Annotated in this window: 36 protein-coding genes (2 of these 36 only partly in view); 7 read left to right on the top strand and 29 right to left on the bottom strand. The window is 45.8% G+C overall.

Annotated features, from left to right (window positions below; genetic code table 11):
• The 16 genes from MHH49_RS18575 to MHH49_RS18500 form a co-directional block, all read right to left on the bottom strand.
• On the bottom strand, positions 1 to 153 hold the beginning of the coding sequence (locus tag MHH49_RS18575; RefSeq protein ID WP_341138397.1) for a DUF2264 domain-containing protein. 1,713 nt of this gene lie to the left of the window's left edge; the window shows 153 of its 1,866 coding nt (coding positions 1–153); the start codon lies at positions 151 to 153; its stop codon lies beyond the left edge, outside the window.
• Positions 154 to 177: 24 nt separating this feature from the next.
• Complete coding sequence (locus tag MHH49_RS18570) at positions 178 to 1,776, bottom strand: response regulator transcription factor (protein WP_076100510.1); 1,599 nt, start codon at positions 1,774 to 1,776, stop codon at positions 178 to 180.
• Positions 1,751 to 3,550 carry a sensor histidine kinase gene (locus MHH49_RS18565; protein WP_341138396.1) on the bottom strand — a complete coding sequence of 600 codons (1,800 nt, stop codon included), beginning with the start codon at positions 3,548 to 3,550 and terminating at the stop codon, positions 1,751 to 1,753. The genes MHH49_RS18570 and MHH49_RS18565 overlap by 26 nt, the downstream gene beginning before the upstream one ends.
• Before the next feature lie 104 nt (positions 3,551 to 3,654).
• A complete protein-coding gene (locus MHH49_RS18560; RefSeq protein ID WP_340951877.1) occupies positions 3,655 to 5,019 on the bottom strand; it encodes an ABC transporter substrate-binding protein in 1,365 nt (454 codons plus the stop codon).
• A gap of 140 nt (positions 5,020 to 5,159) precedes the next feature.
• Positions 5,160 to 5,942, bottom strand: coding sequence for a carbohydrate ABC transporter permease (locus MHH49_RS18555; RefSeq protein ID WP_052097522.1), 783 nt, complete (start codon positions 5,940 to 5,942; stop codon positions 5,160 to 5,162).
• A gap of 63 nt (positions 5,943 to 6,005) precedes the next feature.
• The gene (locus MHH49_RS18550) at positions 6,006 to 6,911 is read right to left on the bottom strand and encodes a carbohydrate ABC transporter permease (RefSeq protein ID WP_036683142.1); all 906 of its coding nucleotides are present in this window, start codon (positions 6,909 to 6,911) and stop codon (positions 6,006 to 6,008) included.
• 191 nt (positions 6,912 to 7,102) lie between these two features.
• Positions 7,103 to 8,485 carry an MATE family efflux transporter gene (locus MHH49_RS18545; RefSeq protein WP_052097232.1) on the bottom strand — a complete coding sequence of 461 codons (1,383 nt, stop codon included), beginning with the start codon at positions 8,483 to 8,485 and terminating at the stop codon, positions 7,103 to 7,105.
• An 18-nt stretch (positions 8,486 to 8,503) separates the two neighbouring features.
• Positions 8,504 to 8,935, bottom strand: a complete 432-nt coding sequence (locus tag MHH49_RS18540) for a MarR family winged helix-turn-helix transcriptional regulator (RefSeq protein ID WP_038572665.1) — start codon at positions 8,933 to 8,935, stop codon at positions 8,504 to 8,506.
• A 156-nt stretch (positions 8,936 to 9,091) separates the two neighbouring features.
• Positions 9,092 to 12,022 (bottom strand): insulinase family protein, encoded by a 2,931-nt coding sequence (locus MHH49_RS18535; protein ID WP_341138395.1) that lies wholly within the window; start codon positions 12,020 to 12,022, stop codon positions 9,092 to 9,094.
• Positions 12,023 to 12,093: 71 nt separating this feature from the next.
• Positions 12,094 to 14,235, bottom strand: a complete 2,142-nt coding sequence (locus MHH49_RS18530) for an S-layer homology domain-containing protein (RefSeq protein WP_341138394.1) — start codon at positions 14,233 to 14,235, stop codon at positions 12,094 to 12,096.
• A gap of 167 nt (positions 14,236 to 14,402) precedes the next feature.
• Positions 14,403 to 16,208 carry a DUF4838 domain-containing protein gene (locus MHH49_RS18525; RefSeq protein WP_341138393.1) on the bottom strand — a complete coding sequence of 602 codons (1,806 nt, stop codon included), beginning with the start codon at positions 16,206 to 16,208 and terminating at the stop codon, positions 14,403 to 14,405.
• On the bottom strand, positions 16,196 to 17,395 hold the full coding sequence (locus tag MHH49_RS18520) for an N-acetylglucosamine-6-phosphate deacetylase (RefSeq protein WP_341138392.1): 1,200 nt from the start codon (positions 17,393 to 17,395) through the stop codon (positions 16,196 to 16,198). The genes MHH49_RS18525 and MHH49_RS18520 overlap by 13 nt, the downstream gene beginning before the upstream one ends.
• Complete coding sequence (locus MHH49_RS18515) at positions 17,392 to 18,168, bottom strand: glucosamine-6-phosphate deaminase (protein WP_341138391.1); 777 nt, start codon at positions 18,166 to 18,168, stop codon at positions 17,392 to 17,394. The genes MHH49_RS18520 and MHH49_RS18515 overlap by 4 nt, the downstream gene beginning before the upstream one ends.
• Positions 18,169 to 18,214: 46 nt before the next feature.
• The gene (locus MHH49_RS18510) at positions 18,215 to 19,777 is read right to left on the bottom strand and encodes an extracellular solute-binding protein (RefSeq protein WP_341138390.1); all 1,563 of its coding nucleotides are present in this window, start codon (positions 19,775 to 19,777) and stop codon (positions 18,215 to 18,217) included.
• 44 nt (positions 19,778 to 19,821) lie between these two features.
• Entirely contained in the window at positions 19,822 to 20,691 is an 870-nt protein-coding gene (locus MHH49_RS18505; RefSeq protein WP_341138389.1) for a carbohydrate ABC transporter permease, read from the bottom strand.
• A 15-nt stretch (positions 20,692 to 20,706) separates the two neighbouring features.
• Complete coding sequence (locus tag MHH49_RS18500; RefSeq protein ID WP_076100988.1) at positions 20,707 to 21,648, bottom strand: ABC transporter permease; 942 nt, start codon at positions 21,646 to 21,648, stop codon at positions 20,707 to 20,709.
• Positions 21,649 to 21,941: 293 nt separating this feature from the next.
• Here MHH49_RS18500 and MHH49_RS18495 point away from each other — a divergent pair, with 293 nt between their 5' ends.
• Positions 21,942 to 24,230, top strand: a complete 2,289-nt coding sequence (locus MHH49_RS18495; protein ID WP_038572678.1) for a helix-turn-helix domain-containing protein — start codon at positions 21,942 to 21,944, stop codon at positions 24,228 to 24,230.
• A gap of 75 nt (positions 24,231 to 24,305) precedes the next feature.
• Here the strand turns inward: MHH49_RS18495 and MHH49_RS18490 are convergent, their stop codons facing one another.
• The 5 genes from MHH49_RS18490 to MHH49_RS18470 all read right to left on the bottom strand — a co-directional run bounded on the left by MHH49_RS18490 (position 24,306) and on the right by MHH49_RS18470 (position 31,430).
• On the bottom strand, positions 24,306 to 26,309 hold the full coding sequence (locus MHH49_RS18490) for a beta-galactosidase (RefSeq protein ID WP_036683166.1): 2,004 nt from the start codon (positions 26,307 to 26,309) through the stop codon (positions 24,306 to 24,308).
• A gap of 26 nt (positions 26,310 to 26,335) precedes the next feature.
• Positions 26,336 to 27,760: a family 43 glycosylhydrolase gene (locus tag MHH49_RS18485; protein ID WP_094902526.1), complete on the bottom strand. Its 1,425-nt coding sequence runs from the start codon at positions 27,758 to 27,760 to the stop codon at positions 26,336 to 26,338.
• Between the two features lie 86 nt (positions 27,761 to 27,846).
• Positions 27,847 to 29,520, bottom strand: coding sequence for a hypothetical protein (locus MHH49_RS18480; RefSeq protein ID WP_036683168.1), 1,674 nt, complete (start codon positions 29,518 to 29,520; stop codon positions 27,847 to 27,849).
• 41 nt (positions 29,521 to 29,561) lie between these two features.
• On the bottom strand, positions 29,562 to 30,431 hold the full coding sequence (locus MHH49_RS18475; protein ID WP_081383383.1) for a carbohydrate ABC transporter permease: 870 nt from the start codon (positions 30,429 to 30,431) through the stop codon (positions 29,562 to 29,564).
• A gap of 42 nt (positions 30,432 to 30,473) precedes the next feature.
• Positions 30,474 to 31,430 carry an ABC transporter permease gene (locus MHH49_RS18470; protein WP_445667558.1) on the bottom strand — a complete coding sequence of 319 codons (957 nt, stop codon included), beginning with the start codon at positions 31,428 to 31,430 and terminating at the stop codon, positions 30,474 to 30,476.
• Between the two features lie 228 nt (positions 31,431 to 31,658).
• Here MHH49_RS18470 and MHH49_RS18465 point away from each other — a divergent pair, with 228 nt between their 5' ends.
• The 3 genes from MHH49_RS18465 (at position 31,659) to MHH49_RS18455 (ending at position 35,679) form a co-directional block, all read left to right on the top strand.
• The gene (locus MHH49_RS18465; protein ID WP_036683172.1) at positions 31,659 to 33,389 is read left to right on the top strand and encodes a sensor histidine kinase; all 1,731 of its coding nucleotides are present in this window, start codon (positions 31,659 to 31,661) and stop codon (positions 33,387 to 33,389) included.
• Entirely contained in the window at positions 33,370 to 34,725 is a 1,356-nt protein-coding gene (locus tag MHH49_RS18460; RefSeq protein ID WP_341138388.1) for a response regulator transcription factor, read from the top strand. The genes MHH49_RS18465 and MHH49_RS18460 overlap by 20 nt, the downstream gene beginning before the upstream one ends.
• Before the next feature lie 75 nt (positions 34,726 to 34,800).
• Positions 34,801 to 35,679 carry a helix-turn-helix transcriptional regulator gene (locus MHH49_RS18455; RefSeq protein ID WP_340394427.1) on the top strand — a complete coding sequence of 293 codons (879 nt, stop codon included), beginning with the start codon at positions 34,801 to 34,803 and terminating at the stop codon, positions 35,677 to 35,679.
• Positions 35,680 to 36,889: 1,210 nt separating this feature from the next.
• On the opposite strand, the gene MHH49_RS18450 is transcribed toward MHH49_RS18455, so the two are convergent.
• Both MHH49_RS18450 and MHH49_RS18445 read right to left on the bottom strand, forming a co-directional pair.
• Positions 36,890 to 39,079 (bottom strand): alpha-galactosidase, encoded by a 2,190-nt coding sequence (locus MHH49_RS18450; RefSeq protein WP_076099821.1) that lies wholly within the window; start codon positions 39,077 to 39,079, stop codon positions 36,890 to 36,892.
• A gap of 235 nt (positions 39,080 to 39,314) precedes the next feature.
• On the bottom strand, positions 39,315 to 41,780 hold the full coding sequence (locus MHH49_RS18445) for a beta-mannosidase (RefSeq protein ID WP_341138387.1): 2,466 nt from the start codon (positions 41,778 to 41,780) through the stop codon (positions 39,315 to 39,317).
• 134 nt (positions 41,781 to 41,914) lie between these two features.
• Here MHH49_RS18445 and MHH49_RS18440 point away from each other — a divergent pair, with 134 nt between their 5' ends.
• On the top strand, positions 41,915 to 42,766 hold the full coding sequence (locus tag MHH49_RS18440; RefSeq protein ID WP_076099824.1) for a helix-turn-helix domain-containing protein: 852 nt from the start codon (positions 41,915 to 41,917) through the stop codon (positions 42,764 to 42,766).
• 69 nt (positions 42,767 to 42,835) lie between these two features.
• Here the strand turns inward: MHH49_RS18440 and MHH49_RS18435 are convergent, their stop codons facing one another.
• From MHH49_RS18435 to MHH49_RS18425, 3 genes are all read right to left on the bottom strand, one after another.
• Positions 42,836 to 44,449, bottom strand: a complete 1,614-nt coding sequence (locus MHH49_RS18435) for an extracellular solute-binding protein (protein ID WP_038574721.1) — start codon at positions 44,447 to 44,449, stop codon at positions 42,836 to 42,838.
• 107 nt (positions 44,450 to 44,556) lie between these two features.
• Entirely contained in the window at positions 44,557 to 45,447 is an 891-nt protein-coding gene (locus MHH49_RS18430; RefSeq protein WP_076099826.1) for a carbohydrate ABC transporter permease, read from the bottom strand.
• Between the two features lie 26 nt (positions 45,448 to 45,473).
• Positions 45,474 to 46,430 (bottom strand): ABC transporter permease, encoded by a 957-nt coding sequence (locus MHH49_RS18425; RefSeq protein WP_051491272.1) that lies wholly within the window; start codon positions 46,428 to 46,430, stop codon positions 45,474 to 45,476.
• 257 nt (positions 46,431 to 46,687) lie between these two features.
• Between MHH49_RS18425 and MHH49_RS18420 the strand changes: the two genes are divergently transcribed.
• Together MHH49_RS18420 and MHH49_RS18415 are read left to right on the top strand one after the other, a co-directional pair.
• Positions 46,688 to 48,412 carry a cache domain-containing sensor histidine kinase gene (locus MHH49_RS18420; protein ID WP_170914321.1) on the top strand — a complete coding sequence of 575 codons (1,725 nt, stop codon included), beginning with the start codon at positions 46,688 to 46,690 and terminating at the stop codon, positions 48,410 to 48,412.
• A gap of 24 nt (positions 48,413 to 48,436) precedes the next feature.
• A complete protein-coding gene (locus MHH49_RS18415; RefSeq protein ID WP_341138386.1) occupies positions 48,437 to 48,577 on the top strand; it encodes a hypothetical protein in 141 nt (46 codons plus the stop codon).
• Positions 48,578 to 49,999: 1,422 nt separating this feature from the next.
• On the opposite strand, the gene MHH49_RS18410 is transcribed toward MHH49_RS18415, so the two are convergent.
• The 3 genes from MHH49_RS18410 to MHH49_RS18400 all read right to left on the bottom strand — a co-directional run.
• Positions 50,000 to 54,991: an S-layer homology domain-containing protein gene (locus MHH49_RS18410; RefSeq protein ID WP_341138385.1), complete on the bottom strand. Its 4,992-nt coding sequence runs from the start codon at positions 54,989 to 54,991 to the stop codon at positions 50,000 to 50,002.
• A 382-nt stretch (positions 54,992 to 55,373) separates the two neighbouring features.
• Complete coding sequence (locus MHH49_RS18405) at positions 55,374 to 56,915, bottom strand: response regulator (protein WP_341138384.1); 1,542 nt, start codon at positions 56,913 to 56,915, stop codon at positions 55,374 to 55,376.
• A gap of 242 nt (positions 56,916 to 57,157) precedes the next feature.
• Positions 57,158 to 57,671: the final stretch of a glycoside hydrolase family 95 protein gene (locus MHH49_RS18400; RefSeq protein WP_038572704.1), read on the bottom strand. It continues 1,808 nt past the right edge of the window; the window shows 514 of its 2,322 coding nt (coding positions 1,809–2,322); the start codon falls outside the window, past its right edge; its stop codon occupies positions 57,158 to 57,160.

Here is a 57,671-nt window from a genome sequence, read left to right as displayed (position 1 = left end):
GAAAGCTTCCATAAGCGCTGTAGCTTCATTGTAAATCGATCCTGTAGCGCCCATATTAATTCCTGCACAACCAGAAGTAAATCTGCTCTCCAGTGGAGTATATAGTTCATTTAGGAACATCTGTAATTCATTTTTAGTGGCCTTTATTTCCACAGCAATGTTTCCTCCTGTCCACACTTAATGCCAAGCCGCATATTCGCTAGGTCTCATGCCCATTTCCCGTTTAAACAGCTTGATGAAATAACTTTTGTTGGCATATCCCAAATACTCGGAGATCTCTTCCACTGTCTTTTCAGATTGGTTAAGCAGCTCCTTTGCCTTCTGAAGCTTTAGCATATTTACATATTCAATGAAGTTCTGGTTTGTTTCCCGTTTGAATAAGCGGCTGAAATAACTGGCATTTAAGTTAAGGCGGCCTGCCATGTCCTCCAGCGTTATTTTCTCCGTCACATGACTAATCACGAACTGCTGGGCTTTGATGACTTCACTCCGTTTAGACTTGATGGAGAACATACTTATTTTCCGCGCTAATTCCTCCAAGTACTGCACCAGCCATTGTTCCAAATGCTCCAGAGTTTCAATGTCACCAACCACGCTAAATAGCTTTTCTTCGGTTATAGGCAATGGAGATTGCAGAAGCTGTTTCGTCTTCATCTGCAAGTCCATCAGCAAGCGAAGCACACATTCCTTGACTTCATTCGGATGGAATTTTTGCGAGGCCACCCATTCCCTCCATTCCTTTACATGAACGCGAAGCTCCGTGTTCCTGTTCAAGGCAATATCATCATTGATAACAGCGTATAAGGTTCCATATTCAGCATAAATATCTTCTCCGGAAAAGCAGACTTCTTCAAAACGGTGAATTCCCGCCGCAGGGAGATAAAAGCGCTGTATTTTCTCCTTCAGCATCCGCTGCAATGTTCCGCGAATTTCCTCAGGACTGCGCGCCTCAGCGCCAAATAAGCAAGAGACAGAAAGTTTAAGATATTTCTGAACCGCAGAGGCTGCATTTTGAATGGAGTGATAGATTGCCTGATGATCTTTGGAAGGCTGGTCGCTGCAAAAGAGAATGACAATCTCCTTATGGCTGTATCTCGAAATAAACAGACTGTGATCAGCCTCAAGCACTTCCTGCATAATATTCTCAACCGCAAAAGAAATCGTATATTCACTCATCCGGCGCACCCTTGAAGCTTCCTCTGGACGGTCAATTACAATAACCAGCGGGATATAGTTTTTGGCATGGATCATAATTCCGTTTGATCGGGCCTGTTCGATCCAAGCCCCCTTGTCCCAGGATTGATACAAGGTATCTTTTAGAAACTTTTCCTTCAGCGCGGCGCGATTTTGAGACTGCTTTTGCTTATAAACCAGCATCTCCGTATGCTGCTGCCTATTCAGTCCCACTTCCGCCACAAGGGTTCTAATCGCTTGCTGTAACTGCTCAATATCCAGTGATTCCTTTAAAATATATTCTCCTACGTTTAATTTCAGCGCTTGCTGGGCGTATTTGAATTCGTTGTGGCAGGAGAGAATAATCGCACGGATTCCGGGCTGCACAGCTCTGAATAGCTCCAGCATCTCCAGCCCGTTCATCTTGGGCATGCCAATATCGGTAATAATGAGATCTGGTGGACTCTGCTGTGCTTTTTCCCAAGCCTCGAGACCGCTATAATAACATCCGATGAGTTCAATACCGAGCTCACTCCAAGGTACGGCCTGCGACAAATAACGGATAACCGGATAGTCATCATCCACCAATATTGCCGTCAGCATTCTCCACACCCACCTTTCCGTAATCCAGAGGAAACTCCAGACAAATCTCCGTGCCCACATCAGGTTCACTTTGAATATTCAGCTTAAAAGAAGCGCCATAAATCATACTGAGGCGTTGGGCCACATTGCGTAAACCTATGCCGGAGAACCCTTTTCTGTCCTCCTCTGTAATTTGTTCGCTGCTGTATGCGGTTTCACGAAGTCTTGTTAAAGTTTCCGGTGACATCCCGATCCCATTATCCTTAATGGTGATAACCAAGCTTCCCGTAGTTGCAACAATACGAGCTTCAATAAAAATCTCGCCACCAAACTGCTCGAAGCCATGGATGATGGCATTCTCGATCATGGGTTGAATCATAAATCGAGGCACCAGTGCTTCAGCGCTCCCGTCCGCTAAATTCATTTCCAACCTGACCTGATTGGCATGGCGGAAATTCATTAAAGTGACATAATGCGATATCGTATCTGTCTCCTCACGAAGCGGGATAAACTCATTGTCCCTGTTAAAGGTCATACGGAGCAAAGACGACAGCGAACCAATCAACTCAGCATTCTCCCGATCGCCTTGCATCAGAATATTTAAGCGAATCGAATTCAGCAGATTAAACATAAAATGTGGATTGATCTGCGCTTGTAGCATCTCTAGTTCGGCTTTTCTTTTTCCCGTCTGTTCATAAGTGATTTGTTCAATCATAGACTCGATCCGATCCAGCATCTGGTCAATGGTGCGGGCGAGCTGTGCTGCCTCATTATTCCCTCGAATGAACGAACGTTCATCTAACTGACCACGACCTATTCGCTTTACAAAAGCGCTTAATTTTACGATAGGCTGAGTCAGCTTTGAGATTAGAACGGTTAAGAGAACGGAAAACAAAGTAAAGAAAAGAATCTGCACCGCCAGGCTGATAAATAAAATCTGCTTATTTTTTGACAAGGCTGCCTTCAGCGGGATAATGCTGACCATCCGCCATTTGTTGCTGCTCAGCTCCTGATCAACATATAAAAACTTCTCTCCGTCGATTTCCACAGTGTCAAGCTCGCCATCCTTTTTCAACCACGTCATCGTCTCTCCGATTCGGGCCTTATCAGCATGGGAAACTACAGTTCCCTTGTCATCCAAAAGCATCATCTCTTTATCATTATCGTTATTTAGATAAGGACGGAGCTTGCGCTCATTGATATTAATAATTAAATATCCGATGGTACTGCTAGAGGTCGATTGAATCGGCCTTGCAATGGTTACCCAATCAGCTGAGCCTTTATCAGAATAATTGTAGTACGTATCGTGCTCCGCTCTCCAATAAGTCGAGATGGGTTGAATTTGTTTCAGCAACGATGTCCAATTCTTGTTGTAGAAATTTTTCGGGTTAAAGTCACTGTAAGGATAGCTGGTATAAATAAGACCATTTTTTCCGATTAACGTCACTTTCAAATATTCTGTTAAAACAAACATATCATCCAGCATCCGCGACATACGGTTATACTGAATGATCTGCTTTGGTGCACGGAGCGACTCTGAATCGGCAGACATCATCTGCCTGATCTCGCTGTTCTGGAGCACAAAGTTGGACTGTTCCAGTGTCTGTTCAAATATGGCATTCATATTGGCGCTGGCTGCATTTAAAGATTCTCTTGCGCTACCAACCGCTTTCTCCAGAATGAGATCCCGGGTCAAATAATCAGTAACCATGTAAATGCAGATCAGCGGGATCAGGACGCAGATCAGCGATGACCAGACAAGTTTCTTACGGAGGGATAGATGCTTTCTAAACACGGATTACAGGCCCCACATCTGTTTGAATTTGGAGCAGGAGGCAGAAATGCTTTCCTGCCCCCACATTATAAGCCCCCTTTGAAAAGCGTACAATCAGCCTCCGCTTACTTTCCGCTATTGTTCTGAACAACTTCCGTTATTTTTTTATCGATATTGGCAACTGTGACATCCAGATCCTGTTGGCCTAGGAGATACATCTCCGCTTCTGGAATAACGTTGTTCTTAGCTTCATCCGCATATTTAGCCGGAACCTGCGTTGCACCAGGTGTCGAGTTCTCCATCGTATATTTCAGAGAATCGACATCAATCTTAGAGGCATCCTTAGAACCACTCACAATTGTATCCACTAATTTGTTCGTATCCGATTTGGCCCAGCCAGAGAAAACGCGTCCACCGATTTCCAGTCCTTCTGAGGTATACCAGCGCACAAAGGTATAGGCAGCTTCCTTATGCTTGGATTTAGCGGCTATTCCCATGTAGGTCGGCTGTACGGGCGAGTAGTGTTTGCTCTCACTGTCAAGTCGGGGAATCGGCGCAAATGCGGTAACAAAGGTTGCCGGAATGGCATCCGTTCCACCCGATTCCGCAACCATCCAGTCGCCCATCGGAAGCATCGCTGCTAAACCGTTAAAATACTGATTCCGGTAGGCTAGTTTTTGCGAAATAATATCCTCATAAGGAGTGGCACTCTTATCTTCGTACATCATTTTCTTCATCATCTGCAGATTAGCCTTAAATTGCGGGTCAAGTGCATTGGAGGTTCCATCAGCTTTTAGAAAAGTATTATCCGTAGACTTGCTCATCAGCTGGAGCTGGAAATAATCCGGCCAATTATGCAGATACGCGCCAAAACGTTTCGTTGCGCCCTCGCCCTTGGTCAATTTCTTGGCATACTCTTCGAAATCCGCCCATGTCCAATCTGTCGGAACCGGAAGGCCTGCTTCATCTAACATTTCTTTGTTAAGGAGCACGAACCAGCGCTGCATGGAAGACGGTAACGCATAGATTTTGCCATTGACCGTAGTGTCCACCAGATATTCATCTGCGAGCTTATAACCTTCCTTCTGAATATAGTCATCCATCGGTTCCAATAACCCGATATCTGCACGCTGTGAATAGTTGGTATAAGGCAGTTCGACAATATCCAGCGGATCGCTTGCAGCCGCCATCAAATCCAGCTTCTGCATAGAGGCTACCGAATCACCTTTTTCATTCAGCAAATCTACTTCCACATGAATATCGGGATGCGTCTTCTCAAACTCCGCGATAATCGTGCTCCATTTCGCTTTGGCTTCTGTCTGCCAGGTGCTCAGCTTCAGGGTAACCTTCTCTGCTGCAGGCTTTGAATTTCCACCAGCATCGGGTGCATTAGTCGCTCCTGCATTATTTGTTTTCGCATTTCCGCCGCAAGCGGCCAATGATAACGCCATCGATGTGATGATGAATGCAGATAATAATTTCTTTTTCATTTAGACCCTCCTATAAATGTGTTAGGCATCACTCGCTTAATAACCAGTGACTATGTAACTGCTTACAAGAACATCCTAACATGCAGGATTGACGAGGAAAGTTCTCATATTCTACCGAAGAGAAACTATTTTGACTTTTATTATCCTTTCACACCTCCGAGGGCAATTCCCTCAATAACCTGCTTCTGTCCGAGTGCAAAAATGATGAGCAACGGCAGAATTGCAGATACCGCACCAGCCATCATGAGTGAATAGACATCCCCGTATTGATCCCCGAACAACCGGATCCCCAGCTGAATCGTAAACAACTCTTTAGATTTCAAAAAAATGAGTGGATATTGATAGTCGTTCCAGGTCCAAATAAAGCGCAAAATAGCATAAGTAGCTACAGCGGGACGGATCAGCGGAAAGGCAATCTGTAGAAAAGAGCGAAAATGCCCTGCTCCATCCATCCGCGCCGATTCAAGATACTCGTTGTTTACCCCCATAAAAAATTGCTTGAGCATAAACGCTCCAATAATACTAAAGCTGTTAATCAGGATCAATCCCAAATGTGTGTCAATTAAATTCAGCCAGTTAAACAGTAGAAACTGTGGAACCAACGAAGCCTGCGGAGGAACCATATAAAGTGCCAATACAACTATAAACATCGCATCCCTGCCCGGAAAACGCAGCTTGGAGAACCCATAAGCAGCAAGTGCGCATATCAGCACATTAATTATAGTCGTAGCCAGCGTAATATAAATGGAATTTCCATAATAGCGAGCGAAGTCACCCGACCATACCTGTTTATAATTTTCAATGAGGTTCCACTGCTGTGGCAACCATTGAATCGGAAAGTTAAACACATCTTTCTCCAGCTTAAAGGAAGTGGATAACATCCATAGGAACGGTAAAAGAAATGCGATACCTAGCAGTCCCATGGCGATGGTCCAGAAGGTTCTGGATAGAAGCTCTTTTTTCACTGTAATTTCTCCTTTCCGCCTTTAATAGTTGACCCATTTTTTTTGCGCCAACATCTGCAAGGCTGTAATGATCAGGCAAATAAGGAACAGAACGAGTGCCATGCTAGAGGCGTAACCTGTCTTCAGCTGATTGAAGGCTGTATCATATAACTCGTAGACGATAACGGTCGTGGAGTTAGCCGGTCCACCCTGGGTCAATACTTGTATCAGATCAAAGATTTTAAATGAGCCGATAACCCCTGTTACCAGCAGGAAAAAGGTAGTTGGCGAAATGCAGGGAACCGTGATGTTGCGGAATTTGCGCCAGACGTTGGCACCATCAATATCAGCTGCTTCATAAAGATCCTTTGGAATACTCTGTAAACCTGCAATAAAAATAATAATGTTGTAACCGAGCTGAATCCAGACTTGAATCAACATCAGCGACGGCAGAGCATAATGGATATCAGCTAACCATTTGGGTGGGTTGTTCCACCCCAGTGACATCAGGAATTGATTGACGGGTCCCAGCGAAGGGTGAAACATAACCTGCCAAACCATAGCGATGGCAACTACACTGGAAATGTACGGAAGGAAATAAATTACTTTAAACAAATCCTTCAGAAAAACCTGTTTATCAATCAGGATAGCCAGCAGCAGGGCAACGATGATCGTAACCGGTACTGTGATAATAAAGAGCAAATTGTTCAGCAAGCTTTTCATAAAAGCATCATCATGAAACAGCCTGATGAAATTATCCACGCCCGCGAACTTAATCCCCCCTAACCCAGCCACAAAGTTCCAGTCCGTGAAGCTTAACAGCAGTGAGCCCAGCACCGGGATCAACGTCAAGATGATCAGCCCAAGCATAAGCGGAGCAACGAATAAATATCCCGCCATCGCTTCGCGCGTGTCCATGTTAAGATGAAACCTTTTTTTGCGTATCATAGTTCTCCTCCTTTACTTATCCATAATTGTAGAAAAAGTAAGCAGTCATCATAAGAACTAGAATTGTTCATTTTGGAACGAATTTTACCGATCCAGCAGTTTTATATTCCTTTTGCACAACGCAAAAAAAGCGCGAGCTAAGCTCCCGCAGCAAACAAAATCCATATTGAGTTTTACATAAAGCAATCGCGTTATCCCGACGTAACCTCTACAGCGCCTTTTCCATCCCCGCCCGCACTATTCAGTTTTTTCCGAAAAATCATAAACAAAACCACACCCATCACACTCGTTATTACCTCAGTCACAGTCATCGACCAAATCACACCGTGCAGGCCAAAAATAGAATGCAATACGATAATCATCGGTATAAATAATACACCTTGGCTTATTGCCATAATAGTAGTGGGTGTGCCTTGCCCCGTTGCTTGAAAAATGCTCATAAATAATCCGGTAAATCCATTAAATAAAGCCGAAATCAGCATAGCTGCCAAAATATAAGTTCCCATGCTTAACACAGAAGGATCGCCTGAGAACCAATGAAGAATCGTTCCTCTAAACACATATACTAGACTCACAAAAACAACTGCAATGCCGCCTATATATGCAAAAGCGTATTTGATGCTGGATTTAAGTCTCTCCGTATTTTTACTAGCAAAGTTAAAAGCAAATAGCGGAATCAATCCCAAAAATAAACCCATCGATAAAAATTCTGGAATCTGCACAATTCTTAAAGCCACACCAAATCCGGCGACCACACTCTCCCCATATTGAATGGAATAGTTATTTAACAAAAGCGTGCTGACAATTAAAAAACTGGCTTGCAATAGCTCGGCTGTACCTATTTTATAAACCTCAAGCTGATCTCGTACAGATATCTTAAAATGCTTCAAAAATCCTCTTAAATGCTCACTTTTCGTTTCCAAAAAGTAAATATAATAAATAGCAGAGCCCAAATTTGCTAAAACCATAGCCAAAGCAGCCCCGGCAACATGCCAATTCAGCACGAGAATAAATATAGGATCAAAAATCAAACTTAAAGCCGTACTGATAAAAATACCATACATTGATTCCTTCGAGGCCCCTTCCGAACGGACCAGTTGTTCCAATGCAAAATTAAGCACAACAGCAAATCCGCCTGCAAAAAGAGTGAGCGCGTAAGACTTCGTAAAGTCTAAGGTAGCAGCATCTGCACCAAGCATGCGCGTGATCGGATTAATAGCTAACCAAGCGATGAGCGCGATAAGAAGCCCCACTACAATACTCCCGTAAAAAGTATATCCGGCAACCTTTTTCCCTTTTTCCGTCTCTTTTTGCCCCGCCAAGCGGGTTACAAATGTTCCTCCGCCTACCCCCAATACATTTCCAAAAGCCATTAAAACGGTAAAAATAGGCAGGCCCAGCGTGATTGCGGTCAGCATACTTGTATTGTGCAATAAGCCGATGAAGTAAGCATTGATTACATTATAAATAGTACCCACAGACATCCCAATCATCATGGGAATCGATAAATGAGCGATCGCTTTTTTCATGGGCGCCGACTCTAAATAATATTGATTTGAGAACTCATTTGTCATAAGTGAACCTCCGAACGTTTATAAACTTGAACTAACTTTTTGAAGTAAAGACTTTAGGGTTGCAGTTTCTTCCGGACTAAGCGCCTTAGTAATGCTTGCTTCTACCTCAGAGAAAATCTCATTGAACTCTTCCACTAAAAGAGCACCTTTTTCCAATACAAAAATACTCTTTTGACGTTCATCATTTTCAGGAGTGACACGCTGGATATACCCTTTCTTCTCCAACCCCTGAAGCATACTGGTGATGCTCGCCCCCTTCCTGTTAAAGACCTCCGCTAAATCCTTCTGAATAACCCCTTCTGCTTGATTCTCAAAAATATAGCCGATCATGCGGCCTTGTTGTGAATTCAGACCTAACTCATTTAACCTGGTGTCAGCTGTACCTTTTATTTTCATCCCAATCTCTCGTATTAAATTAGAAAATGGTGTGTCTACAACGGGTTTGTTCATTGTTATTCCCTCCTCTTTTGAATTAGTTAGAACTCTAAGTAACATCATTATCATAATAGTTAGAACTCTAACTGTCAAGGTTCTAACTAAATACAAAAAAATTCCTCTCCAGCACTTGTCGGCAGACAGGTACTGAAGAGGAGTTTATAGAGAGAATTACATTACTAGTTCTTCTAGGTTTCCGAATAAGACTTTTTTCGATTCCAACTTGGAGGCATTGCCGACAACTGTGAAATAATTTTGTTCCGTCACAGCCTTAAGCAAATCGGCATACTGTCTGATGTCTTCCGGTGTGGTCGACAAGATTTCATCCCGTTCCTGCTGCAGCTCGGCCCCGGTTACCTGCTCAAAATAATGCCGGTCCGCCCGCCGTCCCTGAGCGCTTGGGCTCAGCGGCTGGTCCAGCATGGACAGGGTGCCGATAACTGCTTTGGTCATCTCGTCGGCATCCGCTTCATATCCTTCGGTGAATCGGTACGCCTGATCATAAACCTCCAGCGTCTCCTGCAAATTGGGATCACGGTAGGAAGTGAACATCAATATCCCATCTCTGCGCAGCATCAGGCTTCCGCCATAAGCTCCGCCCTTCACGCGCACGGCATTCCACAGATAGGTGAGGCTCATGATTTTTTTGAGCACCTGCATTTTGCCGGAATACGTAAATCCCAGCTTGTTGAAGTCGTAGCCTTTAACCACATATTGCACCTGGCTGGAAGACATAAAACCTTCATTATCCGCATGCCCCTGCGCCGTAATCTTAGGTTTATTCACCACTGGCCGATCCTGAATATCCAGCTTCGCTACATTAGCGGCAAATTCTTCATACAAATCAGGGGTACCCGTCACGCTGATGATTAAATTCTGTTTATTGAATAAAACCGCACAGATATCCTTCAGCGTGTCTGCCACCTCAGCTCCCTGCTGATCGATCTTCTCGGCAAGCTCACGGATAAAGCGGTAATAGGCCACACCACCCTGTTGTTCCTGATACGCTCCCATGTCCGAAAAATAAGACATCAGGCGGCTGGCCGCGATTTCATTGCCTTTTTGGTTCAGAACCGATTCCATCTGCGAAGCTTCCCGGCGCACGATTTCCTGTAGCTTCGTCAGGTTATCGAGCGCGCTGGTATAGAGCAACTCGCGCAGCAGATCCAGCGATTCGCCAATATGCCCCGCCATCACCTTAACCTGCGCAGTGAATTTAGGCTGATAACTGGCTCCAGTATCTTTTGCAGCGCCAAAGATCTCATTTTTGAAATGAATGCCTCCGGTTTTGATCCCAATTTCACTAGTGAGCTCTTCAATGCTGTAAGAAGCTGTCTCCATTTGGCCCAATACCTCTGCCAGCAGCACAAGATAAGGAATTTGCTCAGGAGCCACAACACTCGTATCCCAATAAAACTTGAAATACGCAATCTTTTGAGTAGATACGTCATGATGGATCAGCTTTAGACCCTCAAGGTTATATTCATGGGATGGCACCTGAGGTTCAGCACTGCGGTTAATGTCCTGTAGAGATAAACTTGGCAGCTTCTGCAAATCCTCGGCAGCATCTGCACGGCCTTGCCGCGCCAGAAGATGCTGTGTACTCTGCACAAGCTGCTCCAGCTGGTCTGGTTGCTGTGATGATTTGTATTCACTTAATTGACGCTGGGTGCTCGCTTCCTTGTCGGCTGCAATCGTCTTGGACGGGTTCAGCACCACCAGACTGCAATGATCACTATTCAGTAAGTAGACCTCAATCAGCTTCTCAAAATAACGATCCGTTATTTTTTCCCGAATGGTAGTGAATACCTCTTCATAAAGCATATGAGTAGACGGCTGACCGTCATAGAGCCAGGACTTCATCACTTCGATATTGTAAGTAAGTCCCTTTGGATATCGGCTAAAGTCCGCTTCCCGCAGTTCAAATTCCTTGCTGTTGACCGCCGCCAGCACCAGCTTCTCATCCAGCCCGTTCTTAACCAAGCTGCTTAATGTGGTCTTCACCAGCTCCACGAAGGCATCTTTGGCGGAGGCGTTCGAATGTGTCAGGGTAATGCCAAGCAGCGGCTGAACCATACTGTCGGAATAAAAAGCAAAGGCATCTTTACCCAGACCGCTTTCCAGCAGGGCTTGCTTAAGCGGAGCTGCATTGCTGTCCATCAGCATGCTTTTCAAAATATCAAAAGCCAGATTCAGTTCCCGATCCGTAGAGGTTCCAATTACATAGTTCAGACTCAAATAAGTTTTGTCGTCGGCCGTTTCTGCTTCCAGAATCGGATAATCCGCTACCAGCTCCGTCATTCCGGTAGGCTGTTGTAGGGGAATGGAGGTATCAAAGCTGTTTTTTTCATAACGGCTAAGGTATTCCTGGTCTATAAATTGCAGCTTCTCTTCAATAGAGACGTCTCCGTACAGATAAAAATAACTGTTGGACGGGTGATAATAATTGCTGTGCGCCTTAAGGAATTGCTCATACGTAAGCGCAGGAATCTCCTGCGGATCTCCACCTGAAGAATGGCGGTAAATCGTGTCTGGATACAACGACTTTTTGATCCTGTCCATCAGCACTGTAAACGGCGAGGAATAGGAACCCTTCATCTCGTTGTAAACCACGCCTTTATAGATCAACTCGTCTTCTGTTTGCTGAAGCTCGTAATGCCAGCCCTCTTGCTCAAAAATCTCCTTTTGCTTATAAATATTCGGCTGAAATACACTATCCAGGTAGACCTCCATCAGATTGGAGAAATCCTGCTCATTCCGGCTCGCCACCGGATACATCGTCTTATCCCCAAACGTAAATGCGTTCAGGAATGTCTGCATCGAACCCTTTAGCAATTCTACAAAAGGTTCCTTCACCGGATATTTCTCCGAACCACATAATACAGAATGCTCCAAAATATGAAAGACCCCTGTACTATCTTCAGGAGGGGTCCTGAAGCTCACGCTGAATACCTTGTTGTCATCCTGATTCTGCACGAAAAGCAGCCTGGCGCCGCTCTTCAGATGTTCCATCGTGAATACGGCGGAATCGATCTCCCGGATAAATTCCTCATTAACGACCTGAAATCCATAATATATGTTGCCTGTGATCAAGCGGCTCATAGATTTGCCTCCTCTGCACTGGATGTGATAACTCTATCTGAAGCTTATCATATCCCTGGACGTTTATTCCATTAATAGAAGGCTTCCGGGATTAATTTCTGCAGTCTGACTAAAATTGCCGCTGCCTGCTCACGCACCAGAATCTGCTTAGGATCGAAACGGCTCCCGCTGCCGGTCATTAATTCATGTTCATTCACGGCCTGAATCGCCTGGCGGCTCGCCTCTGACAAACTGGAAGTATCGGCAAACTTCACACGGTCCGGGCTGCCGTACGTAGACAACCGGGCAGCTTTGGTTACCATATCCGCCGCTTCTTCCCGCGTAATACCGCGGTCCGGTTCGAACTTGCCGGCTGAAGAGCTGATAATGCCCAGCTCCTCAGCCTTGGCGATGGTACCGCTGTACCATTTGTCCGCCGGAACATCCTTAAAGCTAGAAGTGGCCTTGGCATCGGGGAACTCATGCAATAGCCGCAGCAGCAGGGTCAGAAATTCAGCCCGGGTCAGCTTCTGCTTAGGAGCCAGCACATTTCCGCTGGCACTCACGCCCTGAATATATCCGCTGCTGAGCGCTGTTGCGATATCCAAACGTGCCCAAGCTGCGACTTTATTGGCATCCGTAAAGCTGGCCAATTCCGGGGAAGAGACATGCAGCGCAAACGTCCGTTTGGAAAGTGCTGGAGCAGCATCTTTACGGTATTTGGTGACTTGCACAGGATAGACACCGGGCTTCATGCCGGCAAAAGACACCTTTCCCGTGCTGTCTGCCACTACGCTTTTTCCTTGAAGTGTCACAGTAGCACCGAAAGCCGGAAGACCGCCCAGCTGACCGTTTGACTTGGTGATATGGAGGGAAAACGGCATATTGGCGCTTGCGTATCCACCCATTTCCTGGCCGTTTTTATCTTTCCATTTCACTTCCATCCGGTCAAGCAGTTCTGTATCATCCGCGTAGTAAACAAGCAGCTGATCCCCATTGCCTATTGTCAGTCTGTACGGGCTATTCTCAGGATACATCCATGCACTACCCCCGCTGAATACAGCAATCTTCCATTCTCCGCGTCCATTGTATCGCCCGTTCTGAATCCCTTCTATAGCTGTGAAGGCCGGTTTAGCTGCATCCGCATTCAGCTTATACGCCAGACCCTTCGCCTGTAAAAAAGCTGCCGCTGCCTTCACAGCATCTCCGCCAACAATATGCCCCCCGGCAAGGGTGCCACCGGGTCCTTCGACCTGAATCGTTGCCCGGTCAAGTCCAGCATGATGTAGTCCGCTATACAGCATGCCAGCCTGCTTGGACAGCAGCTTATAGGAAGTCAGGGCAAGGTAGGCTTGCACAGTAGCGGGACTATCGTTTCCGCCGTCTGCTGTCTGCGCAAAGCCGCCACCCGGAAGCTTCTGCGCCAGCAAATGGTCCAGCAACGAGGCTCCGCCTTCCTTGGTGAAATCTGCTGCATCAACTCCCTGCGAGGATAAAGCAACAATCACCTGCGCTGTCGTCGTAGTTTTACCATCGAATCCTCCGTCTAGCTGCTGCTTGCTCTTAAGCCACTGCAAAGCCTTCTCAATCGGCTGCGCAGTTTGTTCTGAACTCACTTCCGAAGCAAGTGCCGTCAGTACCCAGGCAGTAGCTACCAGATCTCCTTGCTTCTGCCCGGCCAGCGGCCAGCTGCCATCCGCTAGCTGCATATCAAGCAGCTGATAAAACAGCAAATCGGGGTAACGGTTTGTCCGCTCCAATGAATTTGAAATGGAGTTCTTCGAGGTAATATAGGCGGCTGCTACCGCTGCTGCCCCTTCCGAATCAATTCCGTCATGATTCATCAGGAATGGATAAAGATCAATACCCGCGATGTTGTTGATGTTGCCCCCCGCAGCACTGTAAGCCAACGTTGTTCGAGTTAGCTCTGCCACCTTGGTGAACTTGCCCCGCTGTTCCAGAATCTTATCGGCAGTCTGCTCCAGATATCCCTTGGGCAGACTGCGCCCATTCTTGAAGAAACCTACGGCTGCTTCGTCCGGGAATGGCTGTATCGTAAGCAGCACATTCTGCGCCCCTTCCAAGGTACTCTGCATCTCCGCTGTGAATACCGCGGTTGTCTTTTGTGCCGGAGACGGCTCCGCCATTACCGTGCCACTCAGCAATACAAGCAAAATACATAATGCGGTAAGTGTAACCTTCCTTATCGTCCTGTTTATGGGTGTTGCTCTCATATTCATTCTCCTCCAATGTAGTTTGCTAGAACTTTATAAGGTTAGACGCAGCGAAATGGGATTTTGTTCCTGACTATGTTTCAATATACATTTTTATCCAGATAAGAATAACAAAAGACCGCACAGCTACCCGCTTACACGGTAGCCGTACGATCTTTTCAAAACCTTTATTCAGCCTGACCAAACCCCAGCTCACGGTATAATGTCTGTTCCAGATAATCGTGAAGATAGAACCGGGATTTCACAAAATGCTCCGCCATATCGGATGGCTGGTAACGCTCCAAAACCGCTTTCATGCGAGGCAAAACGTTCTCACGTCCACGGCGATTTCTCATGTAATTGTTCAGCAGCGAATGCCATTCCGCATCGTCTCCCGGATAGAGCTCCCAGCGGTAGACATATTTGTGGATCGCCCGCGAACGGTCCGTCGCCGCTTCAAAATCATGCATAATGGCAATCAGCTCTGCTTCATCCTTATGATCCTTCACCTTGTCCAGCAGCTTCCAGATAACATCATAATAATCTTCCAGCTGATAATTCCCGAGCTGAGCATGACCTGTTCTAGGATCAATGCCATGAAACCGCTCCATGAATCGATCGATAAATGTTGAGGCGTCCGCTTTGCGGTTCCAGGCCAAATCGGCGTGCAGCAGCATCGGATACCACGTTGTCTCGAAGATACCATAAGGAACGCCAAGGCTGAACGGTCCCGTCCAGTTCGTGGCGACGATGCAACCGAGGTCCAGCTTCTCCGCTGTCTCCGCCCATTGGAGCAGATTATCCGTCCGGTTCAATAGTACCGGATAATTCTGATGTTCAGCCCAGTCAAAGCTGCGAACCGCCGGTGCTCCCATAACCTCGATACCTAGTGACCTGAATTTATCCGCAAGAGAGGAAACCTCAGCTTCGATATTACGTCCGTTGTATATCCAGATCATCGCCACACTCCGCTTATCCAGCTTTGCCAGTTCTTCCGGCGGGCATTTGTCCAGCATGTCATGCCAGAAAATCGCTTTTTTACCACGGCTGGCTGTAAATTCAATCAAAGTGTTCAAAAAAGCGATAAACGCCCGCTCCCGTACCCCTCCGAACAACGTTTTACAGCGTTCGCATTCACATAAGCTGTACACCTCGTCGCAGCCGAGGTGAATATAACGGGAATCAGGATGGGCATCCATCATCCCCTGTAACAGATCGGTAATCAGCTCGAAGGATTCCGGATGCGACGGGCAGATCTCCCCGAGGGATAACTCCGTTTCGCGCAAGTGCCGCCAGGTGTCGTGGCGGAGCACATACTCCAGATGTCCAAAACTCTGCTGCAGCGGAATGATCTCAATAAAATACTCATGGGCTGTGCGTTTCAGCTCCTCTAGCTGTGTGAGGCTTAACGATTGCTGAGGATGCACGAATTCCGGGTACTTCTGGAACGGGAATTTATCTTCGTATTCAATCAGAACCGCATTCGTTTTATACCTGGCAAAATCCGCCAAATACGATAGCAGTAGCTCTGGCTTGGAAAATGTCTGGCGAAGATCAAAGTTCATCGCCCGCAAGGTAGTGTCAGGCCAGTCCGTGATAGACACGGCAGGAACTTCCCCTACTGACTTACGCAGTTGTAGTACCGTTTGCAGCCCGTAAAACAGACCCGGCGCATCCAGTGCACGGATTACCACCCGGCGCTCCGACACCTCCAGCCTGTACCCTTCCGCCCGGCCGTTAAGCAATTTTAGATCCACTTCATCTGGCTGTGCTCCTTTCGTTTCTGGCTGCGAGAGACTCTGAAGAATAAGTGAATATCCTTTTCCCGAGATAACATGTGTACATTCCAGCTCCGGAAACGAGCGGCGGCAATGAACCACCAGTCTCGGATCATGCTGCTCCATGTAGAGGCTCAGGCTTACATCCTCGCTGAACTGAAAAGCTTCTCCCTCTTTCACTTGGATCTGCTTCGGTTGCGGTATCAAGCTCTGCATCGTTCTCCTCCTAATCTTTGCTGTAATTCATTACTGCAAGCCCTGCTATGACCCTTTTTCCAGCATTCCAGCACGGTAAGTGTCCTGTCTTCATAGCAGAAGTTCACGAGATCGGCAGGCGCTCCAGCCCTAAGCCCTGCCGCCTGCTCCAGCCCCAGCAAAGTAGCCGGATGAACAGAAGCACAATCCCAGGCTTCATCCAGCCGGGCTAATCCAGCCTCCGCAAGATAGGCTACCTGATCTGGAAGCATCATGGCGGAGCCTGCCAGCAGCTGCGGATTACCGGGCAGATGCAGCCGTCCTTCTGCTGTTAATACAACCTCTCCACCGATGTGCAGGTGGTAAGTTCCCGGCAGCATTCCGCTCAGTGATACAGCATCGCTGACCAAGATGGTGCGGCTGCGCTTCATCCGCAGAATTACTTTCAACAGAGCAGGCGGCAAATGTTGGCCATCTGCAATCATACAGCCGTATAGTTCATCCGCCGCCAGCTGCTCCCACAAATAGTTGGGATGACGGGGCAGCGTCAGATGTGTGCCATTGCCGAGATGCGTAGACATCACCGCTCCTGCGGCAACCGCCTCCCTAATCTGCTCGGGGGAAGCTGCTGTATGCCCTATGGAAACAAGGATGCCTGATTCACTGCACCGGGCGATAAATGCAGCGGCGTTTGGCCATTCCGGGGAGACGGTGAGGATACGGATAAGCCCTTCAGCCGCTTCCTGCCAGCGGCACAACATATCCCAATCCGGCGGGCCAATATGTTCCCTTGGATGAGCGCCGCGTGGACCCTCTTCTGGTGACAGAAAAGGTCCTTCCAGATGAATACCTACAATCCCCCCAGCATCTTCCGGATACAGCGAAGCGGCTTCCGCAATGGCTGAGATCGCTTGAGCCAGCGCTTCTTTGCCATTGGTAATCAGAGTTGGACAATAGCTGGTAACCCCGTTTCCTAGCAGAAGTCGGGACAGTTCCAATACCGTGGAAGGCTGCAAAGGCAGCGTGTTGAGATCCAGCCCCCAGCCCCCGTTCACTTGCAGATCCACCAACCCGGGTGCCAGCCAGGGCCAATCGGCCATGGCTGGACTCTCCGCAAGTTCGGTGACCGAAGTGATTTGCCCGTGCTCGACACTCACCTCAACCGGCAGCCCAGTCTTGTAGTGCTTTCCTTTAATTGACACGTTCATAGGCCGAATGCAGCCCGATCCGTGAACATCGTGATCTCCGGATGGGTGCGCAGAATAGTAGCTGGACATGCCGTGCTGATCGAATCATGGAGCGCCGCCTGTAAAGCATTGCGTTTGGACACCCCAGGTACAATTCCGTACAGGTGACGGCCAGCCAGCAAGGCTGGTACCGTAAGCGTCAGCGCATGGGTTGGCACCTCGTCCAGCCTGGTAAAACAACCGTCATTCACCTGCTGGCGGCGGCAGGCTTCCTCCAGTTCGACTGCTTTGACCAACTGCGGGTCGGTAAAATTAGCAACTGGCGGATCATTAAACGCGATATGCCCGTTTTCCCCGATCCCGAGGCAAACGATATCAATAGGAGCCTCGCTCAACAGGGCCGAATATCTCTGGCATTCCTGCACCACATCAGCGAGACCATCCAGCAGTTCTACCCGGCCAGGGTTAACCCGACTATATAGCCGATCTGTCAAAAAACGGCCGAAACGCTGGGGAGCCGAAGCCGCAAGGCCAATATATTCATCCATATGAAAAGCATTGACCCGGGACCAATCAATCCCCTGCTCCCGCACCAGCCCCTCGTACAGTTCATTTTGCGAAGGTGCGGCAGCAAACACAATTCGGACCTGACGCGCAGAATCTTGAAGCAAAGCTCTAATTTTCTGCGCAACCTGCGATGCCGCCGCAGCGCCCATCAGGTTACGATCTTCATAAACCTGAACGGACATCTGCTCTACTCTGTGTGTCTCTAAAGGCTTAATGATGTCATTCATCCCGTTCATCCTTTCCGGGCAACTATTGTCCTTGGCACCAGACAGATTAATTCCCGTTTAACTGAATGTTCTGAACACGCTCGTAAGCTTCCTTATAAGTGCTCAACAACTTTTCCACGCCGAGATTGTTCATCTCCTCCACATATTTGTCCCAGTCGGCCAGCTTTCGGGAGCCGGTAACAAACTTGGCAAAGCTTTCATCGCGGTGTTTTTGGATCGCCTGGCCGGTTATCGCAATAATTTCATTCTCTTTCTCCGTAAATGCAGGCCGTGGCTGCATCATGGACGGATCATATTTCGTCGCTTCTTCAAAGGCATACTTCAAATTGTCTGAGAACAACGACAGATGTGCACCAAAGTCGATCCAGGTGTACGTTCCGCTAGTCTGAAGTCCTGTCTGCTTCCGCATTTCGATCACATCGTTGTACTCTGGTTTGAACTTAATCGTGTCGCCTTCCTTCACATACGTCTCGCCCTCCACGCCCCAGCTGCTGAGCGTACGTCCCTCTTCGGAATAGAAAAAGTCCATATAGCTCATCACATCATCGATGTTCTTTGAGGTTGATGCCACGGTTAGGCCACCTTCCATATAATGAAAATACGGGTTCAGTTGCTTGCCGCCGGCAATGCCCGCTGGAGGAGCCATGAACTGCATGTTGAACTCCGGATTTTCCTGCTGCATCGCATTGTTGAAAAAATCGATCCGGCTGATGTAATCAATGGTCACAAACGATTTGCCCGTGGACACCATGTCCTGCCATTGCTTAGTTTGCAGAGATAGAAAGTCGGGCGGAATCAGCCCTTCGTCATAAAATATTTTCCACATGCCAACCATTTCCTTGTAACTATCTTCCGTAGGCCCAAAAAGCCACTCTTTTTTATCAAAATCATAATAAGCCCCTTCACCTGTCCCGTAATTCACAGTCATATTGGCATTCATTTCATCAGGAATTTGACCGTAACGGATCGAGAGCGGATAGCTGTCCGGATATTTCGCCTTCAAGGTTTTTAGAGCTGTATGCAGCTCCTCATATGTGGCTGGTGCCTGGATTCCTTCTTTGTCAAAAATGTCTTTACGGTATAACCAGATCATGCGATTCGTCTCGCCAAAGCCCTGATTCGGGAACATATACATTTTGCCATCAGCAGACAGTGCAGCCTTCGCTTCCTCTGGATACTGCTTTACCCAGGCGGTCAGATTCGGCATTTTGTCCATATACTCCATCAAATCCACCAACGCACCCTGTTGCCCGAATTTATTCGATTCTTTGCGGTTAGGCATATACATCAGATCCGGCATTGCCTTCGAGGCAATCGCCAGGTTCAAGCTCTCTTCAAGCTTCCCGGAAGGGGTCTGCACCTCGAGTGTGACACCGGTTTTCTCCTTCAGCCAGCTCCAAATGGGCCAGCTTTTCGAATAAGGGAACGTAGCATTGTTGTCTAAGAGCGCAGTGAAGGTTTTTTCCGTTTTGGACGAATCAGTAGGTGAAGCGGTACTGCTGCCCTGAGTATTACTCTGCGGCGAGGTGTCATTGCCCCCTCCGCTGCAGCCAGTTACTACGGTTGCTGCAATCACCAGTGGCAGCAGTACAGATTTCCATTTGTTCATTACGATCTCTCCCTTATTCTGAATTTGTGACGGTACCACCCGCCTCAGCCTTTAACTGCGCCAATCATGGCCCCCTTAACGAAATACTTCTGTACAAATGGATACACAATCAGAATCGGAAGCGTCGAGACCATAATCGTCGCGTACTTCAGCGATTCTTCTATAACCATGTTGTCACCTCCAATGCTAGTAACATCTCCCGAGCTAGCACTGCCAGCCAGCACCAGATTGCGCAGCAGCACTTGCAGCGGGAACAAATCCGGTGAGCGCAGGTAGAGCAGCGGGTAAATAAAGTTATTCCACATGCCAACCGCGTAAAAGAGTGCTATGGTGGCGAAGGAAGCCTTGGAAAGCGGAACAATAATACGGATAAATATGCCGGTATCATTCAGTCCGTCGATGCGGCCTGACTCCTCCAGCTCTTTAGGAATGCCGGAGAAAAAGGTCCGCATCAGAATCAGATTCCAAGTGCTAACTGCACCCGGCAGCACCATGCCCCATACGGTATCGACCAGATCCAGGGAGCGAACCACGAGGAACGTAGGAATCATCCCTCCGCTGAAAAACATCGTCACCACAATCAACAGGGTGAAGCTCTTGCGCAGCGCCATATCACTGCGTGAGAGTGCATAGGCACCCGTGGAGGTGACCACCAGCGAGATAAGGGTGCCAAGCACGGTGTAAATGAGTGTATTTTTGTAAGCCACCCAGATTTGCGAATCTCCGAGTACAAGCTTATACATATTCAGGTTAAAACCCTTAGGCCAGAAAGAAACTGTATTCTTCATGACATGCACATCACTACTGAGAGAGACAGCGAGCATATGCAGGAACGGATAAAGCGTGACCACCACAACCACGAGAAGGATAAAAGTGCTCACGACATTAAACCAGGATACACGGGGTGATCTCATCACCACACCTCTTTTCTACCATAAACTTGTCTCGCTTACACGACGGCTGATGTAATTTGCTGTATAGATGAAGATCAAGCTAATCACGCCCATGAAGAGATCAATAGAAGCGCCATAGCTGAAGTTCCCCTGCACCATACCCACCCTATAGACATAAGTACTGATAATATCCGCTGTGTCGTAGATCGCCGGGTTCTGCATCAGGAACACCTTCTCGAAGCCAATCTCGAGCACTTTACCGATATTAAGAATCAAGGTGATCACGATGGCGGGTGAAATGCCGGGCAAGGTGACATGCCATATTTTACGCATGCGGCTGGCTCCGTCCATATCAGCGGCTTCATACAGCTGCGGGTCGATAGCGGTCAACGCGGCCAAGTAGATAATAGTCTCCCAACCGATATGCTGCCAGATTTCCGACAGGACATAAATACCGCGGAACAATCCAGGTTCATTCATGAAATTGATCGGTCCAATCCCTATGGCACCAAGCAGATTATTAATCAGCCCTCCGGTTGGGGATAAAAACATAATCACCATACTGGCTACAATGACATTTGAGATAAAATGCGGAAGATAGCTGACGGTCTGCACAACACGTTTGAAAGCAGCCTTGCGCACCTCATTAAGCAAAATCGCCAGTAGAATTGGTGCCGGGAAGCCGAAAAACAGCTTATATAAACCAAGCAGAAAAGTATTTTTCATCAGCGGCCAAAAATCGGGATTCTCAATAAACATCCTGTAATATTTGAGTCCCACCCAATCGCTGGCCCAAATTCCTTTAAAAAGATTGTAATCCTTGAAAGTGATAACTAATCCAAACATCGGCGCATAGCGGAAGATCAAATAATACAACAGGCACGGCAGGAACAGCAGCCAGAGCGCCTTGTTTTTATTCCAAGTTCTAAGGATTCCCGTTTTGTGGCGTTGGGGTCGCCGGTGCACTTTCTTTCGCATTTTGTCCTGCACTACGCTAGCTTGAGCCATATGCATGTCTCCTCTTGTTAAAATGATCATAAATCATATAGATGTCAGATTACTTCCCCCTTTTTTCTGGGATTTGTCTCCGAATTATAGCTGCATTTCTTTGGAAAGCGCTATCTACATGTTATATAACATTTCGCCTTAACTGCGGATTTCCATAGAATAGCGTACAAATCAGCAAAATTGCATATTGTTGGTGTTAGCTTTTTGCCGCTATGATAGAATTAATCCAATTCATTTACGGGTGCATCCAAAGGGGGATACATATGAAGGGATCCGTTACAGGCAAATTTGCGCTGAATGCCCTGTTCGTTAAGCTGATGCTAAGCTTCCTCAGTGTCATCTTGATTTTGGCATCATTTAATCTGTTCTCCCATCTGTATTTAAGCGGCAAAATCTATAAGGAGATGATCCGTCAAAATGAGCTTGGACTCGCACAAACGGTCGAAGGCTACGAAAATCATTTCCGGTTGACCCAGAACATGATTCTTGCCCTCACCCAATCCGATTCATGGACTGCCAATCTGGGCATTTTAAGCCACCTCAAAGAGAACCGTCGATATGATATCCCGGCAGAAGTGACATCGGATCTCTCAACTTTGTATGCTAATCCTTTTCTGCATATCGAAAATTTCATTCTTTATTTTAAAAAGGAAGATTATGTACTGGAGAGGGAGGGCCTAAGCAGCGCCGCAGATATGTTCGGTAAATACTACTTCAGTGCAGAATATCCTCCGGAGTACTGGAGCCGGCAAACGATGGACAATCAATTTTTAAAAGTCATGCCCGCCGTAACCTTTACCGAGAAAACTATACATTCCACCCGTACGCTCGGAAGGTTAATGCCAGTGCTGGTCAAAGCGATTCCTTATGAGGAAGTGTATGGGATTGTCATGCTGAATCCGCAGCTGATGCAGGATACCTACGGTGATGCCGGCAATACCCCATTCTATATTCTGGATGCACAAGAAAATTTATTGTTCTCTACATCAGATGTTAATCTGCAAACAAGCCAGCTTCCGGAAAGTAGCAATGCCCATGAGCGGGTCGGAGATCAATATTACTTCTATGAAAAAGGTAAACAAACCGGATTCACCTATATCCGAGTGACCGAGGTGGCGGCTATTGCCGCGGAAATGCGTGGTATGCAGCTATTGCTGGCTGTGTTACTCTCTGCGGCAGTACTGATCAGTGTTCTCTCATCCCTGATCTTCAGCCATCGGCTTAACCAGCCGCTCCAGCGCCTGATTGGTGCCTTGGACCGTAAAGCGGGCAGCCGGCCAGAAAAATTGAGCAGTGTGAAGGAATTCGCCATTATCGGCGACCGCCTCAGCTCCATTTTGGAGAATAACCGATTCATCCAGACCGATCTTGATCATAAGAACTCACTGGTACGCCAATATGCCTACACTCATAAAGTGAAAAATATCCCGCTGAGTAAAAGTCTTGCGGAGCTTGAAGATGTCCGGCAATCCGAACTACCCTATGCCTCCATTCTGTTCAAGGTCAGCTTCAAAACCTTGCCGGACGAATTTGAGAAACACACACTGATGTTATGGAAACTAATCCAAACCTTGATCACCGGAGGTGAAAGCGACAGCGTCGCACTCCAGCCGGAGCAGGATCAGCTCTTGCTGCTCCTGTTCAACCCCGGACCGCAGAGCAGTTTTCTGCAGGCTCTTGATACACTGAAAGAACTGCTGGATTCGGAGACATCCTTATACCTGACTATTGCTGTAAGTCCGGTATATTCAGGCGAAACCTCATTTACCGATGCCTACAATAATCTATCGATGTTGTTAAATGAGCGTAGATTGAACGGGGAAACACAAATTATCGTAGAACCTAGAGCCTCGTCCGCCAAATCCTTTCATTTAAAGGTGACCCACGGAGAGGAGCTGCACAATCTGCTGCAGTCTGGCAATGAGGAGGCTGTATTCGCTTGGCTGGATCGTCAGCTGGAGCAGCTGCAGCACAAGGACGCGGCGGCGGCGGATTTTCGGGCATTTGCCTTGGGAGCAGCGGAACAGACGAGCAAAACGGTGACGAAGCTGAATCTGCCCCAAGCGGAAGCGGAGCGTCTCTTACCACCCCGACTAGAGCCATTTAACGCTTTCCACTCAATGGATCAATACAAGGAATGGCTGCGTGATCTGGTTCGTCCTGTGCTCGTGGTCATCAGTAACCGCTCGGAGTCGCGCGACCCTATTATCAGCTTTGTGCTGGATTACTTAGACAAACATTACGGCGAGGACATCAACCTCAACCTAGTAGCAGACAAGTTGAATTTAACTCCAGGTTACCTGTCCAGCATTTTTAAAGAGAAAACAAACATCAACTTCAGTGAATATCTGAACAATCTGCGAATTGAGCGGGCCAAAGAGCTGCTAATGAATCTGGAACTGCGGATTCAGGATATCGCGCTTCAGGTCGGTTATCAGAACGTAAATTCCTTCATCCGTATGTTCAAACGTTGTGCCGGAATAACTCCGGGGGAATACCGCAAGCGCTATTCCCGTGATGATTCACTCCCCTCCTCCGGCCTTGGCTTATAAAGGGGCTACATTGCAGAGGAGAGGACAAAAAAGGCCCCCATTGGCTGGGGGCCTTTTTGTTGTAAAGATTTGCAATCAGAATCCCGTTTTCGGAATCTCTATTGGCACAATATTATAGGGTGCTGTCCTCCCCGTCCGCACCTGATACATCTGGTCATGGGCCTTTTTCGCTGCTTGCACGAAAGGTTCATATGGACGGTTGCAGACATCCACTACGCCGATTTGATAGTTTTCTCCGTCATAACGTCCAAGCACAGGCTGATCATTCCATTGAAAATAATGAACTCCGATCAGCTGCGGGATGGCTGCCCCCTGCTCTACATAATAACGGTAAGCTTCACCGCGCTCCTTCTGAGTTGCCACCGCACGGATCCCATAAGCCAACATGCCGCCTTCAGCCGCACCAAAATGATATTCCCCAATCATGACTGGTTTGTTCAGTCGTCCGCTGATCTGGGCGATCTGTTCCTTGTCAGGACTGAACTGATAGCAGTTCATAGAGAATACATCAAACCATTCGCAGCCCTCCAGCACCTCATCACTGCCAACCCAGGCATAACGCATTCCCAAATTCAGATGATTCGGATCCGTCTGCTTGCAAAGACAGGCTGGCACTTCTACATACCGCCGGATCATGATCCGGTTGAACTGGTTATAATCCACTTCTCGGGCAGAAGTGAGATTATCCCCGGTTACATTCACATTCGATACATCGTATAAATCCTCGAATTCTTCAAAAACACTATCCCACGCCATGTTTAATTGCTCCACTGTTTTGTACTTTTCTGCAAGCCAGCGAATGAATTCCTTCTTGCTGGCATAACGGACCGGAGATTTCAGCATCTGCCCGGTCAAATTCAACCCATCCACGAATGCCCAATGCGGCTCATTACGCATGAAATAGCCAACCATTCTCTGATCTTCCCTTAATGGAAGAAGCTGCTCCGCAAAGCTCCCGGCATTCCGCTCATACTCCGGGCTAAACACATCCGGGAAATCCCGGAAAATAGATTGCTCCGTCATAGGAAAGTCCACTAGAGGATAAACATACGGAAGCTGAGATTCCTTAATAAAAAGATCATTGGACCAGTTACCGATGGTGTTGAATCCCCATTGTTGTAAGCGGAAATCCGTCATAGCCACCCAGTTAGAGCGCCACTCCGCCCCAAAAGCAGTGATCAGATTAGCAATCTCGAAGCTGAATTCCTCGCCATCCTGTGACCAAGCTTCTTGATAGATTCCTTCCCGCTCCGGCAACGAGGGTATCAAGTGCTCCATACCAGTTACATGCATAGAACAAGCCGGACCCACACAGTCCATCCCCGTACTGAACAGGGCATAACCCTCTGGATCAACGAACCACCAGCGGCTGCCGTCAAATTCCGTGCGGAAATATCCAGTTGGCGCGAATCTCAGCGCCTTCCAACCCCCGTACCTGCTGAGGTCACCTCCACTGTGATCAACTTGTGCCGCAAGTTGCCGCTCTTCGCGCAGCCGATCCGTCAACGCTTCTGCATCAACCGTTTTCCCTGGCCAACCCCTTCCCTTTAATTGGCCCAGATCATCTATATATGGTTGCTGTTCATACTCAAAGACGGGCTCAGTTAGACTTAGAGCCAAGCCACTAATTTGCACAGCTCTACTTGTTGTTGAAGGGAGAGTAGCGATAGAGAATCGGGTGATATGCTTGCGATCGATGCCTGCATCTCCCCTCAGTACTGTCTGCATCACACCCGGATAACGGGGAAGGAACAACTTCTCCCCATTTAAATGAATCAAGGGTAAACAAATTTTCGTGCGCACACCAGGTAAAATTCCTACATGATAAGTAATGACGCGATGATCCCGATCATAAAAACTGAATAACAGCACCAGAACGTCATGGCTTTCATGGTAAACCTCAGCATTAACGAAACCATAATCGCACCAAGCGGCGGATTCCAGCTGCCCTGGCTGAAGCTCAATTCCACCACCTTCTGGTGTAGTGATTAACTGAAAAGCCTCAGAGGAAGTCGCAGTAAGTTGTGTATGGGGGTCACTTTTAAACCATTCCATAGGGAAGGAGACAGATAAACTCATCGGTATACCTCTTTTCTCTAAACTGTTTACCTTACTGAAATCAGTTGAAAAAGCTGCGGGTCTGCACCTAGACGGGGATCATGGCAGCGTTTGGATTCAAGAAACACACAACCCCAGCCCCCACGCTGTTCTCCTGCTACGGTAAGAACTCTTCCGTCATTGCTCCCAATAGTCAGTGAACCTGCTTCTGTCTCTGTAAGCAACCATATAAACTGATCTTCGTTGTCCCGAATAGGCTCCAGCAGCAAGGAATTCAACGAGCCAATAGATAAGACCTTTACATTGTTTCGAATTCTTGCCCTGCCCTTCTCCCCGTATTCAACCGTCCATCTCTGCTGCTGATCTTCATACGAAAGCGTACGGACTTCGACGTTCAGGGTCTCCTCATGTTCAATAGATTGATTTCCCGCCGCCAGATAAATCCCCATTCCTAAGCTTTTCAATCTGAACAGACCACTACCAGAGCCGCATTCCACAGCTACGATTCCCTTCCTAAGGTCAATCACGGTTCGCTCTGCCCAGTCAAGCTTCATTTCCCGGTCAGAAGGAAAGCTGAGCGGCAGAAATACATAGGAAGAGGCATAATAATCCGCAGGGTCCCAGCGATCCCCAACATACAGGTAAGAGCACTGGTCATTGTCTGTTCCTACAATAGGAACTATAAAAGCAGGCTGGCTGTCGTATGTAGTGATGTCGCCCAAAGGCAGCAAGGGTGACCAACGACCAAATAATTCCTCGGACCAGGCATAGGTTCCTTGGTTAGGCAACCAGCCCGTACAGGCGGACGAGATGAGGAAATATACACCCTGACGTTTCATTAATGCAGGTGCTTCACGCGCTTGTCCGGGCCACAAGGTCTTGACCTGTTCTTCTATGCTGAGGTAATCAGGTGACAGACGATACATAATAAGATCAGCATTTTCCCTTGCCGCGGAGATAAAATAAGCCGTCCCATCGTCATCCTGGAACAAGGTGCAGTCACGAGACATGTTACCTATCGGATTAAAGCTGCCCCGGTAAACATAATCCCCATCTACCGTCCCGCAATCAGCGATCGCGCAGCGCGCATCAGAGTAGTCGCGTCCATTTTCCCAATGCATCCACATAACAAATCTCCCTGTAGGTTCGTTGTAGAGTACTTTTGGGCGCTCAATTACCGCACCCGTTGGGCGCCCCTCCCTGTCCAAGGGTTCAAGCTCTAATGTGGTGCGGTGATAAATCGGCTGTACCGGTGAATCGAGTGTGAGCACATCATTGCGCCATTCCCAACTCACTAGATCCACGGATCGGTAGCAGCTCACTCTCCGCCGATCCATCCGCTTCTCACCAAACCAGTAATAATATCCATCCGTATAGAGCATATGTCCACCATGTGCATGTACAGGATTTCCGCTCATATCCAGAAGTGGAGCGCTATTTAGTAGGGTGACTGTATTCGCGTTTTCGTCCATGATTATCCTCCAGAGGATCAGATTTTTATACAAAAAAGCAGGTCCGGCCAAGGATGACCTTAACTGAACCTGCTGTTCTTGCGAACTTATTTCAATCCCATCTGAGACATCACATCCACCTTGCTAGCATTGTTATACCATTCGTTGATTTCTTCGGAAATTTTCGTACCGCCTTTGTCATGCCATTGCTTCACGAAGTCATCGTACGCAGTTAGCGGCTCTTTACTGTAAATAATTTTGGTGAAGGTTTCCTTTTCCATCGTATTCAGTTGTTCCCAGGTTGTCTGCATAGTCTTGGTAGGAGGACCGTTAAATGCATTTGGAAGCAGCGACTCTCTATTCTCATAGGAAATCACATATCCCTCTTTGGCTGTTTCATCATTTGATGCCGATCTGATCAAGACCCCATTCTCTGCTTTTGCACCTTTGGAAAGATCATAAAAAGATTTACCTGGGCCATCAACACTTGGTGTATTTTTGGTAAAAGCCATTTTGCCTACACCTTGAGCGGCATCCAAAGGAGTATTGAATTTTTTGGAATCGAATACCACTTCATCGCCAACAATGTCATAATCATATCCCTGAGCATAACCATATTTGAAATCTCCGGTACCAAATGCTGCATCGTAAAGCTTGTCATAATACAAGAAGAAAGCTTCCATATTGTTGAAGTCTTTATTAAACATAAAGACACCATCGTTCTGTTGACCGGATTGGTAGGTTCGATCCCCACTTACACCGTTGATTGTTGGGTAAGCTTTGATTTTAGCCCCTTTTACGTTAGTTTCCACATCTTTAACACTGCCGTACAGCCAAGGACGGCCAATAATAATCCCTGCTTTACCTTCAGTGAAATCCGCAAGTGCATCCCATGCACCCTGTGTAGCCAATTCCTTATTTAAATACCCTTTGGAGTACCAATCGCGAAGTTTAGCTAACGCATCTTTTGTCCCATCAGCGACAGAACCGTAAGTGAGTTTACCATTGTCGTTATACCATTGGCCGGGGAGACTCTTGCCTGTATAAGCACTAAAAATCATTACAGAGTCACTCACCCAGCCCGTGTTGTAAGAATCTTTTCCCGAGAAATCAAATCCATAAGTATCATTTTTTCCGTTACCGTCCGGATCATCATTCGTAAAGGCAGCGATAACCTGTTCAAATTCATCTATATTTGTTGGCGCTTTTAAATTTAATTTATCTAACCAATCTTGACGGATAAGCATGACTTCACCTTCAGTGAGATTGGGCGAGATCGCCATCCCATAAACCTTGCCGTCCTGGATAACCGGGTTGAACGTTGTTGGATATTGTTTATATATTTCTTTCAGACGCTCAGGCATATATTTGTTAATGTCTTCCGCAATATCTTTTACAAGTCCAGATTGAATCAGATCATTTTCTAAGGAGGTGTCATACACTGGCAAAACATCCGGAAGCTTCTCGGAACCAGTGAGCGCTAAACGAAGTTTCGTATTATATTGGGAGGCATCACCGCCCAAAAGAGTAGTTTGGATGTTAATCCCTAGATTCTCGACACCCCAGCGGGTCAACACATTATCATTTAAGCTCTCCCCGTTGATATATTTACCGGCATTCTCATCTTGTTGCTTGGCGATGTTGATAGTAATAGGAGGATCGTATTTGCCGTCTTTGAGAACCGCTTCTGCCGCATTAGATTCTTTACCGTTTGAGCCGCAGCCCGCTAGCAATCCTGCCATCAATACAGTAGTCGTTATTAAGGCCCCTGTTTTTTTCATCAATAAGCTCCTTTGAATTTAAGTTTTATATGTTGGTCACGTTATTCTTTTACAGCACCCAGAACGATGCCTTTGACAAAGTACTTCTGTAGAAATGGGTACACAAGGATAATGGGCAGTGTGCTAATAAAAATTTGCGCAGCTTTGATACTCTGTTCTGACAACGCGGCTGCTTCTGATTGACTAAGTGCCATACTCTGCGCTGAACCTTGTACAACTACAGTCTGTAAGAATGAAGCTAACGGATAGTCCGTTGTATTCGACATATACAAAATCCCATCAAACCATGCGTTCCAGCTCCCTACCATGATAAACAATCCGACGGTTGCTAGACCGGGAAGGGAAAGTGGAAGATAGATTTTCCGGAAAATGACGAAGAACGAAGCCCCATCGATAAATGCCGCCTCTTCAAGCGCCTTAGGGATTGTTTTAAAGAAATTCATAATCAGAATCAAATTGTAAGCTCCGAAGGCACCGGGAAGAACGAGCGACCAGATCGTATCCTTGAGCCCAAGTTTCGTAACCAATATATAAGAAGGAATCAATCCACCGGAAAACAACATCGTGAATATAAAAATCCACATTAAAGCATTACGCCCACGGAAATCTTTGGACAAGGCATACCCTGCCGTTGTAATAATAAACATGCTAATTAACGTCCCCAGCACCGTCCGGACCACTGAGATTCTCATGGAGCCTGTAAAATTCGTGTTTTTAAAAGTTTTCACATAGGCTTCGATATTAAAGTCCACCGGCCAAAAGGATACCAAATTCCCATTTACCGCTGTCTTACTGCTAAATGATTGTGCTAGCAAATGAAGCATAGGCAATAAACACGATAAGGCTACTAGAATCAGGAGGATATGATTGAAAATCGAAAATATCCTATATCCCTTGGATTTATAATACACTCCCATTCCTCCTAACTGTTTTGAAAGCTTAACAACTTCGACTTAAAATATTTTGTAGTTAGCTACCTTGTAAGCAATTCGATAGGAAATTACGATTAAAATGAAACTGATGCCAGATTTAAACAACCCAACAGCGGTACCAAAACCGTATTGGCCATTCAATAAGGATGACCGGTAAACATAAGTATCGATGATATCTCCCGTACTATATACGAGTGGATTGTATAAGTTAAAGATTTGGTCAAATCCTGCATCCAAAATATTTCCAAGGCTTAACGTCGCAATTACGATGATCATCGGCATCATACTCGGTAAGGTAACATGTCGTATTTGTTGGCGGCGTGACGCGCCGTCTATCTCGGCGGCCTCATAATAAGAAGGGTCGATCCCTGTGATCACCGCTAAGTAAACAATCATGCCAAATCCGAAGTTTTTCCATAAATCACTGATGATGATCGTCGGTCTGAACAGCGTAGGATCACCCAAAAAGAAAATGGGTTTTAGTCCGAGGAAATTCGTAAGAAAATGATTTATGCCCCCGTCAAGACCCAGGATATCAATCATGATTCCGGCAACGGTTACCCAAGAGAGGAAATGCGGTAAATAGACCAAGGTTTGAATACTCTTTTTAGTCCCCATGTTTCTAATCTCGCTTAGCAGAATCGCCATAAAGATAGGAACGATAATTCCGACTATAATTTTGATTACAGCAATAATGAGGGTGTTGATAATAGATTGTGTCGCCTCTTTATATTGAAAGATTCTTGCGAAGTTATCCCAACCAATCCAAGTTGAACCTGTAATTCCAAGCCAGGGCTTGTAATCCTGAAAGGCCATCACTAATCCGACCATAGGACCGTAGGCAAAAATTAGAACGAATACCAAAGCTGGGATACATAAAACATACAATGGCCAATTTTTTTTGATTTCCTTTTTCCAAGGATTTTTCCTGTTTTTTTTAACGTTGGCTTTCTCACTCCATTTGAGCTGGGTATTCATTATCTGTGCTATTGTGCTTACCCCCTTTTACATTCTTGGCTGCTAATTTCTTTCTGGTTTAATGTTAACAAAAGCGCTTTCATTCGAAAATGTCTCAAATTAAATATCATAACCACTCGCTAAACATCTTTATAAACGCTTTCATTTTGCGAGAGCTCTTCCCTTTTTCTTTTGGAATATATGGCTTATGATGAATTCACACGAGTCCTAGCGACAGGAGTAATGCTTATGATTAAAAAAGTAAATATGAAACGATTCATATATTTTTTCGTTTTTTTCCTTTTACTTACCTTAAGTTTGTTTTTCATAATGAACTCCCTAGGTTCCAAAACCATTCAAGAGAGCTTGGTTAACTCCTCCAAAAATCAGCTAGCTTATACGGAAAGCATACTGGATGGCATCATCTCTGAGGCAAGTTTGTATGGCATCCAATATACAGCCGACACCTCCGTACGTTTCTATCAAAGCAAAATACAAGAGATGAACAATTACGATGCCCAGATGAAAAAAAACGATATCTATGACCGCATATCAGCACCACTTCTCTCCAGTCAGGCGATTGAATCTATCGGTATCTACTGGAAATCGGACGGCACTTTTATTTTTACGGGTCATGATTCGCTTGCCAAACAGCCCTTTCAGAAGGTCACGCAGCGAGGCTGGCAGATTGTTAATAATAATTTGTATTATTTTTCAATCTACCCTTATATTCATGAGCCTAAGAACCCTGCAAATATTCAATACATTGTGGGCGTTAAGCTGAAAAAGGAGTATTTAACAAGTCTTTTAGAAAAAGCAGTGAGTGGCGGTGAGAGCTCCAATGCCTTTTTGCTTGTGAACAAGAGTTTGATGATTAGCAATAAAGCGGTGGATATTCGAATCGAGGAAAAAGCCAAGGAGACGATAACACCCAATGCACATGAAATTCTAAAGTTTGACTATCATATCAACGATGACGATTATTATGTTTTATCGAAGTATATTGAGCCGATTGATACGTATCTAGTTACCTATACGCGAATGAGTGATTTTTTGAATCCGCTTAACCGGAATAAACAGGTGTTTTTTGTCAGCATCTTAATGATCTTGATCATTGGCCTTATCGTGATTTTTATGTTCTATCGAAACTATTATCGCAATGTATATCTGCTCGACAAGAAATTCTACCAAGTGGAACAAGGGAATTACAGCACCAGAATTAGTGAGAACCCGGACAATCAATTTTATAGTCTATTTAAAAGCTTTAACCACATGGTCGCCAAAATACAGGCTTTATTCGCTTCATTAAAAATAGAAACCGAGCTTCGCAGAAACGCGGAAGTGAAACAGCTGCAGGCTCAGATCAATCCACATTTTCTTTACAATAATCTGTTTTTCATTATGGCTGTGGCAAAAACTTCACCGGAAGCCGTAATGCAGATGAGCAAACATTTAGCAGAGTACTATCGTTATTTAACAAAAATGAATTCAGATAATGTTACGTTGGCTTCTGAATTGCAGCTTGCCGATCATTTTTTATCCATCATGTCACTTTCCAAAAAAATAAATTATGAAATCAACCTGCCCCCTGAACTGGGAGAGCATCTGATTATGCCACTGATTATCCAGCCTATGGTCGAGAACGCGATTCAGCATGGGATTGAAGAACAGCAAGGGGCTTATCGCGTTACTATAGATGTAAAAGAACTTGATACTGGAGCGTTAATTATTGTAGCCGATGATGGTAAGGGGCTTACTGCTGAGGAAATACACCAGCTAATGGCCAGGCTCGAGAATGAATCCCCTCCTGAAGGATCAAGAGGAATTGGTCTTTGGAACATTCATCATCGCCTCAAAAATGCGTATGGTGAATTAAGCGGACTGCGTTTCTTCATTAATGACTGGGGCGGTTTATCCGTGCTGGCATTCATAGATTTCTCGCTGGATGAAGGAGGTCAATATGCGATTATTGATAGTTGATGACGGGCATTACATCGTTGAATATTTAAAACACCTGCTGGATTGGAACAAATTTGGAATTGAGCATATGGAGACGACAACAAATTCGATTGAAGCCAAGGAGCTATTGAATCAGAATCATATAGATATCCTTATTACAGATATTCGTATGCCCGAGGTATCCGGCATTGATTTACTGCATCATGTTCATGAGAAAAAGCTCAATACCAAGGTAATTTTTCTCTCCGGTTATTCTCAATTTGATTATGCACAGCAAGCCATTCGTCTGGGTGCACTCGATTATTTACTCAAGCCGGTAGATAAAGAGGATATGGAAAAAGCCATGAGTCAAGTTATTAAGAGTATCGCTGAGAACCCCCCAAAAACTCCAGTGGCAGAGAAAAAGATAGATGGGCTAGGTTATTTGCTTTCTGTTATTAGCGATCCTTCCCCACTACGTTATGATCACAGTACATTCGATCCTACCTTCCGGAATGAGCATTTTTGCTTTTTTCATGTCTCAGGGGCTAGTGGGAAAGATGAAATGATGTTAAAAGATCATAATGGTGGACGAGACTTTATTTGGACCACTCCATCAGCAATTACTGGAATTATTCCAGAATCCAATACCGAAACTGTGGCAAACAGCATCGATTCCATTTCTTTTTCCGAGCCGTTTGAATTTTCTCAGAAGCATGCTGTTCGGCATATTTTTTATCATTACTTTTTTAATGAAAATATTGGGACCAATGACTTTACTATGCTGAGTACCTCTAGTGCTCTCCCTAAATTAGAGCTTGGAGAATGGGAACAAACCAGAAAAAACATTTTAAAAAACTTTGCCAAGCTCACTGCAAAAAAACAAAAGCTCCTCTATCTGCTCGAATTCATTAATTTGCTATATTCCACAACCGATAAAATCCAATCAGCTGAGGCCGCAGACTGGATTTTCAATCAATTATCAGAGCCAAATACGGCTCTTCAATCCATCTTGCAAAGCCTCACCCAATTAGATAGAAGCGCTAAATTTTCCAATCAAAATATTGTCCATACCATTCAAGCCTATATCTCCAATCATATTAGTGAATGCTTGAGCCTGGAGGACTTAGGGAAAATTGTTCACCTCCATCCTGTTTACCTGTCCAAATTTTATAAGCAGGAGACGGGCGAAAATTTATCGAGCTACATTTCTTCTAAACGCTTGGAAAAGGCCTCCAAGTTATTGATCGATTCCAAATTACATGTGCTCGATATTTCACATCTAGTCGGCTACAAAAAGCCACAATATTTCATTAAGCTGTTCAAAGATCAGTATGGCATTACGCCTTATCAATATCGAAGACAGCAGATTAAATGAAACAAAAATTGAACAGATCAGCAAAAAAGTTTACACTTTGAATGAAGTAACGAACCATGGAAAGGAAACCTGCTAATGTTGCGCTCCTCCTACACCATTCGCTCGGAAGAACAAGCTTCTATGCTTCTGTTTGATTCAATTGGCTGGGAACAAGCCGAGACTCCGGCATATTCATTTAACGGCCAGAACCGGACGGAGAGAAGTTGTGTTATTTTTCAGTACACCTTATCTGGAGAGGGTAGAATTGAAATAGACGGGGTTGTTCACCCATTAACGAAGGGCAAAGCTTTCCTAGTGACTGTCCCCAGTATACACAGATATTATTATCCGGAGGAAGGTACAGAGCCCTGGGAATTCATTTGGCTGAATGTACGAGGACCTCTAGCTATTTCACTCTGGAACCAACTGATCGCACATGGCGGTCCCATTATAGAACTCCCTCAGGAATCGGTTCCGATAGATTTATTGTGGAGTATGTTCAAGGACATACAGGTTGATGAGGAAAGAGATTTGCATTTTCTAACGGGGAAAGCCTTTCAGTGGATATTGTCCATGGAGAAATACCTCAAGAAACCGAGTTTGTTAACCACCTATATAAAAAATGACAAACTCCATGCCGCAATACAATTCATGAAAAATGATCTGCACAATAATAACCTTAGCTTAGACGATGTCGCCGCACATGTTGGAATTTCCAAACATCATCTTTGCAGACTATTTCAAAAAAACATCAATCTCTCACCTTTTGAGTATTTAAGAAGGAGACGGATCGAGCTGGCAGCATCTATGCTGAAAACAACAGATCAGACGATCTACCAGATCGCCGTGGATACCGGATTTGACAATGCCAGCTATTTCGGCAAAGTCTTTCGTTCCTATTTTGGAGTCAGCCCCTCCACTTACCGCGAGCAGGATCTGGAGTTCCTGTCCAAACATGTGTTTTTTGAAAATTGATGTTGCTCGGCATAACCATTCGGCTTTGATAGAGCTGAGTGGCATGCGTGGCGTGCTAATTCGGGTCCGGTGGATGCAAGTAGTAACCATTCAGATTTGGTGGCGCCAACTCAAAACCACCCCCCGCCGCTTTCGGACTCAGATGACGCTATTTGCTAATTTTTCGCCTTTTGAGCACAGTTTCGGACTCCAGTGCAGCTATTCCTTCGAAAGAGGTGCTTATTAGGTACTTTTCGAGTCAATAGCGACTATGCGGTCCGATTAAACTCCAAATGTGTGGAAAGAGAGCGGTTAGCGGCATTTGAGTCCGATAGCACTGTGTTGGTTGGGTAAGCAACTTGCATGGTGCACCAATTCGCGTACGCTAGCCCACGGCTAGGGAAGCATCTTGTTAAACACCCTAATTCGCGTACGGCAGCACCGAGTCACAACCATCCCCCGACGCTTTCGGACTCAGATGACGCTATTTGCCAATTTTTCGTCTTTTGAGCAGAGTTTCGGACTCCAGTGCAGCTATTCCTTCGAAAGAGGTGCATATTAGGTACTTTTCGAGCCAATAGCGACTATGCGGTCCGATAAAACTCCAAATGTGTGAAAAGACTGCAGTTAGCGGCATCTGAGTCCGATAGCACTGTGTTGGCTGGGTAAGCAACTTGCATGTCGCATTAATTGGCGTCCAGCAGGCCCCGGCTTGGTAAGCATCTTACTAAACACCCTAATTCGCGTACAGCAGCACCGACTCACAACCATCCCCCGCTACTTTCGGACCCCAATGACGCTATTTGCCAATTTCTCGCCTTTTGAGCACAGTTTCGGACCCCAGTGCAGCTATTCCTTCGAAAGATGTGCATATTTGGTACTTTTCGAGCCAATAGCGACTATGCGGTCCGATAAAACTCCAAATGTGTGAAAAGAGAGCGGTTAGCGGCATCTGAGTCCGATAGCACTGTGTTGGCTGGGTAAGCAACTTACATGGTGCACCAATTTGAGCCCGCCGGCTTCAGTATAAACAATCAGCTCCAGTGGCGCCAAGCTACTTGCAAGTCGCACTAATTCGCGTCTGGTAGTCCCCGGCCAAGTAAGCATCTCGCAAAGCGCCCCATCCAATAACAGCTTCGGGCGCGCAGCTAGTCACAAAAGAACTCAAAAAAGGAGAAAAAAAAGGAAGGTGCCCAGCAGCCAATGGCTTTTGGGCACCCTCCTTTTTTGATTAAACTTCTCTAAGCACGAAAAGTAGGCTTCTGAAATCGCCCTCTAGCTGTGGAAGCGTGAGTCCGAAGTGCATCAGCTCATCCCCTCTGTATACTCCGCCGTTAAGCTCAAGCTTATACGATTTCGCAGGGTCGAGTCCTTTCAGACGCAATCTGCGCAACGGTGGATTAGGCCCGGCCAGAACTTGGAAGTAGGTGGCGAAGGCTTCTTTTTTATCAGCGGAAACAAACATCCATGCCGTCTCGTTTCCTTCAAAAGGACTAAGCAGTCGATAGAAATCACCGTACTGAATCAGCATTCTCAGTTCCTTGTACTCCGAAACCTGCTTGCGGATATCCTCGCGTTCAGCTTCAGTAAGCTTGGTCAAATCCAGCTCGTAGCCGAAATTACCCGACATCGCGACATGACCACGTGTCTCCAAAGGAGTAATACGATGTACCTGATGGTTAGGAACAGCCGACACATGCGCACCCATTGAACTCGCAGGATACACCATACTTGTTCCGTATTGGATCTTCAATCTTTCCACGGCATCCGTATCATCGCTAGTCCAGGTCTGTGGCATATAATACAGCATTCCCGGGTCAAATCGTCCGCCACCGCCGGAGCAGCTTTCGAATAAAATATGAGGGAAACGGGAAACGATACGTTCCAGCACATCATAAAGTCCAAGGATATAACGGTGTGCCGTTTCGCGTTGACGTTCGGCTGGAAGAAGCGCTGATCCAATCTCCGTCATATTCCGGTTCATATCCCATTTCACATAAGTAATCGGAGCAGATGACAATACCGAGCTAACTGACTCGACGATATAATCGCATACATCCTTGCGGGATAAATCCAGCACTAGCTGCTGGCGGGCTAACGAACTTTTATGCCCAGGTACATGGAGACACCAGTCTGGATGTTCACGGTAAAGATCACTTTCAGGCGATACCATTTCTGGCTCGAACCATAATCCGAATTCCATGCCCATTGCCGTGATATCTTCGCCTAGCTTTCCAAGACCTTCAGGCAGCTTGCGACGATCCTCTACCCAATCTCCCAGGGAGCTGTCGTCGTTATCACGTTTGCCGAACCAGCCGTCATCCAGCACGAACAGCTCCAGGCCTAGCTCTTTGCCTGCTTTAGCAATTTCTTTGATTTTATCCGCATTAAAATTAAAATAAGTCGCTTCCCAGTTGTTGATCAGAATAGGACGCTTGCTATCGCGGAATTCACCTCTGCATAATCGGGTCCGATACAGACGGTGATAGGTTCTCGATAATCCACCAAGCCCTTCACTGGATCTTACCAATACGGCTTCTGGAGCCTGAAAGGATTCGCCCGGTTCAAGCAACCACTGAAAGTTAAAAGGTTGAATACCGATCCCTACTCTGGAAATTCCGTATTGATCCACTTCTGCTTGGGCAAGGAAACTTCCGCTATACACAAGGCTGAACCCGTAAACTTCGCCATGATCCTCTGTTGCATCTTTTGCAAGCAAGGCCATAAAAGGATTCTGCTGATGGCTACTGGAGCCGCGTTTGCTGTCAATCCGCTGGATGCCAGGAACGAGTGGTCTTTTGTGAATATGGCGTTCTCTAGTCCAAGTACCGGATAATTGCAGCATGTCATAGTCAGAATCATGGAAGTCAACATTCGCGCTTAATACTCTTTTCAGAACCAGATTGTCCTTACCCAGATTCTCAATCCGCACGGAACGTGTTATAACATCCTGATTGTTAAATACGGTATAGCTCAAGGCAGCGATCAATCCTGTTTTATCATCTTGCAGTATAATTTCCAGGGTCTCTGCTTCTTCTTCACTTTCAACATAAGTAGCAGGCAGACCCTTGAGTGCAGGTTTTCCTTTATTAATGGTGTGGCTCTTATAACGGAAATCCGTTACGGTCGTGCCATCTACTAGGTGAACCTCAAGTGCCGGCTCGCGGAAATCACCGTTTCCATAAGAAGGGAATTCGCTTGGCAAGGTGTCGAGGGAGATATTTTTATCCTCCTGCAAATAAGTTGGACTAAAAGAGCAACGTTCCACCAAATTCAACGGATGTTGAAATTCTCTCCCTGCCAATTTTGGGCCCCAGTAGACATGCGCTGGAATAACACCTTTGATCATTTCAATAATATAGCTGGATTTCTCAGACTGTAAATGAAACACCTTGCGGTTGTCATCATAATAAATACCCATAATATGTTTGCACTCTCCTTAAGGTAGCTCAATAGAACGTTTATTGTTTGTAGTTAATGCTTCTTCGAAGTCTATTTTAGAGTGAAATGGAAGGGTATACAATCTTAATATCTATACCTATTATAGTAAAATATTGATCTATCTATACGCAGGATCTAAACCACTAGAATATATATCATCAAACTATCATTTGGAGATTGGTAGCCTAGGATATAGTAGGAAAATAACCTTTTTCTTAAATATCAAAGACGGAACGTACAGTAAGCTGGGCACGCAGTTCCTCAGCCGTAGCTGGTTTATCGAGATCTTTTTTAGCAACCGTAACGGTTCTTGAAACGCCAGCTGATAGGTCGAAATAGCTATCACTGAAGATCGCATCTCTTTCCTTGAAATCAAGTCCGACGAAACAGGCATATGCTTTTGACTTCACAGTAATAACGAATTGTTCTGCTTCCTCAGTGAGTACGGCTTCAAGCTCAGGATCAACAAAGCTGAAGTGTTTCGGCTTAACGAACAAGACGGTTCCCCCGCTTATCGTCTCCCCCTCTACCTCAAATACATATTCCAGATAAGCTTTACGTTTCTTCTCTTTTGTATCCAAGACATGACCAAAATCAAGCCGATCGAACTCGGCACTGCTTAAAGCCTCAATCTTCACCGACTTCGCACCTTCCATTAGAACCTCTGATGTCGGAGTAAGCAGTCTCCATCTTAATTCACCACTCACCTTCTCTCTGCTCTCATTAGAGACATGCAGGGAAACTACGGTTCCTTCGTCATGTGCAGAAGCAAGAACTGGAGCAAAAAAACGTTTAGCCGTATAATGCATTGCTTTCCACCGGCCATAATAATCGATGCTAGACCAGGAAGCAACCGGCCAACAATCGTTCAACTGCCAATACAATGCGCCCATGCAGCGCCCTCTATGTCTACGCCAATGCTCTACGCCACAGCGCATGCCTTCGGCTTGGATAAGCTGGGACGCATAGAGAATAGATTCAAAATCCTTCGGATATTTGTAGGTCTCGCCGATATAATAGAGAATTTTCTCATTTCCGGTATTGTTCTTCTGGTGGGACTCCATGACATAGGAGAAAATATTGCGATCCTCCGGCAGCGTAAAGGATTCAATCGTCTTCAAGCTTGGGAAGGATTGCAGGCCAAACTCAGACATATAACGCGGATAGAGCTTCCGGTAATCGGTAAAAGGCTCCTTGCCATGCCAAACGCCCCAGTAATGCATGTCTCCATAGTTCTCGTCATTCGGTTTATCAAAGCTTCCTTTAGAGGAAGGAGAGGCACGCCAGTAGAAGGTATTGGGATCAACTTCCTTAGCGATAGCCGGCAGAAGCACTTCATATTGCTTGATATAGTCGGCCTTTAGCTGGAACGAATAATGATTCTCCCAATCCCAATCGACCCAAGCCATCTCCTGTTCGTTGTTACCGCACCACAAGCCTAACGATGCGTGATGGCGCAAGCGCTTCATGTTGTCGATCGTCTCATGTGTGATATTGTCCTCAAAAGATTCTGTCAGTGCATAGATCCCGCAGGCATACAGATGATCCTGCCAGACGATAAGCCCATATTCATCGCATAGATCATAAAAATAATCGTCAGGATAATAACCGCCACCCCATACACGAATGGTATTAAAGTTAGCAGCCACGCAGCTTTGGAGCAGGCGATCCGTGCGCTCCTTAGTCACGCGAGGTAGAAGATTATCTTCCAGAATATAATCGGCACCTGTAGAAAAGATAAGTACGCCGTTGATTTCAAAAGCGAATGATTGTCCCCACTGGTCTTCTTCCTGCTTCACAGAAATCGTTCTTAATCCAATCCGCAGTTCTCGACGATCCAGCTCCTGTCCCTTCTGCAACAGTACAACCTCGACGTTATACAGGGGTTGTGCACCCAGATTATTCGGCCACCAAAGCTCTGGCTCCATAATTTCCAGTGTAATATGATGATCTTCTCCCGCAGTTTCGGACACACGACGTTCAACGGCCACACCTGCTGGAGTGTGAACGCTGACTACGATTTCCCGTTCAACCTCCTGCCAGCTCTCTGTTCTTACCCGAACATCCAGAGTAACCTTATCCGGCTCGTGAAATTGTGTAATATAAACATCGTCAACACGGGCACTGTCATACCCCTGAATGGAGAGACTTCTCCAGATTCCAAGATCGGGCAGCTTCGGACCCCAGTCCCAGCCGAACATGGAATGTGCTTTGCGCAGATGGGATATTCCCTCCACTGCATCAGCACAACTGCTAAGCGGCAGCTCCGCTTGCTTCCGCAGAGCAAATTCCACTGGGGAACGAAAAATCGCGTGAATGGTGTTATCGCCTTGCTTCAACACTGACTTAATGTCCACTTCATACGTCCGGTGCATATTATCACTGTTCAGAATGTTAGTTCCATTCACAAAAAGCTCGCATAACGTATCCAGCCCCTCACACAGCAGAAATACGCGGTCATGCTGTAACACTTCAGCTTCCACTTGAAAGCAACGCTGATATTCGTAATCGTAATTGGATAATTCCAGAACCTCATATTCCTGCTCACGATAGAACGGATCCGGCATTTCTCCGGCATTCAATAAATCGTGATAGACAGAACCTGGCACACTAGCCTCCAGCCAGCTCGGCTCATGCAGACGTCTCATTTTCCATTTGCCATTTAGATCTACAAGATGCATTTTCTCCCGCCTCCAAAATGTGCTATTTTGCCTTCTTATAGATCAAGTCTATCAATAATATCTTTATATTTCTTGTGTTGTGTTCTCGATAATCATGTGCTATTTTAACATCATTAATACACTGGAGGACGAACATGCTCAAATACACCGAGGCAAGCCATATGAATCCTGAACTACTAGCAGACCCTTTCTGGGTGGAGTCCTTAAGTCAGGTATCTCCAGAACATACGCATGATTTCTATGAATTTTTCATTCTCACAGAAGGCAGATGTCAGCATATTGTTAACGGGACAGCGCAGCTGCTTCAGACTGGCTGCCTTGTCTTTATTCGGCCCAGTGATACCCACAGATATGAAGCAGATGGTGATAGCGATTGCCGTTTCCTGAACATTCCCTGCCGCAAAAGCCTCATTGAAGCTGCTTTAACTTATCTGAATGAAGAGGAGTTTTTGCACGGATTGCTGAACACGCCTCTCCCCCGAATCGCCATGTTATCTCAGCTGGAAATGGCTAGTTTCGTCCGTTCTATGGAACGCATTCGCATCCTATCAACCCTAGACAAGGTTAAGTCCCGGATTTTTCTAAAAGGCCTGCTCGTCGATACACTCACCCAGCATTTTTTCTCCGCAGAGACAGTCGCTCAACCAGAATTCCCGCTCTGGCTAGAGCATGCCATAACCAAAATGCATTTAAAGGATAATTTGCACCGTGGACTTCATGCCTTGTACGAGCTGTCAGGGAGAAGCGCCGGCCATGTGAACCGCGCCTTCCGGCAATACTTGAACCAGACGCCTACGGAATATATCAACCAGCTAAAGCTCAATGTAGCCCGCAACCTACTGCTCACTACCGAGCTGCGTGTGGTCGATATCGCTTTGGAATCCGGCTTCGAGAATGTCAGTCATTTCTATCATCAATTCAAAAAATTCTATCATCAAGCCCCGCTTGATTTCCGCAGGAATGCACATGTTAATCGGCTGGTTTAGCTTTTTTATACAACAAAAAGCTTCCCTCTGCTGAAATGCAGAGAGGAAGCTTTTACATAGATAAATATATTATTTTGAGTTCCACAATTCCATACGTTCGCTATACTTCTGATTGAAGATTTCTTCTACTTTTTCATCCCCAGCTTTTTTCATATCCGCAAGCATCTTGTCGAATGTAGAATTGGCTTCGGCTTCAGAAGGAGCGATGATTACTCTCGTAATGCTTTGGTCCATAATATCTTTTACTTTTTGCGCTGTCAGCGCTTCAGGCGTTCCGCCGTCAGGGCCTAAGTTATCAAATTCTGCTGTATCCCATACGGAATCTCCAAGGCTCTTAATGGCCATTTCGTCAATTTCACTACGTTGGTATTTAACGGCCATATCGTATGGCTGTTCATTGGCATCCAGACCATTTTTAACAAACCACAACCATTTACGAACACCGCTCTTCTTCACAGCATCGTCCCAGTTATCCTTGAAGCTTTGCAGGAATGCAGGGTCTGGTTGTCTCTTTCCATCCACCATGGTGTACTGCTCGCCTTCCTTACCCCATAGCAGCAAATGTTGTCCTTCGTCACTCGCTAGGTAGTTGAACAGCTTGATAGTTTCTTCAGGGTGTTTGTTATTTTTCGTAATGGCAATAGCATCCCATCCAAGTGAGCTTCTTGGTCCGAATGTTGTTTGGGAGGTCTCTGTGCCTGGTGCTACAACCTTGTACGGGAAGAACTGATTATCATCTCCGCCATCCTTCTTCAGAGTACCATTTGCATTACCTGGGTCCCAGTATGCGCCTGGTGTGGAGAACACTGCGCCGGTAGCCAGCTTTTGAATCCAGGTTTGTGTTTTGCTGATGGCAAACTCTTTTTCGATTAGACCTTCTCTATACAGACTGTTCACATAAAGCAGCATCTCGCGATACTTTGGATCCTTAACATCATATTGTAATGTTCCATTATTATCATAGTAGGTTCTCAGACCCCACATCCCTTTAAATGTACCGAGGTTGGCGCCCATATTCTCACCGTTCATCGTCATTGGAACAGTTTCTTTTCCATCAATTGTCTTGTTTTTCTCTTTAAAATTCTTTAAAAGTGCTTCAAACTCATCCGTTGTGAGTGGGGTAGAGCCATCTGCCTTATCTGGAGCTAGGTCCGCAACCAGATTTTTTCTCATCAGCATACCGAAAACAGGATCACTATCCAGGCCATACCAGTTAGCTAGGTAATAGTTTTTCCCATCCTTATAACGTGTTTTGATCAATGTGTCGCCGTACATTTCTTTAATGTCTGGTCCACTTTTCTCAATTAACTCATCGAGCGCTATAAATGCGCCACTTGTAATGTATTTATCGAGAGAAGCATCGCCCCGGCTCATTACAACTACATCTGGATAGTCACCGCTGGCTAGCATCAAGCTCAGCTTTTCCGTAGGATTACCCGTTGGCTGCTGGATTGAGATCGAAATGCCTGTTTTTTTGGTGATTTCCTGCGCAATAGCATCAGTGAAAGGTTCTCCCTTGGTATTTGAATCAAACCAGGTCAATGTAATCGGCTCTTGTTTTTTATCGTCTCCGGCCGTTTGGTTTGTATTGTTTTTTCCATCATTTGAAGCACAACCCGCTAATACACCAACGGCTAATGCGGCAGTAATACTCACGTTCAACCATTTATTTTTCTTTATCATAGACACCCTAATTCCTCCCATTAAGTAAGTTACTTCATAAGTCTATCAAGCAACCAAGCAAGTCTGCCCGTTCACCCCCCTTCAGGGCCGCTATTTATTTAATCATATTAACTCTTAACCGCTCCCAAAGTCATACCCTTAACAAAGTACTTTTGCAGGAATGGGTATACCAGTACGATAGGCAATGTTGCCACCATCGTCGCTGCCATCCGGATAGTATCACTTGAAACCGCATTCCGCTTAGCCGAGTTAGCTAGCATTTGCGATTGCGATACCATGCCTCCGGTCTGGAATTGGCTTAATATTTTCACGAGTACGGCTTGCAAGGTCTTTAAGTCAGAGCTATAGGTAAACGCATAGGAGTCAAACCACGAATTCCAATGTGAAATTGCCTGAAAAAGTCCTACAGTCGCAAGCACGGGTGTGGTCAACGGTAGAACAATCCGGAAGAAAATCATCAGGTCATTCGCCCCGTCTACCTTCGCCGACTCCTCGATCTCACCAGGCAGTCCCTCCATAAAAGTACGGACAATAATCATATAGAAGACATTCATCAGCCCTGGCAAAATAAATACGGAAAACGTGTCAATCATATTCAGCGCTTTAAGCACCATGTAATAAGGAATCAGTCCGCCTCCAAAATACATTGTGAAGACAAAATATAGATTCCATCCTTTACGTCCCATCAAATTCCGGCGGCTTAGCGGATAAGCAAGCATCGTAATGACAAGGACAGATAGCGGCGCGCCAATTACGGTACGTTTGACAGTAACCCATAAGCCATTCAAAATCTCGCTATCTTTTAAGATTTGACTGTAGCTATCAAAGGTGAGGACTCTGGGCCATAAATAGACGCCACCACGTACGGTATCCTCAGCAGCATTTAATGAAAGAACGAGAATATTCCAAAAAGGGAGAAAGGTAACTAGCAACACAAGTATAAGAATGAAATAAACTATAAATTTAAAAATATGATCCCCGTATCTATTCGAAATCATCACAAGCGCTCCTCTCTTTTTCGGGTTTAGAACAACGCTTGGTCGTTCACTTTTCTAGAAATTCGATTCACAATTACAACAAGTATGAAGGCAATCACGGATTTAAATACCCCAACGGCCGCCCCGTAGGAGAACATGCTGTTTTGTAGCCCGTATTTATATGCATAAATATCGATAACCTCTGAATACTCAAGCACGGTATTATTTTGCAGCAGGTATTGTTGTTCAAAGCCCGCATTCAAAATGCCTCCGACGGCAAGAATCCCTAAAATAACAATGGTTGGACGCAAGGCTGGCAACGTAATATGCCACATTTGCCGGAAGCGACTGGCTCCATCCACTCTAGCTGCTTCGTAGAGCTCTGGATTAATAGCGGAAATTGCAGCAAGATACATAATGGCGCTGAAACCCATTTCCTTCCACATGTTGGACAAAGCGATGATCCACCAGAATAGCGGTCCATTTTGTAGAAAAGCAACCGGTTCCTGAACAATGCCCAACGTCACCAGTAAATTGTTAAACATCCCATCGGAAGCCAGCAGTGTAATCACGATGTTTGCAGCGATAACCCATGAGATAAAATGCGGCAGATAAGAAACCGTCTGTACAAATCTTTTGAAAAATCCCTGTCTAGCTTCATTCAGTACAAGTGCGAGGATGATCGGTGCTGGAAATCCGAATAACAAGGTCAGCAAGCTTGTAGCGAGCGTATTACGCATTACACGGTAGAAGTCTCCGGTAGTAAAGAAATACTCAAACCACTTGAATCCTACAAACTCTGCATGGAAAAATTGTTGAAAAAATGTTCCTCCGCCCGGCTGATAATTCGTAAACGCCATATACATCCCAAACATAGGACCATAAGAAAATAGCAATGTCGCAATTAAGGCAGGCAGCATCAGCAAAAATAACCATTTCTGCTCTTTTAATCTGTACCACAGATTATTGCCTCTGACTGTTTTGATAGCGCTTGCTTTATGCATCAAATACCCTCCCTTTTTATTTAGTGCAGCATGTCGAGCCACATCTCGATTCAACTTCTCTCCTATTCATCTTAAGTCCGCAACAGGTGGCTTTCTATACTTCAATCCTACGAATGATAGCGCTTTTTAAAGGAGTTTCGGCAGATTCGAGCATTGGATTTCGATATTCAGTCTGCTATGATGAACATGGCAAACAGCGAATTTACAGTAAAGAAGGGACTTCTTCTATGCGCCATATATATAGGAAATATATTTATATGCCTTTTATCGATTTGAGCTTTCGCTCCAAGCTGTTCAGCGTATTTGTGCTAGTGACCATTGTTCCGATGATGCTTTTCGCCTACCTTTCCTACGAATTAACAAAATCAAAATTAACGGATCAGATTTACAGCAATATGATGAATTCAACAGCTCAGATTAATAAAAATTTGGAAAACAAGCTGGACAGCTATGAACATATTTCAGCTTCCATCTACCTGGATAACAGACTTGCCAGCTACCTCACGAGTGAATACCAGGATGATCCTTCTTATCTGGATGTCTATCAATACATAGGCAACCGCATGGACACGATAATGACTGCCTATCCTGATTTTGATAGCGTTTTTATTTATTCGGACAATGAATCACTTCCCAAAGATGATTACTATATCAAGCCGGTAACAGCTGAGGTTAAAGAGACCGAGCTGTTCAAGCAGCTTCAGCAGTCACATGGGAATATCATTCATCTATCCTCACCGCAGACCGAAGATAGTCCGGCCATGTTTACCTTAGCAAGATTTTTGAACAATAACCGCAATCAATATCCCTACGGTATTCTGGTCTTCAGAATCTCCGAATCGGTCATCTATTCTTTAATGGAGGAAGAAGCGGGCGGGAAAGATATTTTTATTATTAATGACAAAGGGCTTATTCTCTCAGCAGCTGACAAGCACTTATTAAATACGAGCCTGCCGGAATTGCTTGATCAGAAATTCGATGAGTCACCATCGGGCAGATTTGATACAACTTACAAAGGGGTAAAGGCATTCGCGGTCTACAACACGCTCAAGAATGGATGGAAAACTGTATCTATCTTCCCCTATGACAGCATCATTCAGGACGCTAAATCACTCTCAGATCTGATTATCAAAATCTCACTGGGCTTTATTGGTGTGGCCCTCCTGCTGATTTACATTACGGCGTCGCTGTTCAGCAAGCGTATCCGTACTTTAATCCGGATGATCCGCCGCCTGGAACGGGGCGATTTCAATCATAGTACAGAAGAACATTTGGGGAATGATGAGATTGGCCAGCTGCATTTTGCCTTCAAGCAAATGACCACCCGGCTCAAAAGTCTCATTACCGAGGTGTATCAGAAGGAGCTGCAGAGTAAGGAGGCCGAGCTTGACCTGCTGCAAGCGCAAATCAACCCTCATTTTCTGTACAACACGCTGGGCTCCATCTCGTCGCTTGCCCTAAAACATCAAGATACGCGTATACAAGATTTGGTGCTTCATCTAGCCAAGTTTTATCGAATCTCCTTGAATAAAGGGAAAAGTATATTGACCATCCACGAGGAATTAAAGCTGACCCAGAGCTACAACGCCATTCAGCTAATCCGCTTTAAAGGCCAACTGAACATTACCTACACAGTAGATGAAGCGATCCTGCCCTACTCTACTGTCAAGCTTGCCTTACAGCCTTTTGTGGAGAATGCAGTGCTGCATGCCGTGTGGAGCCAAGAAAGTCCGCTGAACATTCATATCAAAGGTGTCATGGAAGCAAACGATATTATCTTGTCGGTAATCGATGATGGCATGGGGATGAGCCGCGAGACCCTCAGCTCTTTGCTTGAGGATAAGCCTGGACGAGGGTACGGAATCACTAACGTTGATCGCCGCATCAAACTAAAATATGGTGAGCACTACGGCGTTAAAGTGTTTAGCAGACTAGGAATAGGCACCACCGTGCAGATTCGTTTACCGCAAAAAGAGGTGTAGGAGCGGTGACGAGGGGATTCTCCATTGCGAGAATCCTTTGGCTTGCTTCTCCTTGGATTTGATGGGATCGATGGGATCGATGGGATCGATGGGATCGTTGGGATCGTTCGGCACTATTTGCTCCCTCCTCATTCGTATCGGACCGAGGAGACCTTATTTCGATGATTCGGGGCATTTTGCTCGACTATCGGACTCAGATGCAGCAATTGACTCGTTTGTACACTAATTCTGGACAATTTTATAGTAATAAGAGCTATACAGTCCGAAATCTTTGTAAAATGCCTCAAATACCCGAAATAGCTGCAATACGGTCCGATGTGTTCTACTTTTGCGGGGGATTCTACATTGCTGGGGTGTGGTCAACTTTTGCGGGGATTCTACTTTGCTGAGGAGTGTTCTACTTTTGCGCGGGATTCTACTTTTCTGAGGTGTGTTCAACTTATACTCCTTCCTCTTACGCATCAGACCGAGGGGACCTTATTTCGATGATTCGGGGCATTTTGCTCGACTATCGGACTCAGATGCAGCTATTGACTCATTTACACAGTAATTCTGGACAAATTAATAACTATAAGAGCTATACAGTCCGAAATCTTTGTAAAATGACTCAAATTTCCGAAATAGCTGCGACACGGTCCGATGTGTTCTACTTTTGCGCGGGATTCTACATTGCTGGGGTGTGTTCGACTTTTGCGCGGAATTCTACTTTGCTGGGGTGTGTTCTACTTATACTCCTTCCTCTTACGCATCGGACCGAGGAGACCTTATTTCGATGAGTCGGGGCATTTTGCTCGGCTATCGGACTCAGATGCAGCTATTGACTCATTTGCACAGTAATTCTGGACATTTTTATAGCAATAAGAGCTATACAGTCCGAAATCTTTGTAAAAAGACTCAAATATCCAAAATAGCTGCAATACAGTCCGATGTGTTTTACTTCGCGCGGGATTCTACTTTGCTGGGGTGTGCTAGACTTTTGTGCGGGATTCTACTTTGCCAGAGTGTCTTAGTGTGTTCCAACTTATATTCCTTCCTCATACGCATCGGACCGAGGAGACCTTATTTCGATGATTCAGGGCATTTTGCTCGACTATCGGACTCAGATGCAGCTATTGACTCATTTACGTAGTAATTCTGGACAATTTAATAACAATAAGAGCTATACAGTCCGAAATCTTTGTAAAATGACTCAAATTTCCGAAATAGCTGCGATACGGTCCGATGTGTTCTACTTTTGCGCGGGATTCTACATTGCTGGGGTGTGTTCGACTTTTGCGCGGGGTTCTACTTTGCTGGGGAATGTTCGACTTTTGCGCGGAATTCTACATTGCCGGAGTGTGTTCGACTTTTGCACGGGATTCTACTTTGCTGGGGTGTGTTCGACTTTTGCACGGGATTCTACTTCGCTGGAGTAAGGTCCGATAGATAGTAAAGTGCGGTACTAATAACTGCCGAACAGTAATGTACCTAATAATAATGTAGTACCTATTAGTAAAGTTCGATAAAGTAGCTAATTTCATCAAGTGATCTATCAAAAAAAGCGACTCTCCGGTTAATGGAGAGTCGCTTTTTTGTAGTGATTTCAGCTTACTTCAAAATCAAATTATAGATCACTTGAGCTGCTTCTGCGCGCGAAGTGATTCCTTTTGGTGCAAACCGTTCATGACTTTGACCTTGAATCAGTCCTAGATTGGCCGCTTCATTAACAGAAGCAGTGGCCCAAGCAGACACCTGATTCATGTCGGTGAACGCTGCGGCAGTTGCGCCGTTTGTTGTTGCGCCGTTAGTTGTTGCACCGTTGGTTGTTTCACCATTGGTTGTTTCACCATTGGTTGTTGCGCCGTTGGTTGTTGCACCATTGGCTGTTACGCCGTTGTTCAGCTCGTAAGCCTTCATTAGCATCACCGTGATTTCTTCACGGGTGATTTGTGCTCCCGGCTCAAACTTGGACGCACTTCTACCACTCACGATTCCCGCCTTGTAAGCGATTGAGATAGGCTCCGCATACCAGGCAGATGGAGCAACATCAGCAAAGCTTTCTTTTCCTGTCGCGGTCAGTCCAAGGGCATGAACAAGCATCGAAGTGAACTCGGCACGTGTAACTGCCCGGCTTGGTTCAAACTTTTCTTTGCTTGTGCCCTGCACATATAGCTTGGACGACAGCTCTTGGATTACTGGGTTAGCCCAGTGATTGGCCGGCACATCGACAAAGATGCGGTTCAACTCCAGCACAGCATATTTGCTGAAGTGGCTGACCTCAGCTTTTAATACACCGTTAGCATAATCAGCTTGAATATATTCCAGCCTGCCATTGTCCGCGATATAATAAACACCGCCTCGTTTAGCATTGAAGCCTTCTGCCACTGGCATGATGAGTGTTATCGGCTTATCAAATGTAGCGAGTGTGTCTGTAATGCCTGACTTGGTGGTAATAGAAAGACTAAATTCATAGATGTCTCCCTTTAGTACAACAGCCGCATTAGTAGAACTAGCCACTGTAGCAACTAACTCATCGGCCTTGCTGCTGAGGTTCACCATCTTCAGGGCAATCGTGCTATCTTCCCGCTGTCCCTCTGGCAGCTTGTTTTGTAGCTGGTGAATTAGCTCCGCTGGTACCTGCAAGGAGAGCTTACCCGCATTCAAAACTAGGGTGTGGTTCGCCAACTGTCGGATTATAGCAGAGGATAACTGAACTTGTTGGATGTCCCCTTTAATCTCAACCACTACCTGACCAGAAGCACTGTCCACTTTCAGCATATCTGGCGTTAGAATCAAGGTTCCAATAGCATTCTCCAAGCCCGAAGTACTGTCAGAGATACCGCCATTGTTTCCTGGATTCCCAGGATTACTCGGTTCTCCCGGATTTCCTGGATTCCCAGGATTACTAGGCTCTCCTGGATTGCTCGGTTCTCCCGGATTGCTCGGTTCTCCCGGACTGCTCGGTTCTCCTGGATTGCTAGGCTCTCCTGTAGAGTCCTCTTTGACCGTGATTTCTGCCGATGCTTTGAACCCACCGTCTACCGTTTCCACAGTAATGGTGGCCTTTCCAGCTTCTACAGCGGTTACTGTTCCGTAGACTACGGTAGCTACAGAGGTATCGCTCGAAGTCCAGAGGACTGCTTTATCCGTCGCATCTTCCGGCGATACCGTAGCCGTCAACTTGCCGGTTTCACCTGCGGTCAACGAAAGCTCTGTCTTATCCAGTGTTATACCGGTTACTTTCTTAGGTGCAGCCGTCAATTTTACCAATATCGACTCTGTCGGCTGCAAGGACAATTTCATAGTTCCTGTGACAGAGGAAACTTCTCCTGTCCAGAGATCTAGCGTAGTATAAGTCTCTGCAGCATCCAGTCCAGCGCGGCCAAGATCAACTTGCTTATCTGCCGAAGCAGATGCACTGTAATTGAATACGGCCAGATAATAATCATTGCCATCCTTCATAACAAAAGTATCAGCGGCATTAGCGTTTGTATTTCCTTCAAGTGGTTTGAACACTTTTCCTTTTAAAGCTAAATCGAGAACATCCTTGTTGTTGAACAAAGCGGTCATGTACTCCTGTGCTTTTGAGTCGTTAACATTGTCAGAGCCAAGCAGTACTGTTCCAGCGATAACGCCAGAGTTCATACGGCTACGCGCTTCAGTCAAGCTGGTAGCACGGGCCAATGCCAAATGATCAGGATCGGTGTAGGTGTAGATCGTGCCATTTTGCCAAAAGCCATAGGTTAATGAGTTCAGCATATATTCGGTTTCATTGATCTTGCCGTATGTGTCGCAGGAAATTCGTCGGCTATGCGCATATTGGCTCGGGAAAATAGGCGCAATTGATGCGCTAATGAACATTTTTCCATCCAGACGTTCTTTCACATAACGCATTCCTTCATTATAAGCTTGGATTCCTGTCGTTATAGTTGGATCGAAATGTTGCCCCTCAAGCGAACCATGCGTTAAAAAATCTAATTTGATGAAGGTGAAGCCCAGACCTTTAAATTTGTCCAAAAAATAGTTCATGCGCAATTGGGCACCAGGATGTGTTACATCCAAAGGAAAAGCCCCGTCCAGAGTTGGCAGCGGTTGACCCGCGGCATCCTTAAGGACAATATCGCCGTAAGTATATTTATTGTCAGTTCCCTCTACAATCTGGTTCATATTGTTGCCCCAGTATACAAACGGTGCCCAATAAATACCCGCATGCTGGCCATTGCCTTTAATTACCGATACGGCGTCAGCCAGCTGCTTATCATTCAGATTATCCCAATAAGAATCCATGTTAATAAATACATTGCCGTTATTATTGAAATTTTGCAGATTCTCTTTATAGTAATTGGAGACATCCACTACATCCTGATAGGAAAGCGTACCCTCGTAAGCTCCCCAGCTATTAAAACCAACCGGTACGCCTTGTGGCAGCTCGGGGTTTAGCTCAAGTGCAGGTGTAATGATCGCATTAGCTTTACCATACTCCTCAAGCCCTGTACGGTAATCACTGAATGCCCCTACCATGATCATAGGTGAGGACAAGTCTGTTCCACTTAAGCTGCCATGAGGCTGGGTATCGCGGGTGACATCACTAGCTGCACCGCCATATACGACCAGCTCATTTAGCCGATTGGCGGAACCTTTCCAGTCGATGCCTGTCTTCCAGGTATCATGAGTTACAGAGCCAAGCACAAGGCCGCTGCGTGTCGAGTTGTTAAACACAGTAGTCACCTCATAGCTGGTATCTGCACGGTTCATAGATTGAGATTTATAACGAATCCAAGCATCGTTGTCAAAAGGAACTGTAAGCACACGATTATCCGCACTAGCTCCGATATCCACACCACCTGTACGTTTTACGGTAATAGGTGACATATAGTTGGTCTTGACCGCTGTATCGCTGGCGACATCCAGACGGGTCAGAAAATACTTTTGATCGTCATAAAACTTGTAGACCTGCTTTAGCGTCGGTTTTCCTGTGGAAGTGTGGACAAAAGTTAGCTCCACGCCTTTGCCGAAACCATCCTGAATTTCTACCGGAGCACCAACAATTGTATGACTCTCATAGCTTGTAGTCTCAACGAGCGTATCGCCGATTTTGATACTGCTATAGATCCCATGCAGCTTCTGTCCGTCAGCCCAGTTATAGCTTGCATATCCAGACTTGGTATTATAGGACACTTCATATTGGCCATTTGATACAAGCAGTCCGTAAGTATATTCGGTAACTGTGATAGCTCCGTAGTTCTTCGAAGCGCCCGGTGTTCCTAAATCACCGTCTTCCTCCACTGGGGGATTAGGATCCACACCCATGGCTGGCTCAACTATAATTCGGTCCAGATCTGGCGCATACCAGTTGCCATCTGTAAATTTGATTGTATTCTCGCCTTCGTTCAGTGGCAGTGTAAGTTCATACATTCCAACCGTATCCCAGTCCGGTGTCTTGGGCAGCTCATAATACTGTTCTGCACCACCATTCGCACTAACGTAGAAGCTGCGTGGGTCACCTGAAATGTAGGCGACTGTGATTCGGTAATCACCAGTCATAGGGGCTGTAATCTTGTTGAAGGTTATGGAACTGCCGCTATTCAAGTACCCTACCTTCTGGCCACCCGAAGCATTCGGGCTTTCGGAAACTTGGGCCTCACCTGTCAAAACATTGAGCGGAGATTCTGCTTCATAGCTGAGGGTATAAGGAATAATTTCTATCCGGTCGAAATCTGGAGAATACCAATCATGATCTGAGAAGGTGATAGTATTCAAACCCTCTACCAAAGAGGCCTCCACATCATAGGTTCCCACGGTGCTCCAGCTTGCCGTCTTTGGCAGGTCGATCATTTCATCCATTCCATCGTTAACCTGCATATAGACAGGACGTTGATCGCCGGAAATATAGGAGATGCGGATTAAATACGTTCCCGCTGCTGGTACTGCAACATTTGTAAACTGTAAGGAACTGTTTTTGTTCAGATCCGTTACGATTTTACCGCCAGAGCCCACACTGCTGTCCGCCACTTTGGCGTTGCCTGTAAGCATATTCTCAGTAGCCTCGGCTTCCATGATCACACCATGCAGCTTCTCCTTCCAGTCACCTCCGGGTCCTTCACCTGGATCGCTGTCGTCTAGTCCACGGATTACGATCTTATCGATGTCTGGAGAATACCAGTTGTTGTCATCGATCAAGATGTTATTAGCACCCGCGTTCAGCGGAAGCGTCACATCATAAGTGCCTACCGTATCCCAGTCCACAGTCTTGGACGGTTCTTCAAATTGCTTGTCACCGCCATTGGCACTGATATTAAACGGGCGCGAATCGCCAGAAATATAATACACTGTAATTTTATAATTCCCCGGCTCGTTTACGGTCACATTATTGAACAACAAGGAGCTGCCTTGATACATGCCGCCAATTTTTTTCCCTCCGGAAGCCGCTGGGTGGTCAGAAATTGACGCATTACCCGTCAGAATATTCCCATCCGCTTCAGCTTCATAGCTATTTGTATCCTCGGCGTAAACCTTGCCGGCAAACTGACCACCGCTGCCTAACACTAAGCTGATCATAAGAAAGAACAAGAACCCTCTTTTCATTACACGTCCAAACATTTAATCCCTCCATTTAACTTTCTGATATAAGAAAAGCCTTCCGGTTGCAATTCATCAGTTGTTCCTTTTTCCAAATAACGTCTTCAGAACTCCTCTCCTTGTTGTAAGTAACGTCATGTAAGGAATGTACGGCCCGTACCGATTACTCTCTCAAGAATGCTGTATCCAACTATTGCCGTCTGGATTTCTTGAAAGCGCTATCGCAATTAGATTTGTAAAAAAGCTTCCTTTAATCGCAATAATGAATCAAGCCCCTCACATGTGCTGAGTTGTAATACATGCTTATTGTAAAAAGCAAAGGGGCATCTTTCCATATCGCAAGTTTACAATTCATAGAGGAAAGCGACTTTTCTTTCTATTCAGTAAGCAGAAGTGCGGAAGGTTAAATATTTTTCCTATACTCGTTAGGTGTGACCCCATGGTTCTTCAGAAATAGAGAAATAAAATAAGACGTGCTTTCGTAACCCACTCTCTGGGCAATATCTTGAATCTTCAGTGACCCGTCTGCGAGCAGCTCCTTAGCCTTATCAAGCCGAATACGGGTTAAATAATCGTGGATCGTGATGCCTGTTTTATCCTTAAAAATAGATCTTAAGTAGTTCGGTGACAGATAAACCTGATCAGACAGACTATTAATCGTAATCGGCTGATCGTAATTTTGTTCAATCACGGTGCGAACCTTGTGGACCAGCTTTGTATTTTTATCCATAAGTCGCTCACCTAGCATGCTCACGGCATCACCCGCAGTGCCCAGGATTAAATCCTCGATCTCATGTAAAGTCAGCGCATTATAGATGGAATGATAGAGCTCCGCCCGCTTAAAGCCCTCGGGAACCGACTGATGCAGCTGCTCTAGCAGTTCATCAACAAGATCAATCGCCCAATTACAGATGATTTTTTTCTTGATTCTCAGCGTGGCCAATCCCACGAAATATTGATGCAGCTTTTGTGCGGCCTGCTCGAAGTCCAGCTGATTGATAGCTTCAAACCACTCTTTTCTCTCAAAAGGTGGCATATGTTCACTGTCGAACTGATTCGAAATAGCCGCGGCATGAATAATTAAGCCCGTGCCTTTATAAAAACGTTCATTTAAAATCACACGCGTCTGCTTATACAGATTATGGACCAGCGCTAATTCTGCTGCCTGCGCCCCGACTGCTGCCGTCACCGTAAAATCCAGTGCACTACGAATAGCCACTGCTAAATCCTCCCAAGTATAATAGCCAGGCTGTTGAGTCGCTTCCATAAACACACCTGTCTCGCCATCCTTGTAAGGAACAAAAACAACCTCTATATTTTTCGCCTTAAAAAAGTGATCCAGATAAGAGATCAGCCTACTCATACACTCTTCCAGACTCTGCTGCTCACCCTCCGCCTCTTTGGGATCGATGCTGAACAGTGCCATGGTATAACGATTACTCTCTGGGAGACGTGTCAGCCTGTTGAAGTTATTTGCCAGCTCTGCGGCTTGCTCCGCATTTTTTTCAAAAGAAAGCTCCTTAAGAATTTTAGTTTTAGCAGCCTCCATAGAACGTTGTTTCATCTGAACCTCTTCGCAGCGTGCTTTAACCTTTTCGATAACGCTTTCAATTTCAGTCAAATCTAGCGGCTTCAGTAAATATCCAACAGCTCCTACATTAAGGGCCGATTTAACATAGTGGAATTCATCATGTCCGGTGAGGAACATAATTTGCATATGGTCATAACATTCATGTATTTTTTTAGCCAACTCAATTCCATTCATTATCGGCATCTGAACATCTGTAAGAATAATATCCGGTTGAAAAGCCTCTATTTTCTCCAAAGCTTCTCTACCATTGCTCGCTGTTCCAACGACATAGATGCCCATCTCTTCCCAGCGGATATAATCTCTCATCATCTCAAGACCCATTTCTTCATCATCTACCAGAAAAATACTATACACCTGAGGTTTCCTCCTTCTTGTTGTCTGTATTTGCTCCTATTATATTCTTTTCCCCTTAGGCGATCATCGACCAAATTAATGTAAGTCATTTTCAGGCATGAATCGTTACTTTGTAAGATCTAATCCCAACGTGCTTGTAAAAAGGCTATCGGGTCCTAAGCAGACCAGATAGCCCTTTGATACGTACTCATCATTATTCGGACGCATAATGAAAACGGAGGCTCATCGCCCCCGCCGAATTATTATAACAGCTCCAATTGGCTGTTGAAATAGTAGCTTCCTCCTGTTTCTGCTTGGAAGGTATTTCTCTGATCTCCCCATCGAAGGGTCACCGTTCCCGGTGAGTAGGTGCGAAGCGTAGCTTCCGTCAACTGCCCCTTCTCCCAAACTATGTCTACCTCTACCTTTCCTTTGGCTCGTAATCCAGACACCGATCCTGTATTCCAGGCTTGCGGGAGCGCTGGCAACAGATGAATTTCATCCGCGTGGCTTTGCAGCAGCATCTCTGCAATGGTAGCCGTCCCGCCAAAGTTGCCATCCACGACAAAGATATTGCACTCTGCCCCACCAATCCCTGATTTGGAGAAACTGAACAGATTATCGAAGCACAATCCGCTAATCAAATGAGAGATATGCTTATACGCCTTCTCCCCGTCATATAGTCTGGCAAAACTAAGGCCGAATAAGGCGGCGGTGAATTCTACATCCTCCAGTTCTTCCTGAGCCATCCGGTTCTCCAGCGTTACCCTTGCTGCC

This window comes from Paenibacillus sp. FSL F4-0122 (genome assembly GCF_038002845.1).
Lineage (GTDB): Bacteria > Bacillota > Bacilli > Paenibacillales > Paenibacillaceae > Paenibacillus_AQ > Paenibacillus_AQ odorifer.
Note: the sequence above shows the minus strand (reverse complement) of the source record. Positions and strands in the feature narration are given on the sequence as shown.

Excerpts from the sequence above, each read along its gene's own strand:
- MHH49_RS18510 (WP_341138390.1), bottom strand. The coding sequence starts at position 19,777 with ATGAACAAATGGAAATCTGTACTGCTGCCACTGGTGATTGCAGCAACC.
- MHH49_RS18440 (WP_076099824.1), top strand. The coding sequence starts at position 41,915 with ATGCTCAAATACACCGAGGCAAGCCATATGAATCCTGAACTACTAGCA.
- MHH49_RS18470 (WP_445667558.1), bottom strand. The coding sequence starts at position 31,430 with ATGAATACCCAGCTCAAATGGAGTGAGAAAGCCAACGTTAAAAAAAAC.
- MHH49_RS18530 (WP_341138394.1), bottom strand. The coding sequence starts at position 14,235 with ATGAGAGCAACACCCATAAACAGGACGATAAGGAAGGTTACACTTACC.
- MHH49_RS18555 (WP_052097522.1), bottom strand. The coding sequence starts at position 5,942 with ATGGGACTGCTAGGTATCGCATTTCTTTTACCGTTCCTATGGATGTTA.
- MHH49_RS18445 (WP_341138387.1), bottom strand. The coding sequence starts at position 41,780 with ATGCATCTTGTAGATCTAAATGGCAAATGGAAAATGAGACGTCTGCAT.
- MHH49_RS18485 (WP_094902526.1), bottom strand. The coding sequence starts at position 27,760 with ATGGACGAAAACGCGAATACAGTCACCCTACTAAATAGCGCTCCACTT.
- MHH49_RS18535 (WP_341138395.1), bottom strand. The coding sequence starts at position 12,022 with ATGAGCCGCTTGATCACAGGCAACATATATTATGGATTTCAGGTCGTT.
- MHH49_RS18425 (WP_051491272.1), bottom strand. The coding sequence starts at position 46,430 with ATGCATAAAGCAAGCGCTATCAAAACAGTCAGAGGCAATAATCTGTGG.
- MHH49_RS18450 (WP_076099821.1), bottom strand. The coding sequence starts at position 39,079 with ATGGGTATTTATTATGATGACAACCGCAAGGTGTTTCATTTACAGTCT.
- MHH49_RS18560 (WP_340951877.1), bottom strand. The coding sequence starts at position 5,019 with ATGAAAAAGAAATTATTATCTGCATTCATCATCACATCGATGGCGTTA.
- MHH49_RS18455 (WP_340394427.1), top strand. The coding sequence starts at position 34,801 with ATGTTGCGCTCCTCCTACACCATTCGCTCGGAAGAACAAGCTTCTATG.
- MHH49_RS18420 (WP_170914321.1), top strand. The coding sequence starts at position 46,688 with ATGCCTTTTATCGATTTGAGCTTTCGCTCCAAGCTGTTCAGCGTATTT.
- MHH49_RS18480 (WP_036683168.1), bottom strand. The coding sequence starts at position 29,520 with ATGAAAAAAACAGGGGCCTTAATAACGACTACTGTATTGATGGCAGGA.
- MHH49_RS18545 (WP_052097232.1), bottom strand. The coding sequence starts at position 8,485 with ATGACAAATGAGTTCTCAAATCAATATTATTTAGAGTCGGCGCCCATG.
- MHH49_RS18460 (WP_341138388.1), top strand. The coding sequence starts at position 33,370 with ATGCGATTATTGATAGTTGATGACGGGCATTACATCGTTGAATATTTA.
- MHH49_RS18520 (WP_341138392.1), bottom strand. The coding sequence starts at position 17,395 with ATGAACGTGTCAATTAAAGGAAAGCACTACAAGACTGGGCTGCCGGTT.
- MHH49_RS18515 (WP_341138391.1), bottom strand. The coding sequence starts at position 18,168 with ATGAATGACATCATTAAGCCTTTAGAGACACACAGAGTAGAGCAGATG.
- MHH49_RS18430 (WP_076099826.1), bottom strand. The coding sequence starts at position 45,447 with ATGATTTCGAATAGATACGGGGATCATATTTTTAAATTTATAGTTTAT.
- MHH49_RS18525 (WP_341138393.1), bottom strand. The coding sequence starts at position 16,208 with ATGCAGAGCTTGATACCGCAACCGAAGCAGATCCAAGTGAAAGAGGGA.
- MHH49_RS18490 (WP_036683166.1), bottom strand. The coding sequence starts at position 26,309 with ATGAGTTTATCTGTCTCCTTCCCTATGGAATGGTTTAAAAGTGACCCC.
- MHH49_RS18465 (WP_036683172.1), top strand. The coding sequence starts at position 31,659 with ATGATTAAAAAAGTAAATATGAAACGATTCATATATTTTTTCGTTTTT.
- MHH49_RS18435 (WP_038574721.1), bottom strand. The coding sequence starts at position 44,449 with ATGATAAAGAAAAATAAATGGTTGAACGTGAGTATTACTGCCGCATTA.
- MHH49_RS18500 (WP_076100988.1), bottom strand. The coding sequence starts at position 21,648 with ATGCGAAAGAAAGTGCACCGGCGACCCCAACGCCACAAAACGGGAATC.
- MHH49_RS18550 (WP_036683142.1), bottom strand. The coding sequence starts at position 6,911 with ATGATACGCAAAAAAAGGTTTCATCTTAACATGGACACGCGCGAAGCG.
- MHH49_RS18410 (WP_341138385.1), bottom strand. The coding sequence starts at position 54,991 with ATGTTTGGACGTGTAATGAAAAGAGGGTTCTTGTTCTTTCTTATGATC.
- MHH49_RS18570 (WP_076100510.1), bottom strand. The coding sequence starts at position 1,776 with ATGCTGACGGCAATATTGGTGGATGATGACTATCCGGTTATCCGTTAT.
- MHH49_RS18495 (WP_038572678.1), top strand. The coding sequence starts at position 21,942 with ATGAAGGGATCCGTTACAGGCAAATTTGCGCTGAATGCCCTGTTCGTT.
- MHH49_RS18540 (WP_038572665.1), bottom strand. The coding sequence starts at position 8,935 with ATGAACAAACCCGTTGTAGACACACCATTTTCTAATTTAATACGAGAG.
- MHH49_RS18505 (WP_341138389.1), bottom strand. The coding sequence starts at position 20,691 with ATGAGATCACCCCGTGTATCCTGGTTTAATGTCGTGAGCACTTTTATC.